This window comes from Massilia sp. CF038 (genome assembly GCF_900129765.1).
In the GTDB taxonomy this organism is placed as follows: domain Bacteria; phylum Pseudomonadota; class Gammaproteobacteria; order Burkholderiales; family Burkholderiaceae_D; genus Telluria_A.
In genome coordinates, this window is sequence record NZ_FQWU01000001.1 from 1,593,693 (window position 1) to 1,650,954 (window position 57,262).

Sequence of the window (57,262 nt, forward strand, 5' to 3'; positions counted from 1 at the left end):
GGCCTGGATACGGGCGTCTACCGCGTGGCGGCCGATGGCAAGGGCAAGCCGGTGCTTGTGACCGAAGACGGCAGTGCGCCCCAGTTCGGTGCCGACGGCAAGCTGCTGTACGTGACGCGTCATGCGCAAACAAGCGAAGTCGATTTCTCCGCCTCGCTGGTGCGCATCAAGCTCGATAAATATGAAGAACACACCCTGGCCAAAGGCGAGATGGTGACCAGTTTCACCGTGTCGCCCGACGGCAACTGGCTGGCTTACGGCGAGCGCTTCCATACCTGGGTGACCCCGCTGCCGCAAGCTGGTACGCCCCTGACCATTGGGGAAAAGGGCGAGGCATTGCCGGTGCGCCGGCTCGACGTGGATGCGGGTGATTATGCGCACTGGTCGGGCGACAGCAGCGCGCTGCACTTCTCGCTGGGCGACCAGCTCTTCACGCGCCAGCTCAAGCAAGCCTTTGCCGCAGCCGACCCGGATGAAGCGAAGGAAAAGGCACGCCAGGACGCGCTGGCCAGGCAGCCTGGTCTGGGCATCGGTTTCCGTGCCAAGGCAGCCAAGCCAAGCGGCACCAGCGTGATCGACGGCGCCCGCATCATTACCATGCGCGGCGACGAAGTGATTGACAATGGCCGCATTGTCATCAAGGAAAACCGCATTGTCGCCATCGGCAAGGCCAGCGAGGTGGCGATACCCGCCGGTGCCGCCCTGATCGATGCCCGTGGCAAGACCGTGATGCCGGGCCTGGTCGACGCCCACTGGCATGGCAGCATGGGCGAAGACGGCATCGTGCCGCAGCAAAGCTGGGTCGACTACGCCGGCCTGGCCCTGGGCGTGACCACCGTGCACGACCCGTCCAACGACACCGGCACCATCTTCACCCACAGTGAAATGCAGCGTACCGGCCAGCTGGTGGCGCCGCGCATCTATTCGACCGGCACCATTTTGTACGGCGCCAAGGGCAACTTTGCCGCGCCAGTCGATAGCCTGGACGATGCCCTGACCCATGTGCGGCGCTTGAAAGCGGGCGGCGCCATCAGCGTCAAGAGCTACAACCAGCCGCGCCGCGAACAGCGCCAGCAGATTCTGGAAGCGGCGCGCCAGAGCGGCATCATGGTGGTGCCGGAAGGCGGCTCTCTGTTCCAGAGCAATATGACGATGGTGGTGGACGGGCATACCGGCGTCGAGCATGCCTTGCCGGTCGAAGCGACCTACGACGACGTCAAGCAGCTGTGGTCGCAGACCAAGGTGGGCTATACGCCGACGCTGGTGGTGGCCTATGGCGGCCTCGATGGCGAGCATTACTGGTACGCCCGCACCGACGTGTGGCGCCATCCGATCCTGTCGCGCTACGTACCCAAATCGGTGCTGGAGCCGCGCAGCATCCGGCGTGAAACGGCGCCCGAGGAAGACTTCAACGTGATCAAGGTGGCGCGCGAAGCGACCGCCTTGCAGCGGGCCGGCGTGGCAGTGAACATGGGCGCGCACGGCCAGCGCGAAGGCTTGGGCGCGCACTGGGAAATGTGGTCGCTCGTGATGGGTGGCATGCGGCCGCTCGAAGCGATCCGTTCAGCCACCCTGAACGGCGCCAAATACCTGGGACTGGACCAGGACATCGGCTCGCTCGAAGTGGGCAAGCTGGCTGACCTGGCCATGATCGATGGCGATGTGCTGGCCGACATCCGCAACTCCGACCGCATTACCCACGTCATGCTGGGCGGGCGCCTGTACGAGAGCGCAACCATGAACGAAGTCGGTGCCACGCCCAAGGCGCGCAAAGCGTTCTTCTTCGAAGGCGCGGGCAACGCCAACGTCCCGGTCGACGCCGCCACGCACAGCCACGGCCGCGACTGACCCGACCGGGGCTTGACCGGCGCTGGCACTATTTGTAGATGCCGGCGCCGATCAGGACATCGCCGTGCTTTTCGATATAGGTCGATTTGGCTTCGATTGCCTTCGAGACGGGGTTGGGCCACTTGTAGTCCACCCAGCCCTTGCCCTTGGTGTTGGCCAGCTCGATGAAATTGCGCACGATCGGCACCCCGTCGGCATCCTTCAGGTCGATCAAGTCCTTGCCGATCATTTTCGGATTGGCGCCGTGCGCCGCATTCACCCCCTTGAGGTCGTACACAATGATGTACAGGTCGCGGTCCTTGAAGCTGCCCGCCGGGTTGTTAAACTCGGCGTAGGCTTTTTCCTTGCCATTGGCCTTGAGGAAAGCGCCGGCCTTTTGCACCAGCGCCACTGCTTCGGCCGCGGTGCCTTTGTCGGCCGCAACAGCCTGGGCCGCCAGGGCCAGGGTGCAGCTGGCGGCAAGAGCAAGTTGAAACATGATTTTCATGACTGTCTCCTTTTGTGATGGACTTGCCCTTGCAGCTTAATCCCGCCCAGCCGGGTTTTTTCATCGATGCTGCAAAAATGTTTTTACCTGACAACAGGCCATGGCCGGACAGGGGCGGGACGGTGCGCGCTCGCGTAGAATAAGTTGTTCACATTTAAAGGCGCAAGCATGGACCAGCAGTTCAAGGATGGCCTGGAAATACGCAAGCAGGTAATGGGCGAGCCCTTCGTGGAGGCGGCGCTTGGCGGCACCGACGCGTTCACCGCGCCATTGCAGGAATTCATCACGCGCAATGCCTGGGGCACGGTGTGGCGGCGCGATGGCCTCGATCTGAAGAGCCGCAGCTTCGTCACGCTGGCCATTCTGACGGCGCTGGGGCGGACCCAGGAAATCAAGGGCCATGTACGCGGTGCCCTCAACAATGGCGCCACGGTCGAGGAAATCCAGGAATTGCTGCTGCATGCCAGCGTGTATTGTGGCGTGCCGCTGGCCGTGGATGCCTTCCGCGCCGCGCACGAGGTGGTGCGCGATTGGCCGGCGCCGGCATGAGGCAGTGGCGCGCATTGCTGGCAGCGCTGGTCTTCGCTGGCGCGCTCGGCCTGTCTGGCTGCGCTGCCTTGCCGGCGCAGGATGGCCGCCGGGCTTCGCACGCCATTGCAGGCGGTGCCGAGACGACGATGGGCAAGGCACTGGCGCCGCTGACGGCGCAGCACCCCGGCCTGTCCGGGGTGCATGCCCTGCTCGATGGGCGCGATGCGTTTGCCGCGCGCGTGATGATGGCCAACGCCGCCGAACGCAGCCTGGATGTGCAGTACTACATCTGGCGCAATGACACGACCGGCACCTTGCTGTTCGACGCGCTCGCGGCTGCGGCGCGGCGTGGCGTGCGCGTGCGGCTGCTGCTCGACGATAACAACACGGTAGGCCTGGACCGCCAGCTGGCGCTGCTCGATGCGCTGCCGGATCTGGAAGTGCGCCTGTTTAACCCGTACGCGATGCGCAGCCTGCGCCTGCTGGGTCTGGCCGGTGATTTTGGGCGCCTGAACCGGCGCATGCACAACAAGTCCTTCACGGCCGATGGCGTGGCCACCATTGTCGGCGGGCGCAATGTGGGCGACGAGTATTTCGACGCCACCGGCGAGGTGTTGTTCGCCGATCTGGATGTGATGGCGGTGGGCGCCGTGGTGGACACGGTGGCACAGGACTTTGACCGCTACTGGAACAGTGCCTCGGCCTATCCGCTGGCCGCACTGGTGGGCGCGCCGCCCGAACATGCGCTGGCGGCGCAGCTGCAGCGCACCAAGCCGCCCGCGCCCACCCCCGCTGCGCACGCCTATCTGGCGGCGATCCGGGCCTCGACCTTTGTGCAGCAACTGACAGAGCGCTCGCTGCCGTTCGAATGGGCGCCAGTGCTGCTGGTCAGCGACGACCCCGGCAAAGTGCTGGGCCAGTGGACGCCCGAAACGGGGCTGGCCTATCGCCTTCCCGAATTGTTCGGCAATCCGGCCACCCAGGCCGACCTGGTGTCGCCGTATTTTGTGCCCGGCCCGGTCTGGAGTGCGCGCTTCGCGGTGCTGTCGCACAGCGGCATTGCGCTGCGAATTCTGACCAACTCGCTTGAGGCCACTGATGTCGCGGCCGTGCACGCCGGGTATGCCAAATGGCGCAAGCCGCTGGTGGCGGCAGGGGTGCAGCTGTATGAGCTCAAGCGCAGCTGGCCGCGCAGCAAAGCGCCGGCCAGCGCTGGCGTGGGCGGCAGTTCGGGTTCCAGTCTGCATGCCAAAACGATTGCGGTGGACCAGAAACGCTTGTTTGTCGGTTCCTTCAATTTTGACTACCGCTCGGCCGACCTGAACACGGAAATGGGCTTTGTCATCGACAGTCCCGCCATGGCGGCGCGCATGGCGGCGGTGCTGAGCGAGGACGTGCCGGCCCGTGCCTACCAGGTCAAGCTCTCGCCCGAGGGCGCGTTATACTGGATCGAGGCCACACCCGACGGACCACTGCGGCACGATACCGAACCAGGTACCAGCTGGTGGCGGCGCATGTCGGTGGGCTTGCTGTCGCTGTTGCCGATTGACTGGCTGCTGTAAAGGAGAGGGGCGCTACCCGATGTCACCGTTGTCACCGAGCTCATACCGACGCAGGCTGGTGCTGGGCGCCGCCGTCGCGCTGGGCGGCGCCGCGCTGGCCCGCGCTGCCGGTCCGATCCGTCTGCGGGTGGTCACCGCGCATCTGCCGCCGCTGGTGGTGGAAAACGGCGGCAGCCGTCCTGGTGCTCTGCACGAGGTCTTGATTGCCCTGTGCCGGCGCGTGGACCAGACGCCCGAACTGGAATTCTTGCCCTGGAAACGGGCGATTCTGGTGGCCGGCATTGCGCCGCGCACGGCCATTTTTCCGCTCAGCCGGGTGCCCGAACGTGAAGCGGCGTTTCGCTGGCTGGCGCCGCTGTTCGAGGAAAACTATGTATTCCTGGCGCCGCGCGGGCGCGATTTCGACGTGCGCAACCCGGCGCACATGAAAGACAAGCGCATTACGCTGTTGCGTGGTGCGGCCCAGAGCACGCTGCTGCGCGAACTGGGGTACAACAACATTGTCGAGGGCCGTTCGATCGACGAGGTACACCGCTTTCTGGTGCATGGCATGGCCGATGCGGCCTTCGGCGAGCGCGAAATCGTGCGCAATTCGCTGCGCAGCCGCGGCCAGATCGCCGAGTTCGAGACCAGCGAACCAGTGCGCAAAACCGCAGCCTGGCTGGCCGGTTCACGCGACTTTACCGAGGCCGATGCAGCCATGTACCAGAAAGCGATGCAGGACATGGTGGCTGACGGTAGCCACCAGGCCATTCTGAAGCGCTACGGGCTGGCCTGAGCGCTCAGTGCAGTGACGGCGGCGCCTGGTGCATGCTGGCCTGGTGCCGCAAGTTGGCGCCGCCAGGGGTGAGGCTCGCTTCCAGCCGCGCCACCGCGTCCATGATGCGCTCGGGCGCGGCGTAATGGGCCATGTGGCCAACGCCAGGCTCGACAATGAGCTCGCTGTGCGCAATGTCTTCGTGCAGGCGCCGGGCATTGTGGTCGGGATCGACAATCTGGTCGGCGTCGCCGGCGATGATGGCAACCGGCATGGTCAGCTCGGCATAGCGCGCTGACAGGCGCGCGGCGGCAGGAATCATCATGCCAGTTTCCGAGGCGCTGGCGCCAATTTGGGAAGGACGCAATGCCATCCATTTTGGCATCTGCTGGAAGCGCTCGGGAACGGGCGAGGGCGCGAACATGCGCTTGATGATGCTGCCCCACAGCAGGCGCCCCAGCACCGGCGCCAGAGTGTTGCGCAGCAGATGACCGAGGCCAGGTACGGCCGGGGTGGCCATCAGGACGTCCGGGCGGGCGCTCGGGTAGTAGTAGCCGGACACGAGAGTGATGGCGCGAATATATTTGGGATACTCAATCGCCATGGCCAGGGCCACCAGGGTGCCCCAGGAATGGCCCACCAGGATGGGCCGTTCCACGCCGATCTGGTGCAATGCCTTGTACAGCAGCTGGGCCTGGGCTTCCGGGGTCCAGTGATTGTTGTCGGGCCGCTCGCTGTAGCCAAAGCCGGGCCGGTCGAAGGCAATCACGCGGTAGGGGCGGGCGGCCTGCTCCAGCAGACCGCTCAGTTCAAAGTCGCTCGCGAACACGCCATTGCCATGCAACAGGACCAGGGCCGGTCCTTCGCCCTGCTCGACGTAGTGCAGGCGCACGCCATCCACATCGACAAACTTGCCCTGCGGCGGATGGTCACGCTCGACCTGGCGCTTTTGTGTTTGCACATAGACAAGCGAAGCGAGCAGGCCGGCAGCGCCCAGCAGCGCGGCGGTTTGCAGGCGGCTGGGGGTGCGCGACGAACGGGTGGGAATCACGTTATGCATTGCATTTCCTTTCATTCTGGAAAATGAAGCCGCGCAGGGGGACCGGGGCGCGGCGGCGATCCCACGACTGTGTCGCTGTTCAATCTCTTTGGTCTGTGCGCTACTCAACTCTGCAGAGCGCTCTGCAGCGCGTACCGGCGTGCGCCAATTGACATCAGGGCAGTGCTTGGCGATACTTGCCGGAAAGCTTATCGCCAAGGCCCCCATGCATCGAGTGCTTCTGCTGCTTGTTTCGTTCATGCTCGTCACGCCCGCACGGGCAAGCGCGGCCGATGTTGCTGCTGTTCTTGAGGCACAGCGACAGCACGGTTTCGGTTCGCCAGCAATTGCGATTGATGCGCTCACCGAGGCGGGCCAGGATATCGAGCATGCCCCTCTGGATTTGCGCATGCGCTACCACAATGCGCTGGCCTTCCTGTACACCGTGGCCGAGCAGAGCGATCCATTCCAGGCCCAAGTGACGCAACTTGAACGCATGGCCCGGGAAGAGCAATGTGTGCCCTGCGGCCAGTACAAACTGGTGCGCGAATCGCAGTTCGCCATCCGCAAGCAGGACATTCCATCCGCACGCGCCATGCTGCCCCAGCTTGAAGCACTGAAAGCGGCTGACCCGGCGCTCAAGCAAGCCATTGTCTATGCGCTGGCCGCCACTTACGGTGCCACTGGCAGCCAGGCGCGCTCGCTGGAAGAGGGGATCAAGTCATCCGAACTGGCCAGCAGTACCAACAACCCGGCAGAGCAGGTGCGCTCGCTGAATCTGATCATGTTGGCCAATATTGCCAGGCGCGACCTGGTGAACGCGGAAAAGCAGGCCACCGAAGCGTATGCCCTGGCCGAGCGGATTGGCTTTGTCTACATGATGGCCTACATTCGCAACAACCAGAGCTGGCTGTATGGACTCAAGGGCGAGCCGGACAAGCAGCTCGATGCACTGCGCGAAGCGCTGGACATCACCAGGACCAACAAGGGCATGGCCGATACCGAGCTGACGATCCTGGTCAACCTGGCTGAATATTATCTGGGCCGCAAGGATTACAAGCAGGCGGTGACCTTGTCGCGCCAGGCGCTGCGGCTGGCCGACATCCAGCACAAAGCCACCGCCAAAGGCGTGGTCTCGATGACACTCGCGGTGGCCCTGGTCGAGCTGGGCGAGCGCGAGCAAGGCATTACTACCATGCAGCAAGCCCATGCCCTGCTCAAACAAAGCGGCGCCGACAGCTATGTGCTCGATGCCACCGAAGGGCTGGCCCAGGTGTACGAGAGCAGCGGTAAATACCGCGAGGCCTTGGCGGCCTTGCGCGAGGCAATTGCCTTGCGCGAAAAAGCCACCTTGCGCGAGCGCGAAAAAGCGATTGCCGAAGCCCAGGCGAAGTTTTCTGCCGAGCGCAAGGACAACGAAATCTTGCGCCTGTCCCTGGAAAATGGCCGGCGCCAGGCCGAGGTGGCCGCGCGTGCCTGGCAGCAGCGCCTGTGGGCCACGGCAGCGCTGGCACTGGCCATGGGCGCGGCCCTGCTGATGTTGCTGGTAAAGCGCGCGCGTGCCCGCAACCGCTTGCTGGAAGACAGCAATGCCGTGCTCAGCGACCAGTCGGTGCACGACCCGCTGACGGGTGCCTTCAACCGCCGCCACTGCGTCAATCTGATGGGGCAGCAGGAAGCCTTGCTGGCCACCAAATCACGAGACCGGACTTACTCTGCCTGCACCGGCCTGATGCTGCTGGACGTCGACCATTTCAAACACATCAACGATACCTATGGGCATTCGGCCGGTGACCTGGTCTTGGTGGAAATGGCGCGGCGAATGCAGGAATTGGTGCGCCAGCATGATGTTGTTGTGCGCTGGGGCGGTGAAGAATTCGTGCTGGTGCTGCCGGGCACGGCCCCGGAAGGCATGCTGGTGCTGGCCGAGCGCGTGCTGAACATCATTGCGGCAGCGCCGGTAGCGGCCGAAGGAAGGACCATTCCGGTGACGGTGTCGCTGGGGTGCGTGTCGTATCCGCAATTTCCCGGCCAGCCGTGGCAGGATGCGCTCAAGGTCGCCGACGCCGCCATGTATATGGCCAAACAGCAAGGGCGTAACCGCGCCGTTTGCCTGATGGGGGTGATTGAAGGGGCGCCGCGCGACTTGCTGCTGAGCGATCTGGCGGCCGCTGCCGCCGCGGGGCAGGTCTTGCTGCGCACGGTGCCCGGACCAGTTGCCGCCGACGCCGTCAGCGCTTGATTGTCCAGTATGTGGTTCTGCGAACATACGGCGTCGCATTGCCTGGTCATAATGGCCGTACTGAACTTTTTTGCAGGCTACCATGCGAACCGTATTGACCAAATCCCTTGTCATCCTTGTTGTCACCGTGGCGACTGTCCGTAGCTATGCCACGCTGGCCTTGCAAACGCGCGTATTGCCGCGCAACTTAGCTTGAGACTCTCATGAAAATCGAAGCCAGTGCCAAGAATACCCGTCTGGACCGCGAACTCGAACGCGAGCGCGAGCAACGCCATCGCAACGATGAAGCACGGGCCGGCATCGTGCCGGATGACGATCTGCGCCTGAAGGATGCGCGCCAGCGCAGCGGTGCGGACGCGCTGCACCGTTACGGCAGCCGCTAGGGGCTACAAGCCCCGTTCAAGCAGCATCAGCTTGCTGCGTGAGCTCGACTTCAAGGCGTACAACTGGGCTGGACGATGTGCGCCTGCCGATTCAAAACATCCCTCGACGGGCTCAAGCATGTCCATTTCCGTGACCTTGCGCCGGAAACTGACCTTGTTGAGCTTTTCTCCGAGCACGATCTCGTAAATACGCTGCAATTGCGGCAGCGTAAACGTGTCACCGGCCAGGAAGCAGGGCAGGGAAGAATACTGGCTTTTGTTGCGCAGCCGGTCTGCCGCCATGCCGATGATGCGGGCGTGGTCGAATGGCAGTGCCGGCAGGCGGTCCACCGGTAGCAGATGCACCTGCGAACCGACAGCGTTTTCAATGATCTCACAGGGCACCAGCGCGTAATGCGCAATCGACAAGGACCAGCCGCGGGGGTCGCGCCCGGGTCCGGACAAGGTGGCCAGCTGTTCCAGATACGGCGGCACGATGCCGGCCTTGCCCGCGATCACGCGCATGGCGGAGGCATGGACATCGGCGTCTTCCTCAGCATGAATATAGCCGCCGGGGAGAGCGTACTGGCCGGCAAATGGCGCGTGCTCGCGCTCGATCAGCGCCGTCATCAATGTGTCGTCTCGGATGGTCAACAGCACCACATCGACCGTACAAATCACTTCCACCATACGTGCTCTCCGGTTCTTCATTTATTTTGCGAAAGTATCGCATACTTAGTTGCAAAAGTAAATTAAGTCGATTATGCTTACTACATAGCATCTAAAAGGACAAAAAGAAATGAAACGGAAGCTCCATCTGCTCATCATCGACCCGCAGAACGACTTTTGCGATTTGCCTGCCGCCTACGTTCCAAGCGGTTCTGCCCCCGCCTTGCCGGTGCCTGGCGCCCATGCTGACATGCAGCGCGTGGCAGCACTGGTGCATGAGGGCGGCGCAGGCCTGACCGATATCAGCGTCACGATTGATTCCCATCACCGCATCGATGTGGCGCACCCCGCGTTCTGGATGGACGCGCACGGTGCGCAGGTGGGTCCCTTTACGTCGATTACGGCAGCAGATGTGGCAGCCGGTACTTATGCGCCACGCGACCCGCTTGCTCTGCCCAGAGTCAGCGCCTATTTACAGGCCCTGGAAGCAGCGGGGCGCTATACCTTGATGGTCTGGCCCACCCATTGCGAAATCGGTTCCTGGGGACAGAACGTGCATGCCGATGTACGCGCCGCGTATAACCGCTGGGAAGAGCGGACCATGGTTTCGGTGAACAAGGTCGTCAAGGGAACCAATCCGTGGACCGAGCATTATTCGGCGATCGAAGCCGAAGTGCCCGATGCGGACGATGACAGCACCCAGATGAATGCCGGTTTCGTGCGCATGCTGGCCGAGGCTGACAAGGTGTATATCACCGGTGAAGCAGGCAGCCACTGCGTCAAGGCGACCACGGAACACATCGTGCAACACTGGGACCCCGCGCAGTTATCAAAGCTGGTGCTGGTGACCGATTGCATGAGCCCAGTGACGGGTTTCGAGCCGCAATACCGCGACTTTGTCATGGCCATGCAGGCAAAAGGCGTGCAAGTGGCGCAGTCTGCCGATGTACTGGGCGAATTGATGGCCAACGGCCGCCTGTCCTGATCCACCCTCTATCGACGAACAAGAATATGAAACCGATCGTACGCAGTTTGCTTGAAACCGATTTGTATAAATTCACGATGTGGCAGGCGCTCTTGCACGGCCACCCATCGGCCCAGGCAGAATATGCCTTCGTTTGCCGCAACAAGCCGGCCTATCCGCTGGCAGAGTTGAAAGCGGATGTGGAGCGCGAACTCGATCATTTATGCAGCCTGTCGTTCACACCTGAAGAAATCAATTATCTGCGCTCGCTGCGCTTCATCAAGAGCGATTTTGCCGATTTCCTGACCGTGTTCCGCTTTCAGCGTCATTTTATTACCGTCGGGACCGAGGGCGAGGATTTGACGATTCGTGCGGTAGGTCCTCAGGTGCATGTGATGGGCTTCGAAATCTTCGTGCTGTACATCGTCAATGAACTGTATTTCCGCCGCTTTGACGTTGACAGTGCATTGGTGGAAGGGCGCAAACGGCTGGCCGCCAAGATTGACCTGCTGCGCGACTTCTCAATCGCACCGGCATGCCGCCATCCTTTTGAATTTTTTGATTTTGGCGTGCGCCGCCGCTTTTCCGGTGCCTGGCATGAAGAAGTCGTTGCCACGCTGGCAGCGGCCGTGCCGCAGTATTTCAAGGGCACCTCCAATGTGTATCTGGCCATGAAATACAAGCTGGTCCCGATCGGCACCATGGCCCATGAATACCTGCAAAGCTTCCAGTCGTTTGGGGTGCGCTTGCGCGACTTTCAGAAGGCCGCGCTGGAAGACTGGGTGCAGGAATACCGGGGCGATCTGGGTACGGCCCTGACCGACGTGGTGGGGATGGACGCGTTTCTGGCCGATTTTGATCTGTATTTCGCCAAACTGTTTGATGGCTTGCGCCACGATTCGGGCGATCCGGTGGTGTGGGGTGAAAAAGCACTGGCCCATTATGCCAAGCTGCGCCTCGATGCCCATACCCGGCGTCTGGTGTTCTCCGATGGGCTCGATCTGCCCACCGCATTTTCGCTGTACCGCCATTTTGCCGACCGCACCATGACCGGGTTTGGCATCGGCACCAATTTGTCGAACGATACCGGCATCAAGGCCTTGAATGTGGTGATGAAGCTGATGTCCTGCAATGGGCAGCCGGTGGCCAAACTGTCCGACTCGGCGGGTAAAACACTGTGCAAGGACGAGACCTTCCTCGCGTATTTGCGCCAGGTCTTTCATCATCCCGTGATTGAAGGAGATAGCCAGTCATGATCAGGATCGCACTTGCGCAACTGAACCCCACTGTGGGCGACCTGGCTGGCAATGCCGCGGCGATCATTGGCGCCATGCACAGCACCCAGGCCGAGCTGCTGGTGTGCACCGAACTGTCTTTGTGTGGCTACTACCCTGGCGACTTGCTGGAGGAAGAATCGTTTCTGCGCCGCGTCGATCACGCGCTTGAAGATGTGCTGGCCGCCTCGCGCACGGTGCCGGCGCTGGTGACCGTGATTGGGACCGTGCGCCGCAATCGCGGACCGGGCAAGCCGCTGTTCAATGCCTTGCTGGCGATCCAAAATGGCGCCATCGTCGCCGAATATTACAAGCAACTGCTGCCCACGTACGGCATTTTCGACGAGCGCCGCCATTTCGAGCCAGGGCCGGAAGGTGCCTGCCTGCTGGAGGTGGCCGGCAAAACAGTCGGCTTCCTGATCTGCGAAGATGGCTGGAACAGCGACGGGCGTGACTACAAGGTCGATCCGTTCGCGGCATTGCGTGCCGCAGCACCGGACCTGGTGGTCAGCATCAACGCCAGTCCGTCGAATATCGGCAAACGCGCGCAGCGCCACGCATTATTTAATGCCGCTGCGATGAAAAACAAGCTGCCGATTGTGTATGTGAATCAGGTTGGCGGGCAGGATCAGCTGGTCTTTGACGGCGCCTCGTTTGCCGTGTCGCCAGCGCAGGGTGTCGCTTTTGAAATGCCCGCATTCGAAACGGGTATCGACGTTGTGGCTTTTGACGATGGCCGCTTCACCGGCCAGTTGCAGGGCAGGGCAATGCCCGACACGGAATTGGCGCGGCGCCAGATCGTGCTTGGCTTGCAGGACTATGCGCGCTGTTGCGGCTTCAAGAAGGCCGTCGTGGGATGCTCCGGCGGTATCGATTCGGCATTGACGCTGGCGCTGGCGATAGAAGCGCTGGGCGCTGCCAATGTGACGGCCATTACGATGCCGTCCGCATTTTCCAGCGAAGGGTCGGTCAGCGATTCGGTCACTCTGTGCCGCAATCTGGGAATCCGTCTGCACACCCATCCCATTCTTGACCTGGTCAGGCAATATGGCACAGGGTTTGAAAGCGCTTTTGACGCGCCCTTGCAGGGATTGACACTGGAAAACCTGCAGGCAAGGGTGCGGGGGACCATTCTGATGGCGTATTCGAATGCGTCCGGCGCCTTGCTTCTGACGACCGGTAACAAGAGCGAAATCTCGGTTGGCTATTGCACGCTGTACGGCGACACCAACGGCGGTCTGGGCCTGATTGGCGATTTGTACAAGACGGAAGTGTATGCCTTGTCGCGCCACGTGAATCAGGTAGCCGGACGTGAAATCATTCCCGAACCGGTACTGAGCAAGCCGCCGTCGGCCGAATTGGCACCGGGCCAGCAGGATACCGACAGCTTGCCGCCATACGAGGTGCTGGACGAGATCTTGAAATGGCATATCGAAGGTTCGCGCCTGCCTGCTGCGCAAGCGCAGCACGCGCAGCAGTTCGTCGAACAGCTGCTCTTACAGCAGGGCGGCGCGGCACTGGTCAAGCGTATCCTTGGCATGGTGGCGCGCAATGAGTACAAACGCCGCCAGGCGCCGCCAATTATCCGGGTGCGTGCGCGCGCATTTGGCAGCGGCCGCCAGATGCCAATCGCAGCCCATTACGCCTGAAAGCGAGTATGTGAATGAACGTCGCAGTCCTTATTGGCCGATTTCAGCCATTTCATCTGGGCCATGCCAGTTTGCTGGCAAAGGCATTGGCAATTGCCCCAAAAGTTATTCTGGTTTTGGGGTCATCTTTCCACGCGCGCAATGCGAAAAATCCGTTCAGCTGGCAGGAGCGGGTGGCAATGATTCAGGCATCGCTCACTGAAGCGGAACGCGCACGCGTGCACTTTGTGCCGGTGCGTGACTATTATGATGACCAGCGCTGGTCAGCAGCAGTCCAGAAAAAGGTGGAGCAAGCCGCGGGGGTGGGCGCGGTCATCACACTGGTTGGTTATGAAAAGGACGCCTCGAGCTATTACCTGAATCATTTTCCGCAGTGGCAAATGGAGACGGTGGCAATGACATCGGCCATCGACGCAACCGACATCCGGCGCGCCTATTTTGAGTCTGAAAACATGGACGTCACCCTGAGCGTGCTGGCGCCCTCCATCCCGCTGCCGGTGCGTCAGTATTTGCGGACCTGGAGCCTGTTGCCCGACTATGCGACGCTGGTGGAAGAACACCGCTTCATCGCGAAATACAAAACGGCCTGGGCGAAAGCGCCGTATGCACCGATGTTTGTGACCGTCGATGCAGTGGTGCGTTGTGCCGGGCACGTGCTGCTGATCCAGCGCGGCGGCCAGCCGGGCAAGGGACAATGGGCAGTTCCAGGTGGCTTCCTGGAACAGCAGGAGCGTTTGCTGCAATCGGCCATTCGCGAACTGGCGGAAGAAACGCAGCTCGGTGTGCTGGCATCGTCGCTGGAAGGCGCTCTGGTGGAAGTGAAGGTATTCGACCATCCCGGGCGCAGCCAGCGTGGCCGCACCATCACGCATGCCCATTACTTCGATCTCGCGCTGGACAGTTTGCCGGTGGCGGAAGCGGCCGACGATGCCGCGCTGCTGCGCTGGGTGCCAATTGCCGATCTGGCGCACATGGAAGCGGACTTCTATGAAGACCATTTCCACATCCTTGATCAATTTCTGCATTTGAGCAGCGATGACTGAGCCGCTTGAAATTGCAGCCAACGTTGCGACGGGCATCGCCATTTTTCTGGCCGGAAGAAACAATGTGCATACCTGGTGGACCGGCATTGTCGGATGCAGCCTGTTTGCCATCTTGTTTTACCAGACCAATCTGTACGCGGATGTCTTGTTGCAGGTCTTCTTTATTGCCTCAAGTGCGCTTGGCTGGTGGCAATGGCTAAAGGGCAATCATGGCAAGGTTTTGCCAGTGACAAACGCCAGCGCACGCACCTTGCTGCTGATTGCTCCCATCGGTCTGCTGACCACGGCGGCCTACGGCGCTTTGCTGCACTACTACACAAATGCCTATGCACCCTTCATGGATTCGGCTGTGCTGGTTTTCAGCATCCTTGCGCAGCTCCTGCTGTTGCAACGCCGCGTAGAAAACTGGCCGCTGTGGGTGCTGGTCAATTCAATTGCCGTGCCCTTGTATGCGAGCCGGGGTTTGTACCTGACGTCCATCCTGTATGCCTGCTACTGGGTCAACGCCCTGGTATCGTGGCATGCGTGGCGCAAACTGGCGCGCGCCGACGGATCGCCTATACTGTCGGCCATTGATCCCTCCACCACCTGAAGAAGATTGCCATGACTGTTTTTGCTGCTTCCATTTTCGATGCCACCGTCGTTTTCGAGGGCAATGAACTGTTCAAAGGGCAGGGCGCAGCGCGCGGCTGGGCAGACAAGGTCGCTGCCGAAATTGGCAGCCCGGTCAGCGTGGAAAAAGTCGGCACGGGCTGGGTATTGTGCGGCAATGTCGATGGTGTGTCATGCCGTTGGGGTATTCTTGGCCAGCGACTCAAGCGCCTTGACTGAAAGAGGATGATTTTCTGAACTTGATTTGCGCACAGTCAAGTTTGAACCGGGCCCAGCTTTTATTGTGAAACTAGCGAAGTCATTCTAGCAATTCACAAGGAGCGCATCTTGCATCCGAGCGACCAACCCCCGCCGACGCCCGGTCGGCCCAGTCTGATTAATTCCGATGATGAAGATTCAGCCAACCGTCCCCGCATTGTAGGCGGGCTCGATTGTCTCGATGGCGAGCCCGCCGCCAAATGGGGGCTTGCCAGGTTTCCCTGGGCATTATGTGGCGCACTGATGCTGGCCATCGGCGCGGCAACCATGCTCTGGTCGGGCGATGAAAGCGGCAAACAAATCATCGTGGCCGGAACCGAGCCGGTGATAGCCGAGCCGCCACCCTTGCAAAACTCTGCGGCCGATGAATTGCTCGATAGCGATGCGGCGCCGCCGATTTTGGTAAAAGAAACGACGCCCGCCGCCGAACTAGCGCCCCCGACAGTCAAACGCATTGAACTAAAACGGGCGCCGCGTGCTATCGAGCATCGCGCGAAGGCCGCAAAACCGGCGAAGATGGTGACGTCTAAGAGGAAGGGCAAAGCGCCGATGCCCGTCAAGCGTAAGCCGATACTTTCCAGAACAGAGTTAATGTCCCAGGCAGACAAGGAAGTTGCGCTGCTAGCTGCGATGGTCACGCATACAAAAGCAACGACGTCCGGGCCGTCTCCATTCTTGGTGAAATGGAAGCAGTGTGGTGCGGCAAGGTCAGTCGCGGCAGCAAAACAATGCCGCGTTATCTTGTGCGCAGAGAGTGCCGATGCGGTCGAATGCCGTGGCGCACGTGGCAGTGGCGCGGGCATTCGGCCTTGATTGTACTTTCGCAGCCCCAAAACGGCGTGTAATATCACGTTCCGGCCTGGTCTTACTGATAGCCTCACAATAGAGCCCGGCAAAAGCGCGACTGGCATCGTTGTGCTGGAGCAGCGATTTCCGCAGTTCGAAACGGAGCGGAGAGCGCGCGAGCTCATTGTATTTTGGACCTATCGGCCCTATTTCCTTTCCAAGTTTAAGATCGTGAATCAAAACAGAGCTGGTGGCTGGTTCTCGACTGAGAAAGACTGACCAGTTCTGCAGGATGACATTTAAAGTCTGCAAAAATGAGAGAAAAAACCTGCCTGTTATACCGCGACTTGGGGAGCCAGATTAAGGGGGGAAACTTTGAAGTCACTTAAAGCAATCGTCACGGGGCACACCCATGGTCTCGGCGCCGCACTGGCAGCAGAATTGGATCGGCAAGCTATACCCGTCATGGGGCTGGCACGCGGTCAGTCAGATGCGCTGTCCCCCGAGAGCAGGCAAGTGCCCATCGATCTCGGTTCCACAGTCCTGTTGGGGGATTGGCTCAGAGGCCCTCAGCTGCAAGCGTTTCTTCAGGATGCCGATGTCGCATTGCTGATCAATAATGCCGGCATGGTGCAGCCGGTAGGCGCTTTGTTCGATCAGAATCCTGCGCAACTCGCTGCATCGGTCTCCTTGAATATTGCTGCTCCGCTGATGCTATCGGCTTCGGTGGCTGCCATCATGAAAGACCGCGAAACGCGCATTCTGCATATTTCCAGCGGGGCGGGGCGCAATGCTTATCCGGGTTGGAGCGTTTATTGTGCGACCAAAGCCGCTCTTGATCATCATGCGCGAGCGGTGGCCTTGGATGCCGCGCCTGGAGTCAGGATTTGCAGCCTGGCGCCGGGGGTGATTGATACTGCCATGCAGGCGCAGATTCGCGCGACGCCGGTGGCGCGGTTTCCGATTCGGCAGCGGTTTGTCGACCTCAAGGAGAGTGGGGGGCTGGTGTCGCCGGCGGATTGTGCGCGGGCGGTGGTGGGGTATTTGTTGAGTGAGCGGTTTGGGGAAAAGGCGGTGGATGATTTGCGGGGTGTCTGACTCGGCGACACTGCGCGACGGTTCAAAGGTGCTATGGGCCCCCGCCTCCGCGAGGGCGATGTAGATTAGGGCTGGTAGATGCGGACGTAGTCGACTTCCATTTGCACGGGGAAGATGGCGTCATTCACCGGGCCGCCCAGGTCCCCGCCTAAGGCCACGTTTAGTATTAGATACTGCGGCACGTCGAAGGGCCATTTCTTCACGTCGCCATCTTTTGGATTGGCAAACTGGAAGAAGTATTTGTTATCCACGCCAACCACGATCTGGTCGGCCTCCCATCGCAGCTGGTAGTTATGGAAAGCATCGCAAGCGTCCGGCACCATGGTCGCCGCGCCTTTTTGGGTATTGATGGTGTGGTTGTAGGCTGCCGTGTGAACCGTGCCCAGAACCTCGCCCTGTTTCTTACCCACATGCTCCATGATGTCAATTTCACCGACAAGAGGCCAGTCTGCGCCGCTGGTGCCCAGCATCCAGATGGCTGGCCAGGTGCCCAGACCGCACGGCAGCTTGGCCCGAATCTCGAAGAAACCGTATTTCCACGCGGCTTTGCCTTGCGTGAGCAGGCGCGCAGAGGTGTAGGGCTGGCCACCGTAATCGGCAGCGGCGGTGAGGCGTTCCTTGCGTGCTTGAATGATCAGCTTGCCGTCGAAGATACGCGAATTTTCCACCCGGTCACGCGAATAATATTGCAGCTCGTTGTTGTACCAGCCATCCTTGTTGCGGCTGGTGTCGAAACCCCATTTACTCGCATCAGGCAAGCCGTTGACGTTGAATTCATCCGCCCAGACCAGTTTCCAGCCGGTCGGCACGCCGCCTACGGGCATGGCCGGTACGACCGGTGCCGGTGCTGCCGCAGCTGGCGCCGGCGCCGGCGCCGAGTTGGCGCTGCCGCCGCCGCAAGCCGTCAGCGCAACAAAACTCGTGCATAGCAATTGCAGTTTGACTCGATTCATCGCTCCCCCTTCATGGTATGTCGAGCAAACTATCACCAATTAATCCGCTTCTCCACCATTTTTTGGAAACGTTCCCAGTGAGTGCAAAAACACAACAACAATTTTTGCTGCACCTGCGATAGTACGGACGAAAAAAATGCCCACGCGAAGTGGGCATGGGCTAATCACCTACTCGATCAGCGCGAGCCGGAGGAGCTGCCGGATTTGCCGCCGGAGCGCGACGAGCCGCTATCGGAGTCGGATTGCTTGCTGCTGCCCGACTTGCCGCCCGAGCGCGATGAACCGCTGTCAGAATCCGACTGCTTGTTGCTGCCCGACGAACCGCGCGAGCCGCTGTCCGAACCGCTTTGCTGATTGCCGCCACCGTGGCTCATCTTGCCTGCCTCGCGTGCTTCTTCCGAGGTGAACTCGTGCGCGTTGCCCGAGGCGTGTGCCGCACGGCCGCCTTCAGCGGCGATTTCACGCTGACGCTCTGGATCCATCGATGCAAAGCCGCGGTTGCTGGTGTCACCGCTCTGGTTGTTGCCACCCTGGTTACCGCCGCGGTTGCCACCCTTGTTGTCCGATTGGTTGTTGCCTTTGTTATTGCCGCCTTGATTGTTCGTTGCCATGGTTAATCTCCTGATGTTTTCGTTGATGAAACCCGCTTCAAACTTGTGCTCGATTGCGAGAGACTCCATCGTAGGCGAACGCAGCTGCGCACTGAGTCGGTGCATTTCCAGCGCGCTTGTAGGAAAGCGCTGCCCTGACTCAGTCTGCATTGGACTACGAAATTTCAGGCTGGAACAAGCTCCTCGTCAACTGCATGCACGCGCACGGACCACACCACACCGACAGTCAGTAAGGCCATCGCCGCGATCTCCAATGGGCGTGGCAAACGGTGCACGTAAATGAACCCGTACAGCAGCGCAAACAAGGTTTCAAACAAGATCAATTGGCCCGACAAGGTGACTGGCACGCGCCGGCTAGCGATGTTCCACAGATGATTGCCGATCACTGATGCACCCAGTGCCAGCAGGGTGTTGGTGATCCAGAACATCGTCCAGTTGCGGCCGCTGGCCGCGCCTGCCGCGCCAGTGACAGCGTCATGCCACACCGCCAGGCACAGCACACCAATCACCAGTGCGATGATGCCGCTGGCCAGGCCGTACAGGGCAGACCACTCGGCGCTGCTGAAATGGGGATTGCGTTTCAGATAGCGCGCATTGTCGATCGCGTACCAGCTCCAGCACAGCAAGGCGCCCGTTGCGCACAGCAGACCGAGCAAAATGTGGCCAGGGCGCGCGTCTGCCAGCTGCGCTTGCTGGAATACGTCAAGGTTGATGCATGCAATGCCAATGGCCACGATGATCAAGGGCAGCGCCAGCGATTTGAGGGGCAGGGCGCCATGGTCCTTGCGGCCCATGAGCGTGACGGCAATTGGCAACACGCCGATGATGAGCGAGGTGGGGGCGACGCCTGCCAGCTTCACGCCCAGCGCAAGCAACATGTAATAGACGATGTTGCCAGCCAGCGCATGCCGCAGCAAGGCCGCGTAGTCGCTGCGCTCGAGCCGGCCGAACAAGCCTTTCAGCCGGGGCAGCATCAGGCCGAAGGCGATCGCTCCATACGCTGTGTAGCGGCCAACGGCCAGTTCCACTGGCGTGAACGCCGGCAGCAACTCCGGCACGATGAACACCATGCCCCACATGGCCCCGGCCAATAGACCACACAACACGCCTGTCCACATACGCCGATCCCATAGAGTGAATCGGCTAGTGTCTCACAGCGTTGCACTGTGTGTGAAATGCGAAACTATTGCAACGCCGCATAAAGTCTCGTTGACATCGAAAAACAATGGGTGTTATATTTTGCCATCGATTGGGAGCGTTTCCAATTAAAAGGAAACAGCTGCTTCCAGTGAGTACTGAACGTTGGTGTGATTCACCGGCGCCGAGGTGGCGCCGGTATTTTTTCTCATGCCGGCAAGCTGCGAGCAGCACCCAGAAGTTGACAACGAAAATAACAAGGAGACGCGATGTTGCACCCGAATACCAAGCGAACACTTATGAGTCTGGCCGTGGCCAGCGTCTGCGGACTGATTTCCATGTCCGCGCACGCCCAGGCGACAAGTCCGACCCCGCCAGCGGAAGGGCAGGCGGCCGACAAGGACTTCATCCCTGAAGTCAAGGTTACGGCCACCCGCTACTCGACCTCGCTGTTGAAGACGCCGATTGCAGTCAGCGCCTTCAGCCAGGACAATCTGTCGCGCCTGGGTGTAACCAGCGCCAAAGACCTGGCCAATGAAATCCCGAACGTGAACATCCAGCAGACGGGCGACTCCGCCGTGCAGATCACGATCCGCGGCATCACCTCGTCCAACACCACCGAAATTGGCGACCCTGCGGTCGGCTTCCACATCGACGGCTTGTATTCGCCACGTCCACAAGGTGCGCAAGCGCTGATGTTCGACGTTGAACAGGTTGAGGTGCTGCGCGGCCCGCAAGGTACGCTGTTTGGCCGTAACTCCACCGGCGGTAGCGTGAACGTGATTTCGGCTAAGCCGGACTTCAGCGGCAACTACGGCAAGGCGGAGCTGGACATTGGCAATTACAACAAGCGCCAGCTTAATCTGATTCAGAACATCACCGTCAATGAAAGCCTGGCCCTGCGGGCAGCGGTCACCGCGGTCAAGCGCGACGGTTACGCCAATCAGATGCAGGACAAGCGCGAGGCCAACGATCCGGCCCGTGGCTGGATCCCGGACGGCATTCCCGATGTCGACCAGCGCTGGAACGTGCCAGTCTCGAAAAAAGACTTCTACACCAATCAGGACTCGTACGCAGCGCGTCTGGCCGCGAAGCTGAAGGTTAATCCTGACCTGACCCTGAACGCCGCTTTCGAAATCTTCCAGGACAATAGCGCCGGCGGCACCAGTTTTGCCGATTGCGACCAGCGTGCTGGCACCCGCTACGCCTGCACCGGTGGCCAGTGGGATCTGCTGGTGAACGTGCCGGGCCGCACGGACATGACCATCAAGTCGCTGCGTGGTGGCGCCAGCTGGGCCGTCAACAAGAACACCAGCCTCGATTACAACTTCATGGTGGCTGACCAGCGCCGCTTCCAGATCTACGACGCCGACAAGGGCCTGACTGCCGCGTTGCCGTTCCAGATCAGCGCTGACTATCCAAACCGTCCGGACGCCAATAACTGGGGTACCTGGCCGCTGGACGACCGTTATCAGGCCACCTGGGATTCGAAGTACGTCTCGACCGTGCAGGAACTGCAGCTCAAGCAGCAGTACGACACCATCCAATACGTCGCCGGCCTGTTCTGGATGCACGAGAAAAACCAGATCAACTATGAGGTGGTTGACTTCTTCCGCAAGCCGCACGCACTGGCATCGGGCGCGTTCTACGCGCAGCCGAACCGTCAGGTCGATGCCAAGGCGATCTTCGCCCAGGCTGACTGGAAATTCCAGCCTACCTGGACGGCCACTGCCGGCGCACGCTTCTCGCGTGACAGCAAGACCGACAAGGATGGTTTGAATCTGGGTGGCTGGGCCGGCTCCAAGGCCTTCTATAACAACACCTACGATCCGGGCACGCCAAACACGCCGGGCTACCGTATCCCGCAGGGCAATGACCTCGGGCCGACCGTGGGCGGCAGCGCGCAAGCGTATGCGCTGTACGGCATCCCTTCGCCAAACGACCATTCCGATTCGTGGAAAAAAGTCACCTGGCGCCTTGGTCTGCAAAAGCAGGTCACCGACAACCAGATGGCCTACACCGCGCTGTCGACCGGCTACAAGGCCGGCGGCTTCGGCGACAAGGTGGATAGCTGCGGCGGTAACATCTGCCTGGACGGCAAACCAGGTACCCCGACCTTCCTGCCTTACAAGCCAGAGCTGGTCACCAATCTGGAATTTGGCTACAAGGGTAAATTCCTGGACAACCGTCTGAGCCTGTCGGCCGTCGCCTTCATGATGCGCTACAAGGACCAGCAGCTGACCGGTACCTACTTCGTCACCAAGTTCCAGCCACCGGGCAATGTACCGTGCGCCAGCGACCAGCCGAAGTGCGACGTGTATGAAACCTGGCGCACCATCAACGTCGGTAACACCCGCATCTCGGGCCTGGAAGTCGAGTGGGACTACAAGCCATGGAAGGGCGGCAAAGTGGGCGGTTCGTTCTCGAACCTGAACACCTCGATCCGCGACTATGGTTCGTTCAGCGACGACTACCTGTGCGACGAGCGCGTCGAGTTCAACCAGACCCGCTGCCCAACGCCATACGCTGGTGCAGGTCCGGACAACGGCAAGCGTCTGTATGACGTGACGGGCAACCGTCTGCCGAACGCGCCAAAGTACACCATGGCGCTGAACTTCTCGCAGGCGTTCAACCTGGAGAATGGCTACAAGATCACGCCTTACATCAAGGGTAACTGGCGCGACAAAGTGTACTTCGACGTGCGCAATGACGAATTTGCCCACATCGGCCGCTTCCAGAAGGCGTATGCCACCTTCGATGCATCGCTGCGACTTGACTCGCCGGACAATCGCTTCCATGCTGAGGCTTATGTCCGTAACCTGACCGACGAACGCGCCAAGAACTGGGGCGGCAGTGGTCTGGGCGGGCAGATGATCGCCAGCTTCATCGAGCCGCGCATGTACGGTGTACGGATGGGTATCAGCTACTAAGCGTCCCAGAGCCGCCCTTCGGGGCGCGCCAGCCGATGTGGTCTTGCCTGGCAGCGGACCGCATCGGCTTTTTTGCATTTAACGACACGAGGTTGAGATATGGAAGATAAAAAGGTCAGAAAGATTGTCATCGTCGGCGGCGGTACGGCCGGATGGATGGCGGCATCGGCGTTGTCGCAGCTGCTGCCGGCGGGTCACAGTTACCAGCTGATCGAATCGGATCAGATCTCGACCATCGGGGTAGGGGAGGCGACCATCCCCAGCATCCGCAACTTCAATCTTCACCTTGGCATCGACGAGAACGACTTCATTCGCGCCACCCAGGGCACCTTCAAGCTGGGCATCGAGTTCGTCAACTGGGGCAAAAAAGGCGACAACTATATTCACGGCTTTGGCTCGGTGGGGCGCGATCAGCCCACCGCCAATTTCTACCAGTACTGGCTCAAGATGAACCAGATGGGGCATGCACCAACCATGGAGCCGTTCTCGATCAACACCGTGGCGGCGCGCATGGGCCGCTTCTCGCGCGGCCGGCCGGACCTGCCCAATTCGCCGTTGTCCGACCTGTCATACGCATTTCACTTCGACGCGGGGCTGTACGCGCGTTACCTGCGCACCTACAGCGAAGCGCGTGGCGTGCAGCGCATCGAGGGCAAGATCGTTGGCACCGTGCTGCGTGAAGGCGACGGCTTCATCGAAGCGGTCGTGATGGAAAACGGGCAGCGCATCGAGGCTGACTTCTTCATCGACTGCTCCGGCCTGGTCGGGCTGCTGATCGAACAGGCGCTGCACACTGGTTACGAGGACTGGAGCCACTGGCTCCCGTGCGACCGCGCCATCGCCGTGCCTTGCGAGACGGCCGGCAGCATGCAGGCGCTGACCCGGTCCACCGCCCATTCGGCTGGCTGGCAGTGGCGCATTCCGCTGCAGCACCGCACAGGTAACGGACACGTGTTCTCCAGCCGCTTCATGGAACCGGCCGAGGCCGAGAAGATCCTGATGAATAACCTGGAAGGCAAACCGCTGGCTGAGCCCCGCCTGCTCAAGTTCGTCACGGGTAAGCGCAAGCAGACGTGGAACAAGAACTGCGTGGCCATCGGCCTGTCGGGCGGCTTCATGGAGCCGCTGGAGTCGACCAGCATTCATATGGTGAAGACGGCCCTGATGCGCCTGATTACCTTCTTCCCGGACTGCGGTTTCGACCAGGTCGACATCGATACCTTTAACCGCCTGTGCGACAACGAGTACGCCCAGATCCGCGACTTCCTGATTTGCCACTACAAGGTCAACGCACGCGACGACTCGGACTTCTGGCGCTACGTGCAGGAGATGGAAGTGCCGGCCGCGCTGCAGCGCAAACTCGACCTGTTTGCCAGCCATGGGCGCATCCTGCGCGAGAACGAGGAGCTGTTCCCCGAAGACAGCTGGCTGCAGGTCATGCACGGCCAGGGTATGCGCCCGCGTTCCTACAATCCCGTGGTGGACCAGCGCTCGCCGGAAGAAATTGCGGACTTCCTGCACAACACAGCGGCCGTGATCCGCAAGTGCGTGGATGCGATGCCGGGACACCTGGATTTCATTCGGGCCAATTGTCAGGCGCCGGTGAAGAAGGCGGCTTGAACAAAGGTAGCAGGAAGCAAGCGCACTTAGCACCAACATCGCCCTCGCGGAGGCGGGGGGCCATGCCACGTAACCGAAGTCAGTGAAGTGGTATGGGCCCCCGCCTGCGCGAGGGCGATGTTGGTTTTCGGCTTGCACAGGCGATCAAGTCAACTTTACAACGTGCGCTCGTGTTGCGATACTGCGCCATGAACGCAACATTCTGTCTCATCTTTATTTTCGCGCTGATTGCGATCTTGGTCGACCGGTTTTACGTGCGGGCGAAGAGCGCAAGAGCGTTTCGTGCGCGCTTCGACCGCCAGTTTTTGGAAGCAAAACTGGAACTGAGCGACCCACTGTATCAATTCGATGGCGCCAGTGCGACGGTGATCGCTACCGTGGAAGAAATGGGAAAACGGGGCAACGCTGGCTTCCTTCTATCAATTGAGCGCTATGCGCGTAACCAGCACGGCGAATATTTCCTGGTGCGCTCAGACGAACCGGGCGCGCCTTTTGTCAAGCACGTCTCGCACCGCATTGCGAAAGTGATTTTGGCGGAGAAGTATATCGAATCCAACACCGCGAGCTCGCGCACGTAGGTGGTAGCTGCGTCACTCCACACGCACGATGGCCCATTCAAGTCCAAATACTCGATAAAGGACGGCCGTTGTGATTAGTTCAATCAAGCGCGCCGACCAACAACATGGCCCTCGGGCTCGGCGCCCCCCTTGGCGGGGGCCCATTCCACTTCTTCGACTTCGGTTACGTGGCATAGGGAGCTCGCATGCTAGCCGCCTGCGCGAGCGCGATGTCGTATGTCGATTCCATCGATTTTTTAGGCTTGGGATTGAGCCTGGTTTAACCAGGTATTGACGAGCGCCGGCACCACCTCTGTGGCTTTGCCCTGCATGAACGTGTAACCGAAAGGGACTTTATCAAAGTCGAGACAGTTCAGCACCTTTTCTGCGCGGCCGCGCGCGGCTTTGACGAGCCCCGCCGCCGGATACACTGATAGCGATGTACCCACCACTAATACTTTTGCGGCGCTTGCCACGTGGGCACGCGCTTCTTCCATGAATTGGGTTGGCTCACCAAACCAGACAATGTCGGGACGCAGCTGGGTGCCGTGCTCGCACAGCTGACCCAGTGTGATCGGCGCGGCATCGATCCGGTAGCGCAAGCGCGCATCCGATGTACCCCGGGCGTATATGAGTTCTCCGTGCACGTGAAGGATATTGGTCGAACCCGCACGCTCATGCAAATCATCGACGTTCTGCGTAACGACCACAACTTCGTACGCTTGTTCAAGCGCAGCAATGGCGCGATGGGCAGCATTTGGCGCCACCGCGGCCGCCTTGGCCCGGCGTTCGTTGTAGAAGGCGAGAACGGCTTCGGGACGCGCCTGCCAACCCTCGGGTGACGCCACTTCATGCCATGCATACTGATTCCATAGCCCGTTCGAGTCGCGGAAAGTCGGCAGGCCGCTCTCGGCGCTGAGACCTGATCCGGACAGTACGACGATTTTGTTGGGTTGGACTTCAGGCTTCATCTTCACGTTCTTTTGGCACTGTCACCATTGTCCGGGGGAGGGGTGCGGCGGATGGACATGGAAGGCTCAAATAATACTGCATCCGATGAATCAGCTTGCAGTCTTGCGATACCTGAAAAACCCATTTACCGTCAAACGTCCGGTTGCCGGGTCGGCGGTCAGAAGATCGGGGCGGCTGATCTGGGCAGCATGGAACAAGGTGCCATCGTAGAAAATCGCGCGGTTGAATTTCGCTGGCACCGTGCACACCTGTTCGAACCATGGAGTCGATTTGCTCAGGTATGCCGCATCCACAGGTTCGCTGCCATCGGCTGCGCGCTGCAGATAATGCGCCGTTTCCTGCGCCGACCTGGTCGGGGCATAAAAGCTGGTACCACCCATGTCCGGCGCTTCGAACAGATAGGCCACACTGGCAGCCACGCCTTCGTTGTCGGGCATGGTGACGGCATCGCGGTGGCACAGACGCTGCAAAGGACTGAGCTGCGCCGCGGGCAAGGTGGCCATGGCCAGCCGCGCGGATGTATGCAGCGTGCGTCTGCCGCCCAGGGCCCGCCGCACATGCAGCGAGAAAAACGTCTCCAAAGCGCCGGCAAACGCCGGTCCCAGATCCAGCTCGGGGCCCGGATAGTAATTGTCGGGATCAATGGCGAAGCGGGAGCGTTCGGCGGCGGCCCATTCGCGCAGATTGTGCGGATCGAGCAGAAAATCGTCGACCACCGCACAGGCTTGCCCGGGGATGATCGGCACATAGCGAATTGTGGGGCGGGGGTTGAACATTTGCAGCTCCGCGTTGACACTCAAAATCATTGAATGATATAGTCAAATGACTACTTTGGAAACCCTTCCAATATCAAGCGGGCCAAGATCCGCTCCGCTCACTCAGGAGACACGATGTACAAAGCACGACAACTGGCGGTCGCGGCGATGCTCGCCTGTGCCGCCGCCAGCGCGCAGGCAGCCGACCCGAAACCCGAAGTCATTCACTGGTGGACCTCCAACAGCGAGGCCGCCGCCGTACGCACCATCGCCGATGCTTACCGCAAGCAGGGCGGGGTGTGGAACGATACCGCCATTGCCGGCGCCGACCAGGCACGCGCGGTGGCGATCAACCGCATCGTTGGCGGCAATCCGCCCATGGCTGCGCAGTTCAATACCACCAAACAGTTTACTGATCTGATCGAGCAGGGCATGCTCAATAATGTGGACGACGTGGCGCTCAAGGAAGGGTGGGACAAATTCCTGCCCGAGCCTATTCTGAACGTTATCCGCGTCAAGGGCCACTACTACGCGGTGCCGGTCAATATTCATATGCAGTCGTGGATCTGGTACTCCAAGGCGGCCTTCAAAAAGGCAGGCATTGCCAAGGAGCCGGCCTCCATCGAAGAACTCTTTGCCGCCTTCGACAAACTTAAGGCAGCGGGCATTGTGCCGCTGGCGCACGGTGGCCAGTCGTGGCAGGAGAACATCCTGTTCCTGGCCATGCTGGCGCACGTGGGCGGGACCGATCTGTATCTGAAGGTGCTGCGCGACCGCGATCAGGCTGCAATCAATTCGGAGGCATTCAAGAAGGTGCTGCTGACCTTCAAACGTCTGCAGACCTATGTCGATGCCGGTTCCCCGGGCCGCAACTGGAACGACGCCACCGCCATGGTCATCAGCGGCAAGGCTGGCGTGCAAGTGATGGGCGACTGGGCCAAGGGCGAATTCGCGGCTGCCAAAATGACGGCAGGTAAAGAGTTTGGCTGCATCGCCGGATTTAACGCCAAGTCGCCTTATCTGATCCAAGGCGATGCCTTTGTCTTCCCCAAGACGACCAATGCGCAGCAGATCAAGTACCAGAAGCTGTTGGCCAGCACCATTGTCGCGCCATCGACCCAGGTGGCCTTTAACAAGCTGAAAGGGTCGATCCCGATTCGCGGCGATGTGGACGCGTCGAGCATGGACGAATGCGCGCGCATCGGTCTCAATATCATGAAGGACCGCACTCGCCATGTGGGCATCGGCGAGGTGTATCTCACGCCGGACCAGAATGGCGCCATGCAGGACGTGCTGACCGCGTTCTGGAATACCAAAATGCCGGCTGAGAAGGCGCAAAAAGGCATTGCGGCCGCACTCAGGAACGAACAGTGAACGGCCAGCTGGAAGACATCGTCATCGTCGGCGGCGGTACTGCCGGCTGGATGACGGCGGCGGCTTTGTCGCGCCTGTTGCCGGCCGGGCATCGGATTCGCCTGGTCGAGTCGGACGCGATTTCCACCATCGGTGTAGGCGAGGCCACCATTCCCAGCATCCGCGCCTTCAACCATTTGCTTGGGCTGGACGAGAATGAGTTCATGCGCCAGACCCAGGCCACCTTCAAACTCGGGATCGAGTTTCGCAACTGGGGTGGGGAAGGGGACAATTACATCCATGGCTTCGGGCAGATCGGGCGCGATCAGGTGCTGGCCAAGTTTTACCAGTACTGGCTCAAGCTGTATCAACTGGGCGAGGCGGATGACCTGGGCGCCTATTCAATCAATACGCTGGCGCCGCGTCACGGCAAATTCATGCGGCCCCCGGACGACATGCCCAATTCGCCGCTGGCTGACATTGCGTATGCCTTCCATTTCGACGCCGGGCTGTATGCCAAATTCCTGCGTGGCGTGAGCGAGGCGCAGGGCGTCAAGCGCATTGAAGGGCGCATCGTCAACACCGAACTGCGCGGCGGCGATGGCTTTATCGAAGCAGTGGTCATGGAAAATGGCGAGAAGATCAAGGGCGACCTGTTCATTGACTGCTCTGGGCTGAGCGGTCTGCTGATCGAAAAGACGCTGCAGACCGGCTTCGAGGACTGGAGCGCGCTGCTGCCGGCCGACAGCGCTATTGCCGTGCCTTGCGTGTCAGACGGTTCGCTCGCGCCCTACACGCGTTCGACGGCGCACCGCAGCGGCTGGCAATGGCGCATCCCGCTGCAGCACCGTACCGGTAATGGCCATGTCTTTTCCAGTAAGTTCATGAGTGCCGACGAAGCGCAGGCGATCCTGATGGCCAATCTGGAAGGGGAGGCACTTGCCGAACCGCGCCTGATTCGCTTCACCACGGGCAAGCGCAAGAAGGCGTGGAACCGCAACTGCGTGGCCATCGGACTGGCTGGCGGCTTCATGGAGCCGCTGGAGTCGACCAGTATTCACATGGTGCAGACGGCGATCATGCGCTTGATCGCGCTGTTCCCGGACCGTTCGTTCCGCCAGGCGGACGTGGACATGTTCAATGCGCAGTCCGATGATGAATACGAGCGTATTCGCGATTTCCTGATCATGCACTATCACGTGAACCGGCGTACCGATTCGCCTTTCTGGACCTACTGCCGCGACATGGCGGTGCCGGATTCGGTGCGCGAGCGCATTGCGCTGTACCAGGGGCATGGGCGCATCTTCCGCAAGGGCGATGAGCTGTTTGCCGATGCGAGCTGGTTGCAGATTATGCATGGCCAGGGGCTGCGTGCGCAGAGCTATCATCCACTGGTTGATCAGCGTAGCAAGGACGATATTGCAGCTTTTGTGGGGGCGGTGCACAAGACCATTGCGGCTTGTGTTGAGGCGATGCCAAGTCATGCGGAGTATGTGGCGGCGATGTGTCCGGCGCCGAAGATGGCGGCTTGAGGATCGGCCGCGGGTGGGCGACGGTAAGGCGCAGCGGACTGGTTCTACCTTCCGAAGTCGGATAGGTGGTATGGGTCCCCGCCTGCGCGAGGACGGTGTGTGGTTATTCTGGGGGTGTCGGCCATGTTAGCGGTAGCATGGGGTGGGGCCCCCGTGCACGGCAGTCTTGCCTACTTGTACAGCCCCCCTTCATTGCAGTATCCTTAGCCCGTTATTACGGACGAAAGCACGCGTGGCAACCCTTAAAGACGTAGCACAGCTGGCCGGTGTCGGCCTTGGAACCGCATCACGCGTCGTCAGCGGGAAGGGCGCCGTATCGCCGAAGACGCTGGCCCGCGTACGCAAGGCGATCGAGGAACTCGACTTCCAGCCTTCCCACGCGGCCCGTTCCCTCATGTCGGGTAATTCGCAGATGGTGGGGGTGTACATCCCCTTCCTGAGCGGTACCTTTTATACCCCGATTCTGCAGCTGGTCTATGCCGAGCTGCGTGCGGCTGGCCTGAACATGGTGGTCGGTTTTGGCACCGGCAGTGTCGATGAACGCCAGCAGGCTGTGGAGGGCATCGATTTTCTGAATCAGCGCGGCTGCGATGGCGTACTGGTGATGACCAACGCGCTCAAGGCCGAGGACATTGCCGCGCTGGGTCCGCGCAAATCGCGCATGGTCCTGCTTAACCACAGCCTGCCCGGCATGGAAGAGCGCTGCTTCACGGTCGACCATCATCTGGGCGGGCGCATGGCCGCGCGCGCACTGCTCGACAAAAAGCACAAGAAGATCGCCGTCATTACAGGTCCCAATCACGCGCCCGATAACGTGGAACGCATCGACGGCTTCATGCAGGAATTGCGCGAAGCGGGCATCAACACCGACAAGTTGTGGGTCACCGAAAGTAATTTCGCGCCTGAGGGTGGCTGGGATTCGGCCAAGGCGCTGCTGGACTCGGGCCATGAATTTACTGCCGTCTTCTGTGCCAACGACGAGATGGCAGTAGGGGCGCTTTCGTACTTCCAGCAGGCTGGCGTGGACGTGCCGGGCAAGGTATCGGTGCTTGGCTACGACGATACGCACAGCGCCGATTTCACCGCGCCGCGCTTATCCTCAGTGCATATGCCCTGGACCGAAATGACGCTCAATGGCTTGAACTGCCTGCTCAATCGCTGCTACGACATGAACCGGCCGTACACCCACGAGTATGCAGTCAGCGTGACCGAACGTGCTTCGCTCGCCAAAGCAAAAAAACCGGACTAATTTGGCTCATGGCCGGTTTTTTTTGTGTTAAAGTGGAAGCGATTCCAATTTATTGGTAAGCAACTTTCAACACACGATAATTTCATGACGACTCCAAATCCTGAAGTGCACGGTCCCTTGTCCCGCTCCGATTTCGGTGACGAATTCCAATGGGGCTGCTCGACGTCGGCCTTCCAGATCGAAGGTGGTGCGAGCGAGGGCGGGCGTGTCCCGTCCATCTGGGACACCTTCTGCGAGACCCCAGGCAAGATCCGTGATGCCTCCAATGGCAAGGTCGCCTGCGATCATTTCCATCGCTGGCCGGACGATATGGCGCTGGCGCAGTCGCTGGGCCTGAATGCTTACCGCTTCTCGATTTCGTGGCCGCGCATTTTCAGTGCGCGCGGCGCCGCGCCCAACGAAGAAGGCCTGGCCTTTTATTCGGACATGATCGATGGCATGCTGGCGCGCGGGCTAGTGCCATGGGTCACGCTGTATCACTGGGATTTGCCGCAGTATCTGCAGGACCAGGGCGGCTGGACCAACCGCGATACGGTGGCGGCCTTCGTTGAATATGCCGACGTGGTGACCAAGCGCCTGGGCGACCGCGTCAAGAATTGGATTACACACAACGAGCCATGGTGCACGGCCATCCATGGCAATCTCGATGGCATGCATGCGCCGGGCATCAAGAGCGTGCCAACCGCGCTGCAGGTATGCCATAACGTGCTGCTCTCGCACGGTCTGGCGGTGCCGGTCATTCGCGCCAATGTGCCCGGTGCGCGGGTTGGTATCGCGCTGTCGCTGCATCCGGTCGAACCGGCCAGCGATTCCGTGGCCGACCGCGATGCAGTCGTGCGCCACGATGCGTTCCGCAATCGCTGGTTCCTCGATGCTTTGTATGGCCGTGGCTATCCGTCCGTGCCGATGACGATGCTGGGTAAGGACGCGCCGCATATCGCGCCGGGCGACATGGAGGCGATTGCCGTCCGCACCGACTTCCTGGGAGTGAATTACTACTTCCCCGAGGTGGTGAAGCATGATGCCGAAGGCGGCTTCCTGGAGACGACGGTGGTGCTGCCCGAAGGCCGCCAGCGTACCGATTTTGGCTGGGAGGTGGCGCCGGCTGGTTTGACCGCGCTGCTGGCACGTATCGCGCGCGAGTACGATGCCGGCGACTTGTACGTGACCGAGAATGGCTCGTGCTACGACGATCATCCAGATGCAGCAGGCAATGTGGCTGACAGCGCGCGGCGCGATTATCTGGTGCGGCATTTGCACGCGGTGCGTGCCGCGCGCGAGCAGGGCGCGCCAGTGAAGGGGTATTTTGCCTGGAGCTTGCTGGATAATTTCGAGTGGTCGGAAGGGTATTTGCGGCGCTTCGGGATTGCGTATGTGGATTTTGAGACGCAGCGGCGGACGCTCAAGTCGAGCGGGCAGTGGTATAAGGGCTTCCTGCGCGGTTAAATCCATCACCACATCGTCCTCGCGGAGGCGGGGACCTATACCACGCATGCGGTAGCGTTAATGCACGCGTGGTATAGGTCCCCGCCTTCGCGAGGACGATGTGACTTCGGTTAAACCCTCGGCGGATCTGTCTCGCGCTCGTACACACGGTGCCTGGCCAGCATCTCCTTGAACTGCAGCAGTCCAGCCTCGCTTTCACCACCATCCACAATGATCACCCCCGGATCGGTCCCGCCATCCGGCAGCGGCAGCACCACCCCCGCGACGATCAGCAACTCCGACCCATCCCCCACACCCAGCATCGGCTTGCCATGCCGGTACTGCTGACGCAGGAATTCAAGCGCATTCGCGTCTACCCCCAGGGTGCCCGCCAATTCGCCTCCGTCGGGCACGATCACCGCGTCAAACAGCACCGATGGCATGGCCTCGAACGTGGTCTCCACATCCAGCGGACAACCGTCAAGCGAAGACACTTTGCCCAGGCGCTGTCCGACCAGACGCGGTTGCACGCTGTCGGCCAGCAGCGAGGCGTACATCGCCCGCACCATCGCGCCATCGACGCCATTCCCGACCAGGATCGCCACGCGCCGCGCCTGGATGCTCTTGACGCCAGGGCGGCTCAATAGCGACAGCGAAGGCGAGGGCGGGTAATCCGGAATCGGCAATTCCGTCGCGCGCGGCAGCGGTTCCGGCACCGGCAGGCCCAGGCCATCGGCCACTGCGGCAGCCAGCAACGGATCCACATTCACCAGCCCGGCCAGCATGCGCACCCTGATTGCCGGCACCTGCACCCGCGTCAGCTCGAAGCGGAACGCGTTGATGATGTGCTGCTGCTCGGGCGCGCTCTGGCTTTCCCAAAACAGGCGCGCTTGCCCGTAATGTTCGCCGAACAGCTCGGGCTTGCCGCGCACCTTGTCCTCGGCAATCGGTTCGGGGAAGGTGACAAAGCCGGCCCGGCCCACCTGGAACGGACAGCCGCCCGCCAGCGAATTGGGCTCGTAATTAACGCGGCCACGATTGATCGACTGGCGGTGGAAGCCTTCGCGCTGGTTGTTGTGGATCTCGACAATCGGCGTGTTGATGGGAATTTCGTGGAAGTTGGGCCCGCCCAGTCGGCTGATCTGGGTGTCGATATAGGAGTGGTTGCGGCCCTGCAGCAGCGGGTCATTGCTGAAGTCGATGCCTGGGATGACGTGCGCCGTGCAAAACGCCACCTGCTCGGTCTCTGCGAAAAAATTGTCGGGATTGCGGTTGAGTACCAGCTTACCGACCGGGATCACCGGAATCAATTCCTCGGGCACGATCTTGGTGGCGTCAAGCACGTCAAAGGGGAAGCTGGCTGCCTGTTCCTCTGTGAATACCTGCAAGCCCATCTCGTACTCGGGGAAGTTGCCGGATTCAATGGCTTCCCACAGGTCGCGCCGATGGAAGTCGGGATCGGCGCCAGAGATTTTAACGGCTTCATCCCACACCACCGAATGGGTGCCCTGCAGCGGCGTCCAGTGGAACTTGACGAAGCGCGACTCGTTCGCAGCATTCACCAGCCGGAAGGTGTTCACGCCAAAGCCTTGCATGGTGCGGTAGCTGCGGGGGATTGCGCGGTCCGACATGACCCACATCAGCATGTGAGTAATTTCTGGACTCAGTGACGCGAAGTCCCAAAAGGTGTCGTGTGCGCTCGATGCTTGCGGCATGTGGTGATGCGGTTCGGGCTTGACGGCATGGACCAGGTCAGGGAACTTCATCGCATCTTGAATGAAGAAGACAGGGATATTATTGGCGACCAGGTCCCAGTTGCCTTCATCGCTATAGAACTTGGTGGCAAAGCCGCGCACATCGCGCGCCAGGTCGGTGGAGCCGCGCTCTCCCACCACGGTGGAGAAACGCACAAACACCGGTGTGCGCTTGCCTTCGGCTGCGAATACGGTGGCACGGGTGATGTCAGCCAGGCAGCGATAGGACTCAAAGTAACCATGGGCTGCCGAGCCGCGGGCATGCACTACCCGCTCGGGAATGCGCTCATGGTCGAAATGGGTGATTTTTTCGCGCAGGATGAAGTCTTCCATCTGCGTAGGGCCGCGCAGGCCGATCTTGAGCGAATCCTGGTTGTTCGACACCGGTATGCCCTGGTTGGTGGTCAGCCGTTCACCCGTGTCATCCACGCGCACCCGGTCCAGCGGTGCGGTCAGGCGGTTTTCGCCTAGCGGGGGAATGCCGCTGCCGACTTTGGGCGAGGCGATGTTTTCGGTGCTGGTGCTGGCTGTGGCCAGCGGCGTCGGGGGCGGGAACTGCTCACCAACATGCGGTTCGCGCGAGTCTTCGCCATACTCCAGTGGCTTGGTGCCGTTGAACGGGCGCTCGGCAGACAGGTCGTCATTGCCAACGCGTTTTTCAAGCAGGCGTTCGGCAATCGGATCGGGGGTGCCCAGGCTGGTGGGCGGCTGGTCGGTCGAGGGACCGGAGATGGTGCTGAGGATGGAACCGGCGCCGTCAAGCGCGCCGTTCTTGTTTCGTGTGGCCATGGAACACCTCGCAATAATGGAAGGGAACGATGGCCGTGCGCTGGTCCCGCACGGTCAATGGCTGAGTTTGCCTTGCCGGGTCGGGACGCTTGTTGATGCCGCGTAAGTGGCGGTGGCCTTAGTACATCAAGCCGCCACCACGTTTGAATAGTGCAATGTCAACATATTGCGAGAGGTTGTTGTCGCGATCGCCCTGGACGATGGTCATGCCGCCCAGATCGATGGGCGCCTTGCCGGCGCTGCCCGGTTGCATGGTCCGCACCAGCGTCTTGGCCACCGCAAAGCCTTCCAGGGTCAGAGCGGAAGCGGGTTCATCGCGGAACTTTTTCATCATGTTGATGTGTTCACTTTGCAGCACGGACGCGGTACTGCCCGGGTTGGGCACCACCTGGGAAAACACGGTGAACTCGGTGGCCTTGCTGCCGGCGATTTGCGACAGCATTTCAAGGTTGATCAGCGATGTGCCGGCAACGAAGGTGGATGGGTTCTGTTTGCGGAAGGCCTTCAAAAACTGGGCCGAGGCGACTGTATCGGCAATCGTGATGACCATCTTTGCACCGTTGTCGTTCAGGCGGCGGGCGCCTGCGTCGGTGGCCGCCGCCGTGGCGCCAATGTCGACCATGGCAGCCAGCGTCATGCCGCGCTTTTGCAATTCGTCGACCACGACCTGGTACGACCGGTCATTTTGCGCATTGCGCTGCAGCGCTACGCCGACCCGGGTGACGCCGAGATTTTTGAAGTAGGCCAGGATGAACTGAAACTCGCGGTCTGCGCTGGGGCGCCAGAATACCGCGCGGCCATTCGGCACCGTGAACGAATCGGCCAAGGGGGCAAACAGCGCGTGTTTCGACTGGCGGAAGGCGGGCGCTGCCAGTTGGGCCTTGGTGGCCTCGGCGCCGATAGCGCCAAGCAGGTAGTCAGCCTGGTCCTGCGTGATCAAGCCGTCGACCAGTTTTGCGCTCTCGGCCGCAATGCCGCGGTCGTCGCGCACGATGTAACGGATCTTCTTGCCGTTCACGCCGCCCTTGGCGTTGATGCTGTCGAAGTAGGTGGTAATGCCAGCGACATAGTCGCGTCCAATGCTGCCATTCGGGCCCGACAGGTCGATCGCCTGGCCGACCGTGATCACACTCTCGGCCGCGCCGGCTTGGGCCGCCAGCATCAGACTGCCGCCCAGCAGCAATCGCGCACACAAACTTCTTACACTCACAGCCAACCTCCCGCATGGAAAGCGCAGATCGTACGCGGGCTGTGTGACCGGATGATGACGCCCGGGACTTACGATTTATTCCGGCGCAAAAGGATGCGCAGATCATCCAGAATCGGCACGCTGGCCAGCGCGACCAGCATCAGCGCCAGCGGTACGGTGGCGCTGTAGCCGACGTGCTTGAACCCGAGCGCGCCCAGTACGCCGCCGCCGAAAAACGCCAGTACCAGCCAGGTTAGCAACGCCAGGCGCGGTCGGTTGGCAGCGACGCGCTCTGCCGGGGCGGTGCCCGGTGCGTTGCGGTAGGCCAGTTTGCCGATCTCAATGCCAATATCAGTTACGATGCCGGTGATATGGGTGGTGCGAATTTCGGCGTTCGATAATTTGGTGATCACCGCATTCTGCAGGCCCATCATGAACGACAACAGCATAACCGTGACGGAGACGAACAGCCCGTCAATGTCCGATAGCCGGGCGCCCAGCAAGCCGAACAGCAGCAGCAGGCAGGCTTCCAGCATGAGTGGCAGCGCGTATTGGCTGTGCAGGGCGTGCACGCGCGAATAATTGACCAGAATTGCCGAAGTGGCCGCGCCGATGACAAACGAGAGCAGGGCGCCGAATGCCGCCATCACCAGTGGCAATTGCGCGAGGGCGAGATTGTCCGCCATCGATGAGACGATCCCGGTCATGTGTGAGGTGTACGTCTGGACTGCGAGAAAACCGCCGGCATTGGTGGCGCCGGCGACGAACGCCAGCGCCAGACCGAGCTGGCGGTTGGCATCCGTACTACGATGCCTACCGGTCAGTTTGCGGGAGTAGTTGAGTGGCATGTCAGCTTTCGGGGACTGGACCTGGGGACGGTGTTTTGCGGACCGAATCAAAAAAACGCGCGCAAACGAACGATGCTGTTCGATTCCCCGCGGGGTGGGTACGGAATCGCGCGCACAGCGCACGCAAGCGCACGATTTTTGCACGATTTTGCACGCGCGCTTCACGATTTTTCACGACGTGCGGCAAAAGGGCGATCGCGAAAAACCGTGCGCCGCGCGTACGATTTCGCGCAGAAATCGTGCGCTTTCGTGCGCCTTGCGCGCCTTATCGTACGCTTTTCGTGGCATCGCGCACGCGCTTCGTGCGGATGCGCGCGGTTTTGGGCATTTGGCGCGTGGCGCGATTTATTTGGTCCTCTCCACCCCGTCGAACAAGGGTTTGGACTTGTCCACCACATGCACCGTGTATAGCTTGAGGGGCTTGGGGCCGATCACCTTAAAGCCGCCGTGAAAGATACCTGGCAAATTCCAGATGGGTGCGCCGGTTGCCATCAGTTGCGGTTCCTTGCCCGGCAGCTGAATCGTCGCGCCCTCCAGTGCATACCCGCTCTCGATGCCATTGTGAAAATGGCGTGGCACGGTGGCGCCAGGCTGTACTTCCAAAATGCTGCTGATCACTTCCATGCCGGGCGCGCCAGGCAAGTCGGCGCGATTCAGGATGGTGCGGGTTGAACCGTCCTGGGCACTGGCGACCAGGGGCAACAACAGGCTGAAGATAAGAAAGGTAGCGAGACGACGATGCAGAGCGTTCATACGGTCTCCATGCAAGATTAAATGGCGGAAACCATACTATGCCGCATCCGTGCGGCAAAGCTATTGCAATTTTTCCAGACGCTCGCTGGGTATCCAGCCTTCAATCTGCTTGCCGGTGCGCGGGTCGCGGAAGTAGGCAAAGCGGAAGTCATCCGCATCGAGCGTGAGCACCAGCAGGTCGCCGGGTGCGACACTCAGATCCTTGAGCTGGCAACCAGGGCTGGGTGCGCTCGACAGGTACACCGGCCCGACGCCTTTTACGCGCCGCTCGTCGCGCCGGGTCGCGCCGGACAAATCCACATTGGTACGGGCCACGAAATCGGCGGTATTGCAGGGATTGGTGGACGAGAACACTTCACTGATCTTGCCGCGCTTGAGCAGATAGGTGGTAATCAGAGGCTGTCCCTTGCGCGCTTCGCTTGCCGAACCGCGCAGGTGGACCACAGGATCGCTGCCGATGAAACCAGCGCCGGCCATGTCCAGACAATCGCCAAACTGCGCCGATACTTGCGGCAAGCCCTTCGAGAGGGCGACGATGCGATAGAAGTGGCGGCAGGCAGTACCTGCCTGCCAGCCTTGCAGTAGCACGAAATCGCGGTTCTCGTTCTTGGGCGTGATGCGGTAGACAGCGGCGCGTTTGTCGGCCAGCGTGAGGACGGTTTTGCCGCGATAGACGATCGACGTATTGCCCGCATCGGAGCGCACCTCGACAGTCCCGAAGCGGGTTTTGACGCTGTCGCCCACCGAGGACGCAGCCTGTGCCCGCCACGGAAACGCCGACAGCGCGAGCGCGCCGCACAGCAGACCTAGCGCGCCCCGCCAGCGCCAAACTTTTTCCATAAAACGCGACCTCCGATGATGCACAAAAAGCCAGATTGCTTAGGCATCATGGTTTCCGCGAGCGTGCTTGTCAACACCGTTATGCGGCAAGAATTTTTTCAAATAGATCCATTGCGCATTGACCACCGATCAAATCAAGCCCAAACCCGCCGAAATTGGCACAAAGTGTGGTCTTTTTCGTACATACAAACCGTTAACTTGGTGTTAATGTTGTCAATTCGGAACAGGAGCGCCGAAATCAAGACGACTGCCCTGTGCACAAGGACAGCGAACCGAAATCGTTCCATCTCTAAAACGGGAAGACCATGAAGACGAAAACTACCTCGCTGCTGTTACTCGCCGCAGCCTTCGGCACCAGCGCCAATGCGCAAAACGCGACGCCCGCCGCTGCACCTGCGAAAGGCGTGCTGATCGGCGATGCCTCGACCGTTCTGCAAGGCTTTGCCAACCAGCGCGCCAATGCGCGTTCCATGGTGGCCCACTCGGTCCAGGGCGCGTCGGTTGCCACCAGCATCCGCGACTACTTCGAGAAAAACGGGGTCGTGTCGATCACCGGTACCGCATCGGATACCCCGAATTCGGTATTCGTGATGAAAGGTAACAAGAAGAAGGTATACGGCTACCTGGTCAAGTACGACAGCAAGAAAGCGTTCGAATACACGACCGATGCCGCCGGCAAGGTTTGGCTGACGGAAGTCGACATCACCAAGATCATTCCCGACTTCGACCCCGAATTCCGCGACAAGCGCACCAGCGCGATGTTGCTGGCAGGCGTAGCGCACCCGGTCTACAGCCCGATGGCTAACCGTCAGGCCCGCCACATTGGCCCGTACAACAATGAAGATGTGACCCAGCTGCAAAGCAAGCCGGGCAGCCCATGGGTGTTCTACCTGAACACCACCGCCGTCATGAGCGGAAACACGCCACTGAATGGCGTGACCAAGGAAAACATGTACCGCGCCTGGCAGTCGGTGGCCGACCAGTACTCGATGCTCCAGATGAACATCACCACCAACCGCGCCGTGTATGACGCCGCGCGCGCTGCCAACCCGCTGCGCACCGGCATCATCAACTTTGTGAATCAGGATGGCCGCTCGTTCGCGCCAATCCATTCCTTCGGCACCACCGCGGCCGGTACCTTGTACCGCAATCCGGCATCCGGCTGGGACTACGGCTACGGCATCGGCATGACCGGCTCGCACGAAATCGGCCACCAGATGGGCATGTACCACGACCACGGCGGCAGCGGCGGCGAATACTTCGAAGGCATCGCGGCCTTCCAGTGGGGCCCAATCATGGGTAACTACTGGATGGGCGGCAGCTGGGCCAATCAGCTGTTCACCTGGAGCAAAGGCGAGTACACCACCGCCACCAACTTCGAGGACGATCTGAACATCATGACGGCCGAGGAGCAAGTGCCGTACGTGGTGGACGACAACCCGACTTCCAAGCCGCTGACCTTTGCTACCGGCGGCGTCATTGATCCGCTGCGCAATTTCGGCCAGATCGAGCGCAACAGCGATACCGATACCTTCACTTTCACCACCAGCGGCACCTCGACCCTGAACCTGCGTATCGATCCGCTTGAATACCTGCGCATGCTCGACGTTGATGCCACGATTTACAACGCAGCCAATGCCGTCGTCGCCCGCAGCAATCTGTCGGTCAACCGTTCGGCCGAGTTCAAGAGCTTGTCGCTGGCAGCGGGTAACTACCGTCTGGTGATCCGCGGCGGTGCGGAAGGTACGCCGCAGAATGGCTTCTCGAACTACTCGTCGCTGGGCTTCTACGGCATCAAGGGCACCCTGACGGGCGCCGTGACCACCTACCCAGGCTTGATCAACAACATCGCGACCACCGGCCAGGCTGGTGCAACGGGCACCTGGAAGTACTACTATATCGACGTACCAGTCGGCAAAACCAACGTGTCCTTCACGCTCGACGGTGCCAACGGCGACGCCGACATGTTCGTACGCCGTGGCGACCTGCCAAACGCAACGACGTACAACTGCAAGTCGGACGGCCCAACCAGCAAGGAAACTTGCAGCATCGGTTCGCCCGTCAATGGCCGCTACTATGTCGGTATCTACGCCTACACCGCCTTCAGCGACCTGAAAGTGACGGCCAAGTACTAAGCAGAAAACGCTTCACATCGCTTCGAGTATCGTCGCGATGCCCTGGCCGCCCCCGATGCACTGGGTGGCCAGGGCGTAACGGCCGCCTTCACGGACCAGCAGCGCCGCTGCCTTGCCCGTGATGCGCGCGCCGGTTGCGCCCAGCGGATGGCCAATCGCCAGCCCGCCCCCGTCCAGGTTGACCCTGGCCGGTTCCAGACCCAGCTCACGGATGCAGGCCAAGGCTTGTGAACCGAAGGCTTCATTGATTTCCACCACATCCAGATCGTCCACGGTCAGACCGGCACGTTGCAGCGCCAGCCGGCTTGCGGGCACCGGCCCCATGCCCATGAAGGCAGGATCGACGCCAATGGTGGCCATGGCCTTGATGCGCGCCGATGGCTGCAGGCCATGACGCTGTGCAAACGCCTCGCTCGTGACGAGAACCGCAGCGGCCCCATCGGTCAAGGGGGACGACGTGCCGGCGGTCACCACGCCGTCTTCCAGAAAGACTGGTTTCAGCGCCGCCAGTGCGTCCAATGTCGTGCCGGGGCGAATGCAGCCATCTTCCGCCACCACGCCGTCGGCCACCGAAATCGGCACAATTTCATCTTGCAGCAGGGCAGCGCTGCGCACAGTGGCGGCCTTGCGGTGCGAGTCGGCCGCCAGTTGCTCCTGGTCGGCGCGCGCCACGGCATAGTGCCGTGCCACGTTTTCCGCCGTCATGCCCATGCCGATGTAGGTATCCGTCTCGGCGAGTAGTCCAGGATGGGGCGAAAAGTTAAAGCCGCCCTGGGGCACCATCGTCATCGATTCGACCCCGATGCACAGGTAAGCCTCGCCAATGCCCGCTTCGATTTGTGCCGCCGCGATATGGATGGCCGACATGGACGAGCCGCAGAAGCGGTTGATGGTCATGCCGCCCACTTCCTGCGGAATGCCTGCCAGCAGCGAGACGATGCGCGCCAGGTTATTGCCTTGGGATGCCTCGGGATAGGCGACGCCCAGAATCACGTCGTCAAGCAGGGCAGGGTCCAGCCCGGTGCGTTGCAACAAGCCGCGCACGACCTGGGCGGCCAGATCATCGGGCCGGACATTGGCCAGCGCGCCTTTGCGGGCGAAGTGGAAGGGGGACCGGGCATACCCGGACAGAACTGCTTTCATGGTTTTCTCCGTTGACTCAGGCGACTGGGTGCAGTTTGGGCGAGCGCAGCGATGGCTGGCCACCGGCGATGGTGTCGGCACTGTCGGCAATCTGGCGGTAAGGCGTACCAAGGTCGACCGCGCTCACATGGTCCAGGCGCGCAATGTGCGCCGGGCTCAGCGTCAGTTTGAGCGCGCCCAGGGTGGCATCGAGCTGGGCCTTGGTGCGCGGTCCCAGCAGCGGCACCAATGCGGTCGACGATTGCGCATCGCGTGCCAGCAGCCAGGCAATGGCCACGTGGGCGGGCGGGGCGTCCGCTTCCGCTGCAATCGCCAGCACTGTGTCGAGAATGGCTGTCTCGCGGCCGGACGATTCGCTGTGGACCAGCTTGCCCAGATTCTGCAGGCGCGATTCGCCCGTTGGCGCGCGGTATTTGCCAGTCAAGAAGCCGCCTGCCAGGGGCGACCACAAGGTCCCGCCCAGGCCCAGGGCTTCGGTCATCGGCAGCAGCTCGCGGTCGGCAGTGCGCTCGGCAAGACTGTATTCGAATTGCAGACCAATCAGGGGCGACCAACCGCGCAACTCGGCCATCAGGTCGGCACGGGCGACACGCCATGCGGGAAAGTTGGACAGACCCGCATACAAAATCTTGCCGGAGCGGACCAGGTCATCAAAACCGCGCAAGATTTCTTCTATGGGCGTCAGGCCATCTGCAAAGTGGGCCCAGTACAGGTCAATGCGGTCGGTGCCCATACGCTTGAGGCTGGCGTCGACCGCTTGCATCATGTTCTTGCGGCTGTTGCCGGTGGTGCCAGGGTGTTTGCCGTTGAGTGTGTACTTGGTGGCGATGACCAGATTGTCGCGCTCGGCGGCCATGAGTTCGCCCAGAAACTGTTCGGACTGCCCGCCCTGATACACGTCGGCCGTGTCGATGAAGTTGCCGCCGGCATCTATATAAGTGTCAAACATGGCCTTGGCTTCTGCCTTGTCGGCGCCATGGCCCCAGCCTGTTCCAAAGTTGCCGGCGCCGAGGGCCAGTTGGGAAACGCGCAGGCCGCTGCGGCGGCCGAAGGTTTTGTATTGCATGCTCATGGACACTCCCTTTTTAAATTACGATCATAATCAATGCGTCTTATATTACGCTCATAATGTATAATGTCAAGACCGATCCGAAAAAATGTGGGGGAGTCATGAAAGTGAGCAAAGAGCAGGCCGCGCAGAACCGCGAGCGCGTGGTCGAGACGGCGGCGCGGCTGTTTCGCGAGCATGGTTACAACGGCATTGGCGTGGCCGACTTGATGAAGGGGGCAGGGCTCACGCATGGCGGCTTCTACGGCAACTTCGGCTCCAAGGAGGCACTATTGGCCGAGGCCGCAACCCAGGCCGTCGATGCTTCATTGGTGCAATGGGATGCGATGGAGTCGCGGCACCCCGAAGCGCCGCTCAAGGCAGTCACACAGGCGTATCTGTCGGCCCGGCACCGCGATCATCCCGGGCTCGGCTGCACAGTGGCCGCACTCGGGCCCGAGGTGGCGAGGCTGTCGCCCGAAGTGCGTCATGCTGTGAGTGAGGGCGTCAGCCGGCAGGTGGGCAAGCTCGCTTCCCTGATGCCGCCCGGTAGTGAAGAGCAGCGCCGCAAGGATGCGTTGGCAACCTATGCAGCCATGGTCGGCGCGCTGGTGATTGCCCGTGCCGTCAATGACGAAGCGCTGTCGCAGGAGGTGCTTTCCGCGGCATTGGAAGCAATTAACAGAAATACCGAGGAATAGTTCCAGTACGCGAAGTCCGTAAAGACGGTAGAATCCGTCTTTTTTTCGCGGGAAATATTATGAGTTTGGTAAGAAGTGCAGCGATGGTGACGCTGTTGGCATGCGCAGCGCTGCCGCTCAAGGCAGCCGAGATCAAGGGCGCAGGTTCCTCTGCCGCACAGCCGCTGTACGTGGCCTTGTCTGGCGTGTATGCCAAGAAGCAGCCGATGACGCTGGTGTACGAACCAAGCGGTTCGACCGATGGTTTTCGCAAGATGCGCGGCAATACCGTCGACTTTGGCGCTACTGACGTGGCCTTGACGGCCGACCAGCGCAAGTCCGCCAAGATGCTCTGCTTCCCCACGGCGATTTCAGGTGTGGTGCCGGTTGTGAACATTCCTGGGGTAGAAAAGGGCAAGCTGAAGCTGACGGGCGAAGTGCTGGCCGACCTGTTTGCACGCAAGGTCGTCAAATGGAATGATTCGAAGATCAAGGCACTCAATCCCGGCCTGGCGCTGCCGGATCTGGCCGTTACCGTCATCGTGCGCGAAGAGGGCTCTGGCTCGACCTTCAACTTTACCGATTACCTGAGCAAAGCCAGCCCTGACTGGTCCGGCACGATCGGACGCAACTTCCGCGTGGTCTGGCCTGACGGCGTCACCAAGATCAAGGGCAGCAGCGGTGTTGTTGCCGAACTGAAGAAGACCAGCGGCGCGATTGCATATGTGGACTACCAGTACGCGGTCAAAAATGATCTGGTGTCGGCAGCACTGAAAAACCGCGAAGGCAAGTTTGTCACTGCCGGCCGCTCGAGCTTCTCGTCAGCCTTGAACAACAGCGCCTGGATCGTCGCCGGTACCTATGAAGAGTTGCTGACCAATCGTCCGGGCAACGCGAGCTGGCCAATCACCACCAGCACCTTTGTGCTGATTCCGCAGGTGAGCGAAAATCCGGAAAAGACAATTGCCGCGATTAAGTTCTTTACCTGGGGCTTCATCCACGGCGACGGCGCAGTCGGCAAGGCTGACTTTGTGCGGCTGCCGGATGTGGTACAAGGCCGTATCTTCGGCGAACTGACCACCGTGACCGACACCAGCGGCGTGCCGCTCAAATGGTCGCTGTCGGAAGTGCTGGCACAGATGTAAGATGGCAGTCCTTTAACGAGCATCAGGCCGGCGTCATGTCACTGAAACTATCCAGGATTTTGCACGCCGGCTATGTGTTTGAATGCGAAGGCAGGCAGATCGCCTTCGACCCCATCTTCGAAAACCCCTTCAGCCGCAATTGCCACGCCTTCCCCGACGTGCGCTTCGATCTGGACCAGATCCGGCAGGCACGCTTCGCGGCCGTCTTCATTTCCCACTTCCACGATGACCATTGCTCTATGGAGAGCCTGGACTTGCTGGACCGCAGCACCCCCATTTACCTGTATTGCCAGTTCGAGGCCATGTTCGACATGATCCGCGCGCTTGGCTTCCGGCAGGTGCACGCCTTGCAAGTCGATGTGGAGGTCACCCTTGGTCCATTTACCGTGACCGCGCGGGAAGCCATCGATGCCGACGTTGACGCCATGTTCCAGGTACGCGCGGGCGGCATGAATGTGTTGAACGTGGTCGATGCCTGGATTGCGCCGGTAGCAATGCGCGAGCTGGCAGCGCAGGCGCCCTGGGACATGGTGCTGTGGCCGTTTCAGACCATGCGTGAAGTCGAAGTCTTGTCCCCCTCGCGCGCCCGGCCCGAACCGGTAACTTTGCCGGAAGAATGGATAGACCAGCTGCGCAAGCTCGATCCGCGCTACATCGTGCCCAGTTCCTGTCAGTTCGTGCAGGAAACCTGGTCCTGGTATAACCATGCGTTTTTCCCGATCAGCTACCGCCAGTTTCAAGCCGATATCGAGGCTGCGCTCCCGGGCGCACGCGTGGCCCGTCTGAATCCGGGCGTGGCAGTCGTGCTGGACGCAACCGGTCTCAGCACGGCGGCGCCCCTGTCCTGGGTGCTGCCCGTGGGCGAGCAAGACGTCGATTATGATTACCGGCCCGACCTGCCAGCACCCACCAGCGCGCAGATTGCCACGCGCTTTCCGGCGCTGGATGCAGCCCAGGCGGCGCGCGTGCAAGCCTTCTGCCAGCATGGCTTGCTGGAGAAATACCGGGCGATGGAGCTGGAAGAGGGCGGCTACTTCGATCAGCCGCGTCTGTGGCGACTGTCTCTATACGACCACGAGGGTGCATGTGTGCAATGGCATTACCGGGTTGTGGGCGACTCCATTGCGCTCGCGCAAGAGGGGAGTGCGCCGCTGGCCTGGACCACGGAGATATCGCAGCACAAGCTGTATGCAGCCCTGGAACTGGGCGAATCGCTCACGTCGCTGTACCTGCGCATCAACGATATGGTGTTTGCTCCACCCGAGGAAGCGGCGCTGGAAGACGCCGAACTGGTCGACGATCCGCTGATCCGCTGCCTGTTCAATGACGCTTTCGGCGCCTACCAGGCTGCGCAGTTGCGGCGCCTGGGTGTGCGGTGGCAGGATTGTACGGATCAGGAAACTGGAGGATAATGAGCCCCCATGAACGATACCACCACACTCCCCCCACTGCCGGACCGTCTGTCCATCGATCCACGTAGCCCGTATCACAACGCCGATGTATTCCAGCGCGATGTGGGCATTATGCTCAACGGCAAAGAGCGCACCAATGTCGACGAGTACTGCATCAGCGAAGGCTGGATCAAGGTATCCGGCGGCAAGGCACTCGACCGTAAAGGCAACCCCATGCAGATCAAGCTCAAGGGTACGGTCGAGGCGTTTTACAAGTAAGGCTTAACGCTTGACGGGTTTCGGATAGCGACCCGTCAACGCTGCTTCCAGGGCCGGATCGCGCCCGTAAATGTCTTGTGCAAACAGCGCCGTGCCATGCTGGTCCGTGATGGCAGTGGCGTAGAACAGCACCACCGGGATCACCGGCTTCACACTGACCGTGCGCATGGGCGCCGGTTCCATCGCCTTTTCGATATCTTCTGCCGTCATGGTGGCATGGCCGCCCAGGACGAACTGCGCCAATTCCACCGGTTTTTCCACGCGAATGCAGCCGTGGCTCAGGTCGCGCCGAGTTTTCTTGAACAGCTCGCGCGCCGAGGTGGAGTGCAGGTAGATGTTGTCCGGGTTGGGCATGGCAAACTTGACTGCGCCCAGCGCATTGCTCGGGCCCGGACGCTGGCGCACGCGGAACTTGCCCTCGACCAGACCCTGCATGGTGGCCGCATCAACGGACTGGATGGGCGCGCCGGCGCCGCTCAACGGCACCAGCTCCATCTGATTGTCGACCAGGTAATTCGGCTTAGCCCGCAGTTTCGGGATGATTTCTGCCTTCTCGATACTCTTTGGCACGTTCCAGTACGGGTTGAACTCAACGTAGCGCATGGTCCCAATGAACAGCGGGGTCTGATTCTTGACGGCGGTGCCCACGATGACGCGCATTTCCAGCGGTGGCGGCGGTTCGGCCATGCCCAGCTGGAAGGCCCACAGGCGGAAGGTCGGCAGGTTGACGGCAATGATCGGGCCGGGGCCAAAATCGGGCAGCCAGCGCAGGCGCTCGAGCGTCAGTTCCAGCTGGCGCACGCGTACCCGCAGTGGCACGTTCAGGGCGGCAATGGTGCCACGGCCGAGCACGCCGTCATCGGTCAGGCCGTTGCGCGCCTGGAATTTGCGCACAGCGTCCGCCAGTGGTTTGGCGTAGACATCGTTGGCCGTGGCAGGCGCATCGGCAGCCAGGTCGCCCAGCAGGGCCAGGCGCTGGCGCAGCAATCCCGCATGCGGGTAAGGATTGCCTTCCTCGATCTTGGTCTTGTCGGCCAGAGCAGGAAGCGGTGTTTCAGCTTGCTTGGCCAGCTCGCGGTACTGGGCCAGCAAGACTTTGACTTTTTTGTACAGGAACACCTTGGGCTGGGCCGCCTCGACCGCGGCAGGTAGCTGGTTCTGGTTCAGTGCGGCACGCAGTTGCTCCACCGGATCGAAAGCGGAGAGGCGCGGATCGGGCAGGGTGGTGTGATATTCGGAGCGGACCCGGCCCACTTTCAGGTCGGCCAGAAAGTGCAGCATCGATTCGGTCAGCGCCACGTCGGTCGCGGGGGCAATGGCGTCGCCGCGCAGGGCGGTGGCCAGCCCGTCGGCGTTGTAGTCTTCGCTCGACAGGCCATTGGCCGGCGCATCCTTGAGCAAGGCCAGCGCGGCGCGGGCGGTGCCGATTTTCCAGGCGGGTGCATAACTGTTTTTGCCGTAGAAGCGTTCCAGCCAGTCCTGTTCTTCGTAAGGGCTGTCGTGATGCTTGGTCTGGCTGGCGGCTGCGGCCAGGGCGCGGATATCGTCGGCCGGGGCGGCCTGCAGCGAGCCCGTGGACAGTAACAGCAGCAAGATGAGGGCGAGGGCGTTTCCGTGTTTGGTTTTCATGCTGCTTCTTTTAAATTCAACAGGCTAAATATTACCACTCAGAACGTTATCAGACAATTAATAATCATGGTTGTTGTTTCCACGTTTATGCGCATCGGTGCACGCATCGCGTGCGGCGCGTTATAGTGGCGGCCAGCCTGCGTAATCAAAGCAAAACGAGATGACAGAACCAATTTTAGATGATGGCAGCGACGACGTCCTGCTGGGCGAACTGGGGCTCGATGCCCTGGGCGCGCGCCTGGTCAAAATGGAAGGACGGGTGTTCTTCCGCTTTGCCGGGGTGGTGGAAGCGGGCGGCTTGCGCGTGCCCTACGAACTGGTGCCGCCACAAGGCGTGCTGGCCAAGCCGTCCAAGTGGCGCAAGCTCGAGCGCGACGCACGCGCTGCCTTGCTGCAGGAGCGTGTGACGGCCGACGTGGCAGACGCGCTCAATGCCAGCGTGGCCGAGTTTGTAGACGCTATTTCCGCCCAGTGCGAAGACGCGAACCTCGATCCAGTGGTGTTTCTGGCGCCGCTGGCCGAACTGAAAACGTCGGAACCGGCCAGCTTCCTGTTCGAGCGCATTGGCCAGCGGGTGGAACACGCGATCGAGCGCGAAGCCGAGGAACGGCACGCCGAACGCACCAAGCAGAGCATCAACCTGGCTGAGTATCCCGACACCTTCGAGGTGGCGCGCCGCATGCCGCGCCGCTTCATTGCCTTGCTTGGTCCCACCAATTCGGGCAAGACCCATCGCGCCATGGAAGCGCTGGCAAAAGCGTCGTCGGGTGTCTATCTTGCCCCCTTGCGTTTGCTGGCGCTGGAAAACTTCGAGCGCTTGCAGGCAGCCCGGCCGCACGGCAAGGAACTGGCCGTCAGCCTGGTCACGGGCGAAGAGCGGCGCCTGGCCGAGGGCGCGACCCATGTGGCCAGCACGGTGGAGATGCTGGATACCCGTACCCGCGTCGAAGTCGCCGTGATCGACGAGATCCAGATGCTGGCCGACCGCGACCGCGGCTCGGCCTGGACTGCTGCCGTGTGCGGCGCGCCAGCGTCGGTCGTGTACCTGGTCGGCGCCCCGGAAGCGCGCCGCGCCATCGAGGCATTGGCCGAGCGGCTGGATTGTCCGCTCGAAGTGCACGTGTTAAAACGCATGGGTCCGCTGTCGATGGAAAACACGGCGGTGCGCAAGCTGCGCAACATCCAGCGCGGCGATGCGGTAATTGCTTTTTCGCGGCGCGAAGTGCTGATGTGGCGCGACATGATTACCGAGATGGGTTTGTCGGTCGCCACTGTGTACGGCAACCTGGCGCCGGAAGTGCGGCGCGCCCAGGCTGAACGGTTCCGTGACGGCACGGCTGACGTGGTGGTGGCAACCGATGCGCTGGCCATGGGTTTGAACATGCCGATCGCCCGCATCGTCATGACCACAACGGTCAAGTTCAACGGGGTGGAGGAGGAAGAAATTTCGGCCTCGCTGGCGCGCCAGATTGCCGGCCGGGCCGGCCGCTACGGCGTGCACGAGGAAGGCCTGGTCGCCGGCTACGACGACGATACCCACGAGGTCATGCGCGCATTGCTGCGTGAGAAGCTGGCCCCCATCAGTGCCAGCGGCTTCATGGTCGCCCCCACGCTGGAGCATTTGCATCGCATTGCTTCCGTTACCGGGGAAACGTCGCTGTCCAAACTGCTCAAGCGCTTTGTGCATAATATTGACGTGCCGGATGGCTTCTTCTATCCGCGCATCACCGAGGAACAAGCCGAGCGCGCGCTCTGGCTTGACACCTTGTCGCTCTCGGTGGCGGAAAAGTTCATGCTCTCGCTGGTGCCGGTCTCGACCAAGGTGCCGTCCTTGCAGCGGGCCTGGGAACAGTGGGCGCACGCGCTGGCCAAAAAGAAGATCTGCAAACTGCAGCCCGAGCAGACCGACCTGTACGGCCGCAATTTGCAGGAGGTGGAAGACGCCTGCCGCCTGTATTCCGCCTATGCCTGGCTGGCCTACCGTTCGCCCGAGTATTTCCCTAGCGTGGAACAGGCGCAAAGCCTGGCGCGCACGGCCTCGGAACGGGTCGATTCGATCCTGCATGCGCAGAACGCTGCCAGCCGCAAAAAACACGATAAAAAATTCGGGCGGGGGCGCTGAACACGGCTTGACCTTCCCACAATGGGAACCATTAAAGTGCAGCGCATTCACCCTCATCAAGGATTCGACATGAACAAATTTCGCGTGCTCTTTCTGAGTCTGGCTGTTGCGTTGAATGCGCCAGCGCTGGCCAACCCGGCCGAGAACATGGCCGACGGAGAAATTCGCAAAGTCGACATGGACGCCGGCAAACTGACGATCCGTCACGGAGAGCTGAAAAACCTCGACATGGCGCCCATGACGATGGTATTTCGCGTCAAGGACAAGGCCATGCTCGGTCAGGTCGCTGCCGGTGACAAGGTACGCTTCAGCGCCGAAAAGATTGAAGGCGCATTGACGGTGACGGCGCTGGAGAAATCGACGCCGGCCAGGTAAAAAAATCCCACGCGCACGTGGGATCAAGGCCAACCGCGACGCGACGCCTACCGGCGGCGCCGTGCGCGCAGCACACTGATGGTACCAATCAGCATGCCCAGGGCAATCAAAGGCAAGGAGCCGGGTTCCGGCACCTGACGCTCGCGGTCGATCGTGCAATCGCTGCAGATCCACAGCTGTTCGGCGCCGCCGTTATTGCTGTAATACTTGATGTTCAGTTGCAGGAACCATTCGCCGTTTTCGACCTTGGTGGCAGCGTCGTGCAAGGCCTGGTTGAAGGCCGCGAATTCGGCCACGCCGGTGCTGGTGTTGTTGTCGACGTAGTAGCCGCCCGTGGGGTGGCCAGCGGAGACCTTGCAGTCGTTGTCATTGCCTGCACCGCCAATGTTATAGGCGACACCAGTTCCCTTATCGACGCAGAAATTGGTCGCGCCAGCAACGTATTTGGCATTGGCTGGCGTCGGGTTGGCGCCCGTGTCGGCGCAGCCCGCGTTACCGGTGCTGAGTTCCCAGCAGCCGCCCACGGTGTTGCCATTCACGTCGACAATGCGTGCCTGGCCCCACAGGAAGATGAAGGCAGCCGTGCGGCTCTGCGCCTGGTTGTTGTCGAACATGAAGACCAGGTCGTGGCCATCCAGGTAGGACTGCAGCAAACTCAGTTTGATCTCCCAGCGGTTGGCCTGGTCGCCTGTGAACAGGCCGCCGGGTTCGGGCTCAAAGCCGCCCATGGTGTAGGTGCTGCTTTGATTGCCTGTGGGCGTGAGCATGCGTTCGTCGACTTGCGAACCAGCAGGGAAAGGATCGGGGAAGTTGGTTTGGCCGTCGGCGGTTTGCAGTACCACGGCTTGGTCGGCAATTTGACCCGGGCCCGAGTGGACTGGCAATCCATTGCTGGGCAGGCAGCGCGGATCCAGGGCGGCAGCGCAACTTTTTAGCAGGTCCAGCGAATAGACAGTGAAGCTGTTGTACGTGCCCGTCGACATTTCATTTGCAGCGGGCAAATCGATTGCGTCGGCGCGCACAGCGGAAGAGGCCAACAGCGCGGCGGCGAGGGCCGCACTTCTTACTAAGGTCGACAGTTTCATGGGACACCCTTATCGGTAGAGTTATGCAGACAGATAATGCACAAAGCATGCCAATAATAAATATCCCTACTGAATCAGCAACTTATCAATAGGCTATTTTTATTGATAACATTGCATGTAAATTTATTCGACAGAAAGAAGCGTTTCCAATGTAAAAACTGGTTAAGCGCGAGGAAACAAACACATCGCCCTCGCGTAGGCGGGGGCCCATACCACGCTTCCGAATCCGGGAGCGTGGTATGGGCCCCCGCCTACGCGAGGGCGATGTGCTTCTGATTACATGGTGATCTGTGCTTTGCGCTCAGCAATTTGCTGGCCCAGCATTTCCAGATCCAGCTTGGCATCACGGGCCTTCTTGAACATTTCGTTCTCTTCTTCCTCAACGTGGTGCTCAATCAGCTCGGACAGCACTTTGACCTTGGCATCGAACAAGTCCTCAGTCGCTTCCATTTCCATGATCTGAGCGATCAAGTCTTTGGCGGAGGCATGTTCAACCACGGCCTCATCGACCATGTCTTCCTTATCCTTGCCTGCCGCACGCACGGCTGGATAGAAGATTTCTTCTTCAGCGGTCGCATGCTTGGTCAGCTCGGTGCAGATCTCGGTGGCCAGTTTCTTTTTGCTTGCATGGGCACGGTCGCCCAAACCTTCATATTTCTCGAACAGCGCTTTGACGTTTTCATGGTCTTCGGTCAGAAGGGTGATCGCGTCAATGCCTTCTTCCGACTTCGACATGTTTTTCGGCGTGTTACGGGTAGTCGTGGATGAGGTTCTCATGATTGCTCCTGTTAGTGTCATGTATCAGTCTCGCTGGAAACATCGCTGTTTCGTGGCAGAGTTTCATGTTAGGCGAACGGAAACAGAGGACGAGTAGGCGCACCCCCAGCAGCAACGTAGGACTTCACCTCAAGGCTTGCCATCCACCACATCGCCCCCGCCTGCGCAAGGGCGATGGAGATTCGCGCGGCCTCTTCCTTGCACCGTCGGATATACTTGCCCGCTGGGATTAACTACATTAGAACGGGCAACACGTGGATCAAGACCGCAAGCCATCGGACCCTGCGCGCCAGGGTGTGAAGCACTACCTTGCGACCGCTACGGCATGGGCGCGCGCGCGCACAGCGCAGGCACGCGCCTACCTGATGGCCAGACCGGCATGGAAGCGGGTGGCGCTGGTGGGATTGTGGGGCGGTGGCGGTCTGTGCGTCCTGTTACTGGCGTACGTGCTGATCCTGATCCCAATGACACCTGGCATCAAGGACCTCAAACAGGCGCGCACGGCCAAAGCGTCGGCCATTCTGTCGGCAGACGGCAACCAGCTGGCGACCTTCGAGGAGGGCTTGCACGAACGCGTCAAGCTCGATCAGATTTCGCCGTTTGTGCTGCAAGCGCTGATTGCCACGGAAGACCATCGCTTCTACGACCACAACGGCATTGATTACCGGCGCACCGTGGGATCGGTGCTGCACACCCTGGGTGGCGATCCGCAAGGTGGCTCGACCATTACCCAGCAGCTGGCCCGCAATATGTTCCCGGAAGAGATCGGGCGCTCGCGCAGTCTGAATCGCAAGCTCAAGGAAATGATTACCGCGGTCAAGATCGAGTCCACCTACAGCAAGACGGAGATTCTCGAAACGTACCTCAACACCGTGCCGTTCCTGTACAACACCTTCGGCATCGAAACGGCAGCGCGCACCTATTTCGACAAACCCGCGCTCAAGCTCGATATTCTGGAAGCGGCCACTCTGGTTGGCATGCTCAAGGGAACGAGTTACTACAATCCGGTATCGCGCCCCGAGCGGTCCGTCGAGCGGCGCAATGTGGTACTGGGGCAAATGCTCAAGCATGGCATCATCGATGAGAAGCGTTTTCAGGTGCTCAAGAAACGCCCCTTGCGCCTGCACTTCACGCGCCAGTCGGAACGCAATGCGTCCGACAGCCATTTCACCTCTTATGTGCGCAAGTGGCTGATCCAGTGGGCCGACGAGAACGATTACAACTTGCAGCTCGATGGCCTGGTGGTGCACACCACGCTGGACTACACGCTGCAAACGGCGGCCATGCGTGCTGTCGACCGCCAGGGCGCGGCGCTGCAGATGGTGGCCGACGTCGAATGGGCGCAGGCCGACAGCGGCTCGTCGTCCTCCATCGGTTCGTACGCCGGCATGCACGGCTCGGTCACGCCGTTTGAGTATTTCTGGCGTACCAAGGGCAATCTGGTCAGCAACTTCATTCGTGAAACACCCGAATTCAAGAACGCGGTGGAGGAAGGGGGCGATGGCGCCGTCGTGCTCAAGCGCCTGCGCGCCGACAAGGCGTTCATGGCCCAGCTGCGGCGCGCCAAAACACGCCTGGAAACGGGTTTTGTAGCGATGGATCCCAGCAGCGGCGAAGTACGAGCCTGGGTCGGCAGCCGCGACTTCCAGAAAGACCAGTTTGACCACGTGGCGCAAGCGTCGCGTCAGCCGGGCTCGACTTTCAAGCCCTTCGTGTACGGTGCCGCACTGGAAAAGGGCATCTCGCCCGAACGGACCTACACCGATGAAGTGATGGCCATTAAGGCGGGCGACGGCACCGTCTGGCGCCCGACCGACATGAGTGGCGCCAGCGGCAACCAGATGACGCTGCGCGAAGGTTTGATCATGTCGAAAAACACGATTACGGCCCAGGTGATGCAGGACGTGGGCTTGCCCAGCATCGTCAAACTGGCCCGCGACCTGGGCATTCGTGACAGCAAGCTCGACCCCGTGCCCTCGCTGGCGCTGGGCACCAGTCCGGTCACGCTGCTGGAAATGGTGTCGGCCTACAGCACCATTGCGGCCCAGGGTGAATACCACAAGCCAGTGTTCGTCAAGCGCATTACCGATCGCGCAGGCAACATCGTTGCCGAATTCGGCAAGGAGGTGCCGCAGCGCGCCATGACCAGCGAAGGCGCGGTCCAGCTGATTGACATGATGCGTGGCGTGATCAATCGCGGCACCGGCACAGCCATCCGCTACCGCTTTGGCATCACGGGCGACGTGGCCGGCAAGACGGGTACCACCCAGAACAACACCGACGGCTGGTTCATCATGATGCATCCAAACCTGGTGGCCGGTGCGTGGGTCGGGTTCAACGATAATCGCGTGACCATGCGCAGCAGTTACTGGGGCCAGGGCGGCCACAACGCGATTCTGGTGGTTGGCGACTTCTTCAAGGCGGCACTGGACAGCGGCAAGGTGCCCACCGGCGCCGCCTTCCCCGGCGCGCCACGCCAAGCGCCGGCGCCGGTCGAGGAAGAGGCGCCCGATGTGATCGAAGAAGGTGGTGTCATGCAACAGGATGGTGTCGCACCCGAACCTGAACCCGCGCCCGAGGAAATGCTCGAAGACGATGGCAGCGGCGAACCGCCGCCGCCGGAACTGGAGCAGCAAGCCGCGCCGGCAGCACCGCTGGAGCGCGGCGACCGGGTCGAGCCAGTGCAAAATTGATAAGTTCTAGTAAGGAATAGTTGTAAAATGACTATTCCCTTCACTTTGAAAGCGCTGCATGAACACCCACCACCGGATTGCTGGCATCCTGCACATCGTTCTTGGCGCTCTCGCCACGGGCGGGATCCTGCTCTTCATGATTTTCATGAATGCCATGTTTGGCGCAGTCCAGGAAGCGCCGATGTGGGCAATGCGGCTGGCCAATGTGCTGGCCGTGCCTTTCCTGCTGCTGGCCGCAGGCCAGGTGGTTGCCGGCATTTGTTTCCTGAACGGTAAGCCGCTGGCGCGCGTGTTCCTGCTGATTTACGCCTGCTTGAGCTTGCTCAATTTCCCGTTCGGCACCCTCGTTGGTGCCTACACCATCTGGGCTTTGGCCATCCGCGACCAGAGCACCCCCAGCGTCGCCTGAGCGAGGTCAGCGCAGCAGAAAATTGCGGCCCGGGTTGGCGAGCGTGCTCGCCTCGGCCGGTGTCTCGTCCTTGAGTGCCACGCCGGACAATTGCCGCTCGCGCGCCTGTGACAACAGCCAGCGCAGCTTGTGCGCCGCGCTGTCGTACGACAGGCCTGCCGGCCTGACATTCGAGATGCAATTGCGCTGCGCGTCGCTGCAACCGCGCTGCGGCGCCCAGGTCAGGTACAAGCCCATGCTGTCGGGCGAACTGAGCCCCGGACGTTCGCCAATCATGACCACCACTGCTTTCACGCCCAGGGCAGCGCCGATATCGTCGCCGATCGCCACCCGCGCCTGGGTCGCCACCACCAGGGGCGCGCAGGTCCAGCCATCGACAGCCAGATCGTCGTACAGCCGGCGCAGGAAGGGCAGTGCATTCTGCTCGATGGCCAGCGCCGACAAGCCATCGGCCACCACCAGCGCCAGATCCCAGGGGCTAGACTGCAGGCTGGCGCGATCCTGCTCCGCCAGCTGCCTTCCCAGATCGGGACGCTGCAAATAAGTGGCACGGTCCGGGCAGGCGCTGCGCACGCACACTACCGGCATGCCAACCTGCGCCAAACTGGCCGCCAGCGCGGGCGCGTCGAGCGCCTGGTGCACGGCGTCGCGCGCACGTGCATGGGCCAGTTGAAATTCGAGCTGGCGCGCGCTGGGCACGCTCACCCCGGCGCGGCCGAGCGCGATGCGGGCGTCGGTCAGCGCACGCAGCGCATGCCAGGCATTGGGAATGACGTGGCGCGGCGCGCTCATAGCCGCGCCAGCGCCTGCTGAAAGCGGCCCGGCAGCGCGGTTTCCAGCTTGCCGTCGCCAAAAATGCCCACGCTGTGCAGCCATTGTTCGAACTCGGGCGCAGGTCGCAGCCCCAGCACCTGGCGCACATACAGCGCATCATGAAACGAGGTACTTTGGTAATTGAGCATGATGTCGTCCGAGCCGGGCACGCCCATGATGAAATTGCAGCCGGCCGCGCCCAGCATGGTCAGCAGCACATCCATGTCGTCCTGATCGGCTTCGGCATGGTTGGTGTAGCACACGTCGCAGCCCATCGGCAGTCCCAGCAGCTTGGCGCAGAAGTGGTCTTCCAGACCGGCGCGCAGAATCTGCTTGCCGTCATATAAATACTCGGGCCCGATGAAGCCCACCACCGAATTGACTAGCAGCGGATCAAAGGCGCGCGCCACCGCGTAGGCGCGCGCTTCGCAGGTTTGCTGATCGACGCCGTGATGGGCATTGGCCGACAGCGCGCTACCCTGGCCGGTTTCGAAATACATGACGTTGCTGCCGACCGTGCCGCGGCCCAGGGCCAGCGCAGCAGCCTGCGCCTCGGCCAGCAGCGACAGCGAAATGCCGAAGCCGGCATTGGCAGCCTCGGTGCCCGCAATCGACTGGAACACCAGATCAACCGGCGCGCCCTGTTCAATGGCGGCCATGGTATTGGTCACATGGGTCAGCACGCAAGACTGGGTGGGAATGCCGTACTCGCTGATGATGGCGTCGAGCATGTGCAGCAGCGCCACCACCTGCGGCACATTGTCGGTGGCCGGGTTGATGCCGATGACGGCGTCGCCGCTGCCGTACAGCAGACCGTCCAGGATGCTGGCGGCAATGCCGGTGGCGTCGTCGGTGGGATGGTTCGGCTGCAGGCGCGTGGCGATGCGCTGCTCCAGGCCCAGGGTATTGCGAAAGGCGGTGGTGACGCGGCATTTGCGCGCCACCAGCACCAGGTCCTGCACGCGCATGATCTTCGATACGGCCGCCGCCATTTCCGGGGTGATGCCGGGCGCCAGGCGGGCCAGGGTAGCGCTGTCGGCGCTATCGCCCAGCAGCCAGTTGCGCAAGTCGCCGACCGTCAGGTCCCCAA

General features: G+C 61.0%; 50 protein-coding genes (2 of these 50 only partly in view). 30 read left to right on the top strand and 20 right to left on the bottom strand.

All coding sequences use genetic code 11. The annotated features are described in order from the left end of the window. On the top strand, window positions 1-1,848 hold the 3' portion of the coding sequence (locus BUC24_RS07325; protein ID WP_073214929.1) for an amidohydrolase family protein. It extends 1,431 nt beyond the left edge of the window; the window shows 1,848 of its 3,279 coding nt (coding positions 1,432-3,279); its start codon lies off the left edge, out of view; the stop codon is at window positions 1,846-1,848. A 28-nt stretch (window positions 1,849-1,876) separates the two neighbouring features. Here the strand turns inward: BUC24_RS07325 and BUC24_RS07330 are convergent, their stop codons facing one another. After that, entirely contained in the window at window positions 1,877-2,335 is a 459-nt protein-coding gene (locus tag BUC24_RS07330; RefSeq protein WP_073213402.1) for a cache domain-containing protein, read from the bottom strand. 168 nt (window positions 2,336-2,503) lie between these two features. Here BUC24_RS07330 and BUC24_RS07335 point away from each other — a divergent pair, with 168 nt between their 5' ends. Genes BUC24_RS07335 through BUC24_RS07345 form a run of 3 tightly spaced genes read left to right on the top strand, consistent with a single transcriptional unit; the run spans window position 2,504 to window position 5,206 of the window. Next, on the top strand, window positions 2,504-2,884 hold the full coding sequence (locus BUC24_RS07335; protein ID WP_073213403.1) for a carboxymuconolactone decarboxylase family protein: 381 nt from the start codon (window positions 2,504-2,506) through the stop codon (window positions 2,882-2,884). Further along, the gene (locus tag BUC24_RS07340; RefSeq protein WP_073214933.1) at window positions 2,881-4,428 is read left to right on the top strand and encodes a phospholipase D family protein; all 1,548 of its coding nucleotides are present in this window, start codon (window positions 2,881-2,883) and stop codon (window positions 4,426-4,428) included. Before BUC24_RS07335 ends, BUC24_RS07340 begins: the two co-directional genes overlap by 4 nt. A gap of 19 nt (window positions 4,429-4,447) precedes the next feature. After that, complete coding sequence (locus BUC24_RS07345; RefSeq protein ID WP_073213404.1) at window positions 4,448-5,206, top strand: substrate-binding periplasmic protein; 759 nt, start codon at window positions 4,448-4,450, stop codon at window positions 5,204-5,206. Between the two features lie 4 nt (window positions 5,207-5,210). On the opposite strand, the gene BUC24_RS07350 is transcribed toward BUC24_RS07345, so the two are convergent. Continuing rightward, on the bottom strand, window positions 5,211-6,245 hold the full coding sequence (locus tag BUC24_RS07350; RefSeq protein ID WP_229448075.1) for an alpha/beta fold hydrolase: 1,035 nt from the start codon (window positions 6,243-6,245) through the stop codon (window positions 5,211-5,213). Between the two features lie 205 nt (window positions 6,246-6,450). Between BUC24_RS07350 and BUC24_RS07360 the strand changes: the two genes are divergently transcribed. Both BUC24_RS07360 and BUC24_RS07365 read left to right on the top strand, forming a co-directional pair. Continuing rightward, window positions 6,451-8,466, top strand: coding sequence for a tetratricopeptide repeat-containing diguanylate cyclase (locus tag BUC24_RS07360; RefSeq protein ID WP_143167416.1), 2,016 nt, complete (start codon window positions 6,451-6,453; stop codon window positions 8,464-8,466). 203 nt (window positions 8,467-8,669) lie between these two features. Further along, complete coding sequence (locus BUC24_RS07365; protein ID WP_073213408.1) at window positions 8,670-8,849, top strand: hypothetical protein; 180 nt, start codon at window positions 8,670-8,672, stop codon at window positions 8,847-8,849. Window positions 8,850-8,852: 3 nt separating this feature from the next. Here BUC24_RS07365 and BUC24_RS07370 read toward each other — a convergent pair whose 3' ends face one another. Continuing rightward, window positions 8,853-9,518, bottom strand: a complete 666-nt coding sequence (locus BUC24_RS07370) for an NUDIX hydrolase (protein WP_073213409.1) — start codon at window positions 9,516-9,518, stop codon at window positions 8,853-8,855. A gap of 109 nt (window positions 9,519-9,627) precedes the next feature. Here BUC24_RS07370 and BUC24_RS07375 point away from each other — a divergent pair, with 109 nt between their 5' ends. From BUC24_RS07375 to BUC24_RS07415, 8 genes are all read left to right on the top strand, one after another. After that, the gene (locus tag BUC24_RS07375; RefSeq protein WP_073213410.1) at window positions 9,628-10,482 is read left to right on the top strand and encodes a cysteine hydrolase family protein; all 855 of its coding nucleotides are present in this window, start codon (window positions 9,628-9,630) and stop codon (window positions 10,480-10,482) included. A gap of 26 nt (window positions 10,483-10,508) precedes the next feature. Continuing rightward, window positions 10,509-11,717, top strand: coding sequence for a nicotinate phosphoribosyltransferase (gene pncB / locus BUC24_RS07380; protein WP_073213411.1), 1,209 nt, complete (start codon window positions 10,509-10,511; stop codon window positions 11,715-11,717). Next, window positions 11,714-13,384 (top strand): NAD+ synthase, encoded by a 1,671-nt coding sequence (locus BUC24_RS07385; protein ID WP_073213412.1) that lies wholly within the window; start codon window positions 11,714-11,716, stop codon window positions 13,382-13,384. Before pncB ends, BUC24_RS07385 begins: the two co-directional genes overlap by 4 nt. Before the next feature lie 14 nt (window positions 13,385-13,398). Next, window positions 13,399-14,427, top strand: coding sequence for a bifunctional nicotinamide-nucleotide adenylyltransferase/Nudix hydroxylase (locus BUC24_RS07390; RefSeq protein WP_073213413.1), 1,029 nt, complete (start codon window positions 13,399-13,401; stop codon window positions 14,425-14,427). Then, window positions 14,420-15,019 (top strand): nicotinamide riboside transporter PnuC, encoded by a 600-nt coding sequence (gene pnuC / locus BUC24_RS07395; RefSeq protein WP_073213414.1) that lies wholly within the window; start codon window positions 14,420-14,422, stop codon window positions 15,017-15,019. Before BUC24_RS07390 ends, pnuC begins: the two co-directional genes overlap by 8 nt. Window positions 15,020-15,030: 11 nt before the next feature. Continuing rightward, on the top strand, window positions 15,031-15,258 hold the full coding sequence (locus BUC24_RS07400; RefSeq protein ID WP_073213415.1) for a hypothetical protein: 228 nt from the start codon (window positions 15,031-15,033) through the stop codon (window positions 15,256-15,258). A 108-nt stretch (window positions 15,259-15,366) separates the two neighbouring features. Then, a complete protein-coding gene (locus BUC24_RS07405) occupies window positions 15,367-16,110 on the top strand; it encodes a hypothetical protein (RefSeq protein ID WP_143167417.1) in 744 nt (247 codons plus the stop codon). Between the two features lie 348 nt (window positions 16,111-16,458). Further along, complete coding sequence (locus BUC24_RS07415; RefSeq protein WP_073213418.1) at window positions 16,459-17,181, top strand: SDR family oxidoreductase; 723 nt, start codon at window positions 16,459-16,461, stop codon at window positions 17,179-17,181. Window positions 17,182-17,246: 65 nt separating this feature from the next. On the opposite strand, the gene BUC24_RS07420 is transcribed toward BUC24_RS07415, so the two are convergent. The 3 genes from BUC24_RS07420 to BUC24_RS07430 form a co-directional block, all read right to left on the bottom strand. Next, on the bottom strand, window positions 17,247-18,134 hold the full coding sequence (locus BUC24_RS07420) for a glycoside hydrolase family 16 protein (protein ID WP_143167418.1): 888 nt from the start codon (window positions 18,132-18,134) through the stop codon (window positions 17,247-17,249). 176 nt (window positions 18,135-18,310) lie between these two features. Next, window positions 18,311-18,745 (bottom strand): KGG domain-containing protein, encoded by a 435-nt coding sequence (locus tag BUC24_RS07425; protein ID WP_073213419.1) that lies wholly within the window; start codon window positions 18,743-18,745, stop codon window positions 18,311-18,313. Between the two features lie 164 nt (window positions 18,746-18,909). Next, window positions 18,910-19,863 carry a DMT family transporter gene (locus tag BUC24_RS07430; protein WP_073213420.1) on the bottom strand — a complete coding sequence of 318 codons (954 nt, stop codon included), beginning with the start codon at window positions 19,861-19,863 and terminating at the stop codon, window positions 18,910-18,912. A gap of 288 nt (window positions 19,864-20,151) precedes the next feature. On the opposite strand from BUC24_RS07430, the gene BUC24_RS07435 reads away from it, so the two are divergent. From BUC24_RS07435 to BUC24_RS07445, 3 genes are all read left to right on the top strand, one after another. Next, complete coding sequence (locus BUC24_RS07435) at window positions 20,152-22,812, top strand: TonB-dependent receptor (protein WP_073213421.1); 2,661 nt, start codon at window positions 20,152-20,154, stop codon at window positions 22,810-22,812. Between the two features lie 99 nt (window positions 22,813-22,911). Beyond that, window positions 22,912-24,432 (top strand): tryptophan halogenase family protein, encoded by a 1,521-nt coding sequence (locus BUC24_RS07440; protein WP_073213422.1) that lies wholly within the window; start codon window positions 22,912-22,914, stop codon window positions 24,430-24,432. 92 nt (window positions 24,433-24,524) lie between these two features. Continuing rightward, entirely contained in the window at window positions 24,525-25,010 is a 486-nt protein-coding gene (locus BUC24_RS07445) for a hypothetical protein (protein WP_143167419.1), read from the top strand. 236 nt (window positions 25,011-25,246) lie between these two features. Here the strand turns inward: BUC24_RS07445 and BUC24_RS07450 are convergent, their stop codons facing one another. Both BUC24_RS07450 and BUC24_RS07455 read right to left on the bottom strand, forming a co-directional pair. After that, entirely contained in the window at window positions 25,247-25,960 is a 714-nt protein-coding gene (locus BUC24_RS07450; RefSeq protein ID WP_073213424.1) for an SIR2 family NAD-dependent protein deacylase, read from the bottom strand. Window positions 25,961-26,050: 90 nt separating this feature from the next. Then, window positions 26,051-26,737: a DUF6445 family protein gene (locus BUC24_RS07455; RefSeq protein ID WP_143167420.1), complete on the bottom strand. Its 687-nt coding sequence runs from the start codon at window positions 26,735-26,737 to the stop codon at window positions 26,051-26,053. Between the two features lie 114 nt (window positions 26,738-26,851). On the opposite strand from BUC24_RS07455, the gene BUC24_RS07460 reads away from it, so the two are divergent. The 4 genes from BUC24_RS07460 (at window position 26,852) to BUC24_RS07475 (ending at window position 32,296) form a co-directional block, all read left to right on the top strand. Further along, window positions 26,852-28,090 carry an ABC transporter substrate-binding protein gene (locus BUC24_RS07460; RefSeq protein WP_073213426.1) on the top strand — a complete coding sequence of 413 codons (1,239 nt, stop codon included), beginning with the start codon at window positions 26,852-26,854 and terminating at the stop codon, window positions 28,088-28,090. Continuing rightward, a complete protein-coding gene (locus BUC24_RS07465; RefSeq protein WP_073213427.1) occupies window positions 28,087-29,601 on the top strand; it encodes a tryptophan halogenase family protein in 1,515 nt (504 codons plus the stop codon). The genes BUC24_RS07460 and BUC24_RS07465 overlap by 4 nt, the downstream gene beginning before the upstream one ends. A gap of 232 nt (window positions 29,602-29,833) precedes the next feature. Further along, the gene (locus BUC24_RS07470; protein WP_073213428.1) at window positions 29,834-30,850 is read left to right on the top strand and encodes a LacI family DNA-binding transcriptional regulator; all 1,017 of its coding nucleotides are present in this window, start codon (window positions 29,834-29,836) and stop codon (window positions 30,848-30,850) included. 84 nt (window positions 30,851-30,934) lie between these two features. Then, window positions 30,935-32,296: a GH1 family beta-glucosidase gene (locus tag BUC24_RS07475; RefSeq protein ID WP_073213429.1), complete on the top strand. Its 1,362-nt coding sequence runs from the start codon at window positions 30,935-30,937 to the stop codon at window positions 32,294-32,296. 110 nt (window positions 32,297-32,406) lie between these two features. Here BUC24_RS07475 and BUC24_RS07480 read toward each other — a convergent pair whose 3' ends face one another. The 5 genes from BUC24_RS07480 to BUC24_RS07500 form a co-directional block, all read right to left on the bottom strand. After that, a complete protein-coding gene (locus BUC24_RS07480; RefSeq protein WP_073213430.1) occupies window positions 32,407-34,818 on the bottom strand; it encodes a catalase in 2,412 nt (803 codons plus the stop codon). 118 nt (window positions 34,819-34,936) lie between these two features. After that, window positions 34,937-36,028: an ABC transporter substrate-binding protein gene (locus BUC24_RS07485; RefSeq protein ID WP_229448076.1), complete on the bottom strand. Its 1,092-nt coding sequence runs from the start codon at window positions 36,026-36,028 to the stop codon at window positions 34,937-34,939. A 68-nt stretch (window positions 36,029-36,096) separates the two neighbouring features. Next, window positions 36,097-36,855, bottom strand: coding sequence for a YoaK family protein (locus tag BUC24_RS07490; RefSeq protein ID WP_073213431.1), 759 nt, complete (start codon window positions 36,853-36,855; stop codon window positions 36,097-36,099). 345 nt (window positions 36,856-37,200) lie between these two features. Continuing rightward, window positions 37,201-37,608 (bottom strand): cupin domain-containing protein, encoded by a 408-nt coding sequence (locus BUC24_RS07495; RefSeq protein ID WP_229448077.1) that lies wholly within the window; start codon window positions 37,606-37,608, stop codon window positions 37,201-37,203. Between the two features lie 60 nt (window positions 37,609-37,668). Then, window positions 37,669-38,448: a hypothetical protein gene (locus tag BUC24_RS07500; protein WP_073213432.1), complete on the bottom strand. Its 780-nt coding sequence runs from the start codon at window positions 38,446-38,448 to the stop codon at window positions 37,669-37,671. 305 nt (window positions 38,449-38,753) lie between these two features. Between BUC24_RS07500 and BUC24_RS07505 the strand changes: the two genes are divergently transcribed. Next, on the top strand, window positions 38,754-40,583 hold the full coding sequence (locus tag BUC24_RS07505; protein ID WP_073213433.1) for a pre-peptidase C-terminal domain-containing protein: 1,830 nt from the start codon (window positions 38,754-38,756) through the stop codon (window positions 40,581-40,583). A gap of 12 nt (window positions 40,584-40,595) precedes the next feature. Here BUC24_RS07505 and BUC24_RS07510 read toward each other — a convergent pair whose 3' ends face one another. Beyond that, window positions 40,596-41,726, bottom strand: coding sequence for a thiolase family protein (locus BUC24_RS07510; protein WP_073213434.1), 1,131 nt, complete (start codon window positions 41,724-41,726; stop codon window positions 40,596-40,598). Window positions 41,727-41,742: 16 nt separating this feature from the next. Then, window positions 41,743-42,798: an aldo/keto reductase gene (locus tag BUC24_RS07515; protein WP_307188460.1), complete on the bottom strand. Its 1,056-nt coding sequence runs from the start codon at window positions 42,796-42,798 to the stop codon at window positions 41,743-41,745. Window positions 42,799-42,896: 98 nt separating this feature from the next. Between BUC24_RS07515 and BUC24_RS07520 the strand changes: the two genes are divergently transcribed. From BUC24_RS07520 to BUC24_RS07535, 4 genes are read left to right on the top strand one after another with little or no spacing between them, the layout of a single operon-like run. Then, a complete protein-coding gene (locus BUC24_RS07520; RefSeq protein WP_073213435.1) occupies window positions 42,897-43,475 on the top strand; it encodes a TetR/AcrR family transcriptional regulator in 579 nt (192 codons plus the stop codon). A 59-nt stretch (window positions 43,476-43,534) separates the two neighbouring features. Next, on the top strand, window positions 43,535-44,599 hold the full coding sequence (pstS, locus tag BUC24_RS07525) for a phosphate ABC transporter substrate-binding protein PstS (protein WP_229448080.1): 1,065 nt from the start codon (window positions 43,535-43,537) through the stop codon (window positions 44,597-44,599). 35 nt (window positions 44,600-44,634) lie between these two features. After that, window positions 44,635-46,011 (top strand): MBL fold metallo-hydrolase, encoded by a 1,377-nt coding sequence (locus BUC24_RS07530; protein WP_073213437.1) that lies wholly within the window; start codon window positions 44,635-44,637, stop codon window positions 46,009-46,011. A gap of 9 nt (window positions 46,012-46,020) precedes the next feature. Next, window positions 46,021-46,269 (top strand): DUF3297 family protein, encoded by a 249-nt coding sequence (locus tag BUC24_RS07535; RefSeq protein WP_073213438.1) that lies wholly within the window; start codon window positions 46,021-46,023, stop codon window positions 46,267-46,269. Between the two features lie 3 nt (window positions 46,270-46,272). Here the strand turns inward: BUC24_RS07535 and BUC24_RS07540 are convergent, their stop codons facing one another. Then, a complete protein-coding gene (locus BUC24_RS07540; RefSeq protein ID WP_073213439.1) occupies window positions 46,273-47,898 on the bottom strand; it encodes a L,D-transpeptidase family protein in 1,626 nt (541 codons plus the stop codon). 160 nt (window positions 47,899-48,058) lie between these two features. On the opposite strand from BUC24_RS07540, the gene BUC24_RS07545 reads away from it, so the two are divergent. Next, on the top strand, window positions 48,059-50,020 hold the full coding sequence (locus tag BUC24_RS07545; RefSeq protein WP_073213440.1) for a helicase-related protein: 1,962 nt from the start codon (window positions 48,059-48,061) through the stop codon (window positions 50,018-50,020). A gap of 69 nt (window positions 50,021-50,089) precedes the next feature. Further along, a complete protein-coding gene (locus tag BUC24_RS07550) occupies window positions 50,090-50,395 on the top strand; it encodes a copper-binding protein (RefSeq protein WP_073213441.1) in 306 nt (101 codons plus the stop codon). A 47-nt stretch (window positions 50,396-50,442) separates the two neighbouring features. Here the strand turns inward: BUC24_RS07550 and BUC24_RS07555 are convergent, their stop codons facing one another. Next, complete coding sequence (locus tag BUC24_RS07555; protein WP_143167421.1) at window positions 50,443-51,480, bottom strand: PEP-CTERM sorting domain-containing protein; 1,038 nt, start codon at window positions 51,478-51,480, stop codon at window positions 50,443-50,445. A gap of 276 nt (window positions 51,481-51,756) precedes the next feature. Beyond that, entirely contained in the window at window positions 51,757-52,215 is a 459-nt protein-coding gene (locus BUC24_RS07560; RefSeq protein ID WP_373887970.1) for a hemerythrin domain-containing protein, read from the bottom strand. Between the two features lie 296 nt (window positions 52,216-52,511). Here BUC24_RS07560 and BUC24_RS07565 point away from each other — a divergent pair, with 296 nt between their 5' ends. Then, window positions 52,512-54,950, top strand: a complete 2,439-nt coding sequence (locus BUC24_RS07565) for a penicillin-binding protein 1A (protein WP_073213444.1) — start codon at window positions 52,512-52,514, stop codon at window positions 54,948-54,950. A gap of 58 nt (window positions 54,951-55,008) precedes the next feature. Then, window positions 55,009-55,359, top strand: coding sequence for a hypothetical protein (locus BUC24_RS07570; RefSeq protein WP_073213445.1), 351 nt, complete (start codon window positions 55,009-55,011; stop codon window positions 55,357-55,359). 6 nt (window positions 55,360-55,365) lie between these two features. Here BUC24_RS07570 and eutC read toward each other — a convergent pair whose 3' ends face one another. Together eutC and BUC24_RS07580 are read right to left on the bottom strand one after the other, a co-directional pair. Continuing rightward, a complete protein-coding gene (gene eutC, locus BUC24_RS07575; RefSeq protein ID WP_073213446.1) occupies window positions 55,366-56,151 on the bottom strand; it encodes an ethanolamine ammonia-lyase subunit EutC in 786 nt (261 codons plus the stop codon). Further along, a protein-coding gene (locus BUC24_RS07580) for an ethanolamine ammonia-lyase subunit EutB (protein ID WP_073213447.1) crosses the window boundary here: on the bottom strand, window positions 56,148-57,262 show its 3' portion. It continues 271 nt past the right edge of the window; the window shows 1,115 of its 1,386 coding nt (coding positions 272-1,386); its start codon lies off the right edge, out of view; it ends in the stop codon at window positions 56,148-56,150. The genes eutC and BUC24_RS07580 overlap by 4 nt, the downstream gene beginning before the upstream one ends.

Excerpts from the sequence above, each read along its gene's own strand:
- BUC24_RS07330 (WP_073213402.1), bottom strand. The coding sequence starts at position 2,335 with ATGAAAATCATGTTTCAACTTGCTCTTGCCGCCAGCTGCACCCTGGCC.
- BUC24_RS07335 (WP_073213403.1), top strand. The coding sequence starts at position 2,504 with ATGGACCAGCAGTTCAAGGATGGCCTGGAAATACGCAAGCAGGTAATG.
- BUC24_RS07340 (WP_073214933.1), top strand. The coding sequence starts at position 2,881 with ATGAGGCAGTGGCGCGCATTGCTGGCAGCGCTGGTCTTCGCTGGCGCG.
- BUC24_RS07345 (WP_073213404.1), top strand. The coding sequence starts at position 4,448 with ATGTCACCGTTGTCACCGAGCTCATACCGACGCAGGCTGGTGCTGGGC.
- BUC24_RS07350 (WP_229448075.1), bottom strand. The coding sequence starts at position 6,245 with ATGCATAACGTGATTCCCACCCGTTCGTCGCGCACCCCCAGCCGCCTG.
- BUC24_RS07360 (WP_143167416.1), top strand. The coding sequence starts at position 6,451 with ATGCATCGAGTGCTTCTGCTGCTTGTTTCGTTCATGCTCGTCACGCCC.
- BUC24_RS07365 (WP_073213408.1), top strand. The coding sequence starts at position 8,670 with ATGAAAATCGAAGCCAGTGCCAAGAATACCCGTCTGGACCGCGAACTC.
- BUC24_RS07370 (WP_073213409.1), bottom strand. The coding sequence starts at position 9,518 with ATGGTGGAAGTGATTTGTACGGTCGATGTGGTGCTGTTGACCATCCGA.
- BUC24_RS07375 (WP_073213410.1), top strand. The coding sequence starts at position 9,628 with ATGAAACGGAAGCTCCATCTGCTCATCATCGACCCGCAGAACGACTTT.
- pncB (WP_073213411.1), top strand. The coding sequence starts at position 10,509 with ATGAAACCGATCGTACGCAGTTTGCTTGAAACCGATTTGTATAAATTC.
- BUC24_RS07385 (WP_073213412.1), top strand. The coding sequence starts at position 11,714 with ATGATCAGGATCGCACTTGCGCAACTGAACCCCACTGTGGGCGACCTG.
- BUC24_RS07390 (WP_073213413.1), top strand. The coding sequence starts at position 13,399 with ATGAACGTCGCAGTCCTTATTGGCCGATTTCAGCCATTTCATCTGGGC.
- pnuC (WP_073213414.1), top strand. The coding sequence starts at position 14,420 with ATGACTGAGCCGCTTGAAATTGCAGCCAACGTTGCGACGGGCATCGCC.
- BUC24_RS07400 (WP_073213415.1), top strand. The coding sequence starts at position 15,031 with ATGACTGTTTTTGCTGCTTCCATTTTCGATGCCACCGTCGTTTTCGAG.
- BUC24_RS07420 (WP_143167418.1), bottom strand. The coding sequence starts at position 18,134 with ATGAATCGAGTCAAACTGCAATTGCTATGCACGAGTTTTGTTGCGCTG.
- BUC24_RS07425 (WP_073213419.1), bottom strand. The coding sequence starts at position 18,745 with ATGGCAACGAACAATCAAGGCGGCAATAACAAAGGCAACAACCAATCG.
- BUC24_RS07430 (WP_073213420.1), bottom strand. The coding sequence starts at position 19,863 with ATGTGGACAGGCGTGTTGTGTGGTCTATTGGCCGGGGCCATGTGGGGC.
- BUC24_RS07435 (WP_073213421.1), top strand. The coding sequence starts at position 20,152 with ATGTTGCACCCGAATACCAAGCGAACACTTATGAGTCTGGCCGTGGCC.
- BUC24_RS07440 (WP_073213422.1), top strand. The coding sequence starts at position 22,912 with ATGGAAGATAAAAAGGTCAGAAAGATTGTCATCGTCGGCGGCGGTACG.
- BUC24_RS07445 (WP_143167419.1), top strand. The coding sequence starts at position 24,525 with ATGGGCCCCCGCCTGCGCGAGGGCGATGTTGGTTTTCGGCTTGCACAG.
- BUC24_RS07450 (WP_073213424.1), bottom strand. The coding sequence starts at position 25,960 with ATGAAGCCTGAAGTCCAACCCAACAAAATCGTCGTACTGTCCGGATCA.
- BUC24_RS07455 (WP_143167420.1), bottom strand. The coding sequence starts at position 26,737 with ATGTTCAACCCCCGCCCCACAATTCGCTATGTGCCGATCATCCCCGGG.
- BUC24_RS07460 (WP_073213426.1), top strand. The coding sequence starts at position 26,852 with ATGTACAAAGCACGACAACTGGCGGTCGCGGCGATGCTCGCCTGTGCC.
- BUC24_RS07475 (WP_073213429.1), top strand. The coding sequence starts at position 30,935 with ATGACGACTCCAAATCCTGAAGTGCACGGTCCCTTGTCCCGCTCCGAT.
- BUC24_RS07480 (WP_073213430.1), bottom strand. The coding sequence starts at position 34,818 with ATGGCCACACGAAACAAGAACGGCGCGCTTGACGGCGCCGGTTCCATC.
- BUC24_RS07490 (WP_073213431.1), bottom strand. The coding sequence starts at position 36,855 with ATGCCACTCAACTACTCCCGCAAACTGACCGGTAGGCATCGTAGTACG.
- BUC24_RS07495 (WP_229448077.1), bottom strand. The coding sequence starts at position 37,608 with ATGAACGCTCTGCATCGTCGTCTCGCTACCTTTCTTATCTTCAGCCTG.
- BUC24_RS07500 (WP_073213432.1), bottom strand. The coding sequence starts at position 38,448 with ATGGAAAAAGTTTGGCGCTGGCGGGGCGCGCTAGGTCTGCTGTGCGGC.
- BUC24_RS07505 (WP_073213433.1), top strand. The coding sequence starts at position 38,754 with ATGAAGACGAAAACTACCTCGCTGCTGTTACTCGCCGCAGCCTTCGGC.
- BUC24_RS07510 (WP_073213434.1), bottom strand. The coding sequence starts at position 41,726 with ATGAAAGCAGTTCTGTCCGGGTATGCCCGGTCCCCCTTCCACTTCGCC.
- BUC24_RS07515 (WP_307188460.1), bottom strand. The coding sequence starts at position 42,798 with ATGAGCATGCAATACAAAACCTTCGGCCGCCGCAGCGGCCTGCGCGTT.
- BUC24_RS07520 (WP_073213435.1), top strand. The coding sequence starts at position 42,897 with ATGAAAGTGAGCAAAGAGCAGGCCGCGCAGAACCGCGAGCGCGTGGTC.
- pstS (WP_229448080.1), top strand. The coding sequence starts at position 43,535 with ATGAGTTTGGTAAGAAGTGCAGCGATGGTGACGCTGTTGGCATGCGCA.
- BUC24_RS07530 (WP_073213437.1), top strand. The coding sequence starts at position 44,635 with ATGTCACTGAAACTATCCAGGATTTTGCACGCCGGCTATGTGTTTGAA.
- BUC24_RS07535 (WP_073213438.1), top strand. The coding sequence starts at position 46,021 with ATGAACGATACCACCACACTCCCCCCACTGCCGGACCGTCTGTCCATC.
- BUC24_RS07540 (WP_073213439.1), bottom strand. The coding sequence starts at position 47,898 with ATGAAAACCAAACACGGAAACGCCCTCGCCCTCATCTTGCTGCTGTTA.
- BUC24_RS07545 (WP_073213440.1), top strand. The coding sequence starts at position 48,059 with ATGACAGAACCAATTTTAGATGATGGCAGCGACGACGTCCTGCTGGGC.
- BUC24_RS07550 (WP_073213441.1), top strand. The coding sequence starts at position 50,090 with ATGAACAAATTTCGCGTGCTCTTTCTGAGTCTGGCTGTTGCGTTGAAT.
- BUC24_RS07555 (WP_143167421.1), bottom strand. The coding sequence starts at position 51,480 with ATGAAACTGTCGACCTTAGTAAGAAGTGCGGCCCTCGCCGCCGCGCTG.
- BUC24_RS07560 (WP_373887970.1), bottom strand. The coding sequence starts at position 52,215 with ATGTCGAAGTCGGAAGAAGGCATTGACGCGATCACCCTTCTGACCGAA.
- BUC24_RS07570 (WP_073213445.1), top strand. The coding sequence starts at position 55,009 with ATGAACACCCACCACCGGATTGCTGGCATCCTGCACATCGTTCTTGGC.
- eutC (WP_073213446.1), bottom strand. The coding sequence starts at position 56,151 with ATGAGCGCGCCGCGCCACGTCATTCCCAATGCCTGGCATGCGCTGCGT.